A 48505-nucleotide genomic window follows, 5' to 3' on the forward strand; every position below is an offset into this window, starting at 1 on the left:
GTGTTCAACCTCGTCCTGCTGGCCGCGCGCCCGCCCGAGTGGACCCACGAGCAGTTCATCGACTGGTGGCGCGGCGAGCACGCCGAGATGACCTACCCCCTGCCCGGCCTCCGGGCGTGGCGGCACACGGCGGTGTCGAGCGCGCTCGAGCCCCGCTCCGAGGGGTGGGACGGTCTGTCCGTGCTCAGCTTCGACGACGAGGCCGCGGCCCGCGCGGCGCTCGAGAGCGAGGAGTGGGCCGCGGCCGTGCGCCACGTGGGCGCGATGCGGGGTAAGCGGATCGCCCTGCTCGGTGACGAGCGCGAGATGCTCGGGGCCGACCGGTGAGACAGCTCCTCGCGGACCTCGAGCGCCGCGCCGCCGCCGCGCCCGGCGACGTCGTCGCGATCGACGCGGACGGGTCGCACCGGCTCGCGGACGTCCTGGCGCGGGCGGGCGAGCTGGCGACCGCGGTCGAGGCGCGGACCGGGCCGCGACCGACGCTCATGGTCCAGGCCGACAACTCGTGGCGCACGCTCGTCGCGGCCCTCGCCGTCGGACGGCTCGACGGCACGCTGGGCCTGCTCAGTCGGCACACCACCGCGCAGGAGTTCGCCGGCGCGTGCGAGGACGTCGACCCGGACGCCGTCCTGGTCGCCCCCGGCCTCGCCGACGACCTGGACCTGCGGCGACACCGGCCGGTCGAGGGCGAGGCCCTCGACGGCTGGCGCCTCGCGGCCCGTCCGGCCCGGTCGGCAGAGCGGTGGCGTGGCGGTGCCGTCATCGGCCTGACGTCGGGGTCCACGGGCCGGGCCAAGGGCGTCGTCCAGTCGGAGGCCGCGCTGCGCTACGCCGGGCGGGCCACCATCGAGGCGGTCGGGCTGCGCCCCGGCGACACCGTCGCCGCGCTCGTGCCGCTGTCCTCGGCCGCCGCCGTCTGCTTCGGGCTCTACCTCCCGCTCCTGCTCGGCGGCCGGGTCCTGCTCCTCGACCGGTGGGACCCCCGGGACGCGGTGGAGCTCATGGCCGAGCACGACGCGCGCTGGACGATGTGCGTGCCGACGATGGCGCTGCAGATGGGTGCCGCCGCGCCCCATGGCGGCGACCTGCACGCGATGACGGCGATGACCATCGGCGGCGGCCCGATGGACGCCGGGGCACTCGGACGGGCCGAGGAACGGCTCGGGACCCGGCTCCTGCGGGTCTTCGGCATGTCCGAGTGCCTCGGCCACACGACCTCGCGGCCCGGGGACGACCCGGTGACGCGGCTGGGCACCGACGGCACGCCCTTCCCCGGCACCGAGCTGCGCGCCGTCGACGAGGACGGGGCCCCACTTGCCGCCGGGATGCCCGGCCGCGCGCAGGTCCGCGGGCCGTCGTTGTTCCTCGGCTACGCCCGCGACGGCGAGGTCGTGCCGCCCGCCCTCACCGCGGACGGTTTCCTGCCGACCGGCGACCTCGTCGAGGTCGCGCCCGACGGGACCGCGTCCATCCGCGGCCGCGAGAAGGACATCATCATCCGCGGCGGCCGCAACATCGACATCACCGAGGTCGAGTCCGCCGTCGCGCGCCACCCGCACGTCGACCAGGTCTGCGTGGTCCCGGTGCCCGACGAGGTCCTCGGCGAGCGGGTCGCGGTCCTGCTCGTCACGTCGCGGGACGACCTGGACCTGCCCGAGATCCAGCGCCACCTCGGCGAGCTCGGGCTCACCAAGGGGAAGTGGCCCGAGTACGCGTTCCGGGTCGAGGGACTGCCGCAGAACCGCGTCGGCAAGCTGTCGCGGGCCGACGCCGCGCGGCTCGCCCGCGACCTGCGGGAGGGGGCGCGGGCCTGATGGGCGTGCCGACCGACGACCTGGCCGGCACGGGCGTGGGTCGCTCGGGGCGCGACGACCTCGTCCCGCACGACGCGGCGGGCCGGGCGGCGTGGTGCGGGGCCCTCGGGCTGCAGGCCGTCGTCTGGGGCACGCCCGCGGTGCTGCAGTACGCGCAGATGTCCGAGCAGGTCCTCGCGCCCGGGGCCCCGGGCCGGCTCGCGACCTTCGCCCACGAGCGGACGCCGGCCGGGCCGGACTTCGCGGGGTTCCGCGCCCCGAACGTCGACACCCTCTACTCGAACGCCTGGCTCGACCTCCGTGCCGGGCCGGCCGAGCTGCACCTCCCGGCCTTCGGCGATCGCTACGCCACCGTCCAGGTCGTCGACGCCCACAGCAACGCGGGCAACATCAGCCGGCGGACCGTCGGGGACGACCGGCGCTTCTGGCTCGTCCCGGCGCGGTGGCGCGGCGAGGCGCCCGCGGGGGTGACGGTGGTGCCGGTCGGCACCGACATCGTCTGGCTCCTGCTGCGGATCCAGGTCCTCGGGGACGATCTGGCCGCGGTGCACCGGCTGCAGGACGCGGTGACCCTCACCGGTGCCCGCTCGCTCGACGACCCGGTGCCGATCGTCGGGGCCGACGAGGTCGAGGAGGACTGGCGCGCCTTCTACCGCGGCCTCGACGCGGTCCTGCGGCTCAACGGCGTCCCCGCGGACGAGTGGGCGCACGTCCGCCAGTTCCGCGCCCTCGGCCTGCTCGGCCCGGAGCCGTGGGACGAGGCGGCCCTCGACGAGGTGACCGCGGGCGCCCTGCAGGACTCCTTCGCGCGGGCTCAGAGCCTGCTGCGCGCCGGCCGCCCGCTGCTCGGCACGCCCACCGGGACGGGCTGGACGAGGGTCCGCGACAAGGGCGCCCACGGCCACAACGTGCTGGCGCGCGCGGTGATGAACCACGTCGGGCTGGGGGCCAACGTCGCGGAGGAGAACACCTCGTTCAACACCCACGTCGACGCCGACGGGGTCGGCCTCGCCGGCGCGCGGGCTCCCTACCGCCTGGTCCTCCCCACGCCGCCGCCGGCCCGCGCGTTCTGGAGCGTCACCCTCTACCACGTCGAGACCGGGCGGCTGTACGCCGATCCGCAGGGGCGGCACAGCCTCGGTGGCGCCGCCGCCGACCCCGGGGACGACTCGGGACCGGTCGAGATGGTCATCGCCCACGAGGACACCGGCGCGACCTCCTGGCTGCCCTGCCCGCAGGGCGCGTTCTACCTGATCCTGCGGATCTACTCGCCGGGCGCCGCGGTCGTCGACGGCTCCTGGGTGCCGCCCGGCGTCGCCGCCGCCGCGCCCCCCGTCCCGGCGTCCTGACCCGGCGCGGCGCCGTCGACCCTTGGCGAGGACGCCCTACCAACCGTATGGTTGGTGAGCCAGCACAGGAGGTGGCCCGTGGCCGACACCGTCACCGACACCGTGCCCACCCTGCCGCGGCTCTTCGCGCGGGCGGCCGGGACATCCCCGGACCGCGACTGCGTCGTGTTCCCGGACGGTCGCCGCTCCTACGGCGAGGTCGACGCGGCCGCGGTCGCGGTGGCCCGCTCCCTCGTCGCGCTCGGCGTCCGGCCCGGCGACGCGGTCGGCGCGCTGATGCCGAACTGCCCGGACTTCGTGCCCGTGATGCTGGGCGCGTCGATGGCCGGGGCGCTCTTCGTGCCGGTCAACGCGCGCCTGGCGCCCCGCGAGATCGCGCACGTGGTGGTCGACTCCGCGATGACGGTCCTGCTCACCACCGACGACGTGGTCGATCACGTCGACTTCGTGGCCCGCCTCCACCTCGCGCTGCCGGAGCTGGCCGCGGGCGCGCCCGGGTCGACCCCGCCCCTGGCCGCGGCGCCCGGCCTGCGCCACGTGGTCGTCCTGGGCGAGCGTCCCGCCGCCGGGTTCCTCGACCGGCCCGTCTTCCTGGCGGCGGGCGAGGCGGTCGACCCGGCCGACGTCCGTGCCACCGCGGCCGCGGTCGGGCCGGACGACCCGTACATCATGATGTACACCTCGGGCACCACGGCCGCGCCGAAGGGCTGCCCGCTGCGGCACGGCTCCGTGGTCGGGCTGGGGCGGGCGCTGGGCCGCGAGGCCCTGCGGATGACCGCGGACGACCGGATGTGGAACCCGCTGCCGATGTTCCACGTCAGCGCCCAGGCGCCGATGATGGCGGTGTTCGACGCGGGGGCGGCGTGGGTCTCGATGACCCACTTCGACCCGGACCTCGCCCTCGACGAGATCGAGCGGGAGCGCGCGACGCTGCTCTGGCCCGCCTACCCGACGCTGACCGCGCCGCTGCTGCACCACCCGCGCTACACGCCGGACACCTTCCGGCGGGTGCGGGCGGTGCTCACCGTCGGCCCGCCCGACCTGCTGCGCGGCTACCAGGAGCGGCTCCCGCACACCGCCCACGTCAGCTGCTACGGCTCCACCGAGACCGGCGGGGTCGCGATCATGGGCCGGCCCGGCGACCCGCTCGAGGAGCGGCTCACCTCGGGCAAGCCGTTCGCCGGCGTGGAGGCCCAGGTCCGGGACCCGCTGACCGGCGAGGTCCTGCCCCCGGGCGGGACCGGCCCGCTGTGGATCCGCGGGTTCAACGTCTTCACCGGCTACCGCAACGACCCCGAGAAGACGGCGGCCAGCTTCGACCGCGACGGGTGGTTCGCCACCGGCGACCTCGCCTCGGTCGACGCCGCGGGCAACCTCACCTTCCGCGGGCGTACCAAGGACATGCTCAAGGTCGGCGGCGAGAACGTCGGCGCCCTCGAGGTGGAGACCTACCTGACGGGCCACCCCGACATCGCCCTCGCCGGCGTCGTGGGCGTGCCCGACGCCCGCTACGGCGAGGTGCCGGCCGCGTTCGTCGAGCTCGCGCCCGGGGCGTCGCTGACCGCGGACGACGTCCTCGCGTACTGCCGGGCCGGCCTCGCCCGCTACAAGGTCCCGCGGTACGTCCGGTTCGTCACCGAGTGGCCGACGTCGGCGACCAAGGTGCAGAAGTTCCGCCTGCGGGACCGCATCCTCGCCGAGCTCGGCATCACCGAACCCCTGGAGGACAGCCCGTGGATTTCGACCTGACCGAGCAGCAGGACCTCTTCCGCAAGACCGTGCGGGAGTGGGTGGACCGCGAGGCCCCCAAGGAGTGGGCCCGCGAGCTCGAGCGCGACGAGCACGCGTTCCCGCACGCGCTGTGGGACAAGTTCACCGAGGCCGGGTTCCACGGCATCGGGCTGCCCGAGGAGTACGGCGGGCAGGGCGGCGACGTGCTGACGCAGATGATCCTCGCGCGCGGGCTGTCGCGGTCGCTGGCCGGGCTGACCTGGGTCTGGGGCATCTCGTCGTTCGCGGGCGGCAAGTCGGTCGGGCTCTACGGCACCGAGGAGCAGAAGCGACGGCACCTGCCCGCGATCGCCGAGGGCCGCGAGAAGTGGGCGATCGGGTTCACCGAGCCCGGCGGCGGCACCGACGTGCTGGGCGGGCTGCGCACGAAGGCCACGAAGGTCGACGGCGGCTGGGTGGTCAGCGGGCAGAAGACGTGGAGCTCGATGGCCCACGTCGCTGACTACGTCCTGCTGCTCGCGCGCACCGCCGAGTACACCGAGAAGCGCCACCAGGGCGTCTCGCTGTTCATCCTGCCCACGCGCAGCGACGGCGTGACGATCCGCGAGATCCCCAAGGTCGGCATGCGCTCGCTCGGGTCCTGCGACGTCTTCCTCGACGACGTCTTCGTGCCCGACGAGAACCTGCTCGGCGAGCAGGACAAGGCCTGGTACATGCTGCTGCCGACGTTGAACAACGAACGCATCATGCTGTCCAGCTTCTGCGTCGGGATCATGGACGGCGTCCTGGAGGACGCGGTGCGCTACGCCAAGGAGCGCGAGGCCTTCGGCGGTGTCATCGGCCGGTTCCAGGCGGTCCAGCACCACATCGCGAACATCGCCATGTGGCGCGACCAGGCCGAGCTGATGGTCAACCGCGCGGCGTGGCTGCAGTCGCTGGGGCGCCCCTGCCACCAGGAGGCGAACATGGCCAAGGTCGTGGCCTCCGAGCTCGGGGGCCAGGCCGCCGACCTCGGCCTGCAGGTGCTCGGCGGCATGGGCTACTCGGCCGAGACCGACATGCAGCGCTACTGGCGCGACGTCCGGCTCTTCCGGATCGGCCCGATCACCAACGAGATGGCGCGCAACGGCATCGCCGAGGAACTCGGGCTCCCGCGGTCGTTCGCGTGAGCGCCGTCGCGGGGGCCGCCATCCCCGAGGGGTCGTGGACCCTCCAGCCGCACGAGAACTGGCTGGGTCACGACGCGCTGTACTCCGTGCCCGCCGAGGAGCCGCACCCGCTCATGGCGTTCGTGGCCGCCGTGCGCGGGTCCGGGCTCGGCGTCGCGGAGCTGTTCCGCTCGTGGGGCACCGAGATGGCCGACGGCCCGATGCTCACCGCGTCGACCCTCGAGCTCCCCGGGGAGCTCCGAACCGGGGTGGAGTACCGGGTGAGCGGGACCGTGGAGTCCGTCGTCCGCAAGTCCGGGCGCACGATGGGCGAGTTCGACCTGCTCACCGCGCGCCTCGAGCTCCGCGGCCCCGACGGGGAGACGGTCGCGCTCGTCCGGAACGTCTACGCGCTGCCGCGGGGCCGGGGAGCGTCGTGACCGCCGACGAGCTCCCGGCCTGGCGGGCGACGGTCGACGCCGAGAAGATGAAGGTGCTCGCGCTGCTGCTCGGCGACCCCAACCCGCTGCACTTCGACGCCGCGACCGTCGCGGCGGTCGGGCTGGGGGACCGCCCGATCAACCAGGGGCCCTCGAGCATGGCGATGCTGGCCAACGCCGTCCGTGCCGCGTACCCCGACGGCCGGCTGACCCGGCTGGAGGTCACCCTGCGGGGCTCGGTCGCCGCCGGCGACGAGGTCGTGGTCCGCGGCCTCGTCACCGGCCGGGAACCCACCGGGGCGGGGGAGACCGTCCATTGCGAGCTGACCCTGGAGTGCGGTGACCGTGCGGTCCTGCGCGGCCTGGCCGACGTGCTCCTCCCCGCATCGTGAGCCCCGCATCGTGAGCCCCGCGTCGTGGTGAACCGCCGGAGGGAGCGTGCGGACACCGCGCCGCCCCGCTCCGACGACGGCCGGTGGCACGAGCTGGTCGACACCGCGGCTCGCGTCTTCGCGGCGAAGGGCTACCGGTCGGCGACCCTGCAGGACATCGCCGACGAGTTCGGGGTGCTCAAGGGCAGCCTGTACCACTACATCCGCAGCAAGGACGACCTGCTCGACGCGGTGATCCGGTCGGTGCTCGACGTGGGGCTGGCCCGCCTCCGCGAGGAGGCCGCCGCGGACCGCGACCCCGTCGAGCGCCTGCGGGACATCGTCCGCGCCCACGTGCTGCACCTCGTGGACAACCTCGTCGGCACGACCGTGCTGCTCCACGAGTTCGACCAGCTGCCCCCGGAGCGACAGCTCACCGTGCCGATCCGGGAGTATCAGGAGGTGCTCGAGGCCCAGGTCGACGCGGCGCGCGCCGACCCGCGTGTCCGCTCCGACGTCGACCCGCACCTCAGCGCCCTGGCGATCCTCGGGGCGACGAACTGGGTCTACCGCTGGTACCGGCCCGGCGGCTCCCGCACCCCGGAGCAGATCGCCGACTACTTCGCCGCGACCCTCGTCGACGGGCTGCTCGACCCGTCACGCTGACCGGACCGGCCCGGTGACGGCGTGGTCGCGCGCGTAGGCGGCGAGGACGTCGCGCGTGCCGCCGGCGGTCAGACGGAAGCCGGCGACGGTGGCGGCGAAGTCGTCGATCGCGCGCAGGAGCAGCCCGCCGTGGAAGTGCGCGTCGGTGGAGACCTCCTGCCGGCGGGCCGCCTCCGCGAGGTCCAGCAGGTGGCACATCACCGCCGGGAGCGCGAACCGGGCGTCGTCGTCGTGGAAGTAGTACGTGACGGGGAAGGTGACCATGTCCCGCTCGCAGGCGACCAGCCGCGAGGTCAGGTCGGCGTAGACCGACGCGGGCAGCGGCGAGGGCGGTCCGGGGTCGGTGGAGTCGGCCCCGACCTCTTCCAGGAGGCGGATCTCGTAGGCCAGGGCGCGCCGCCGGGACAGCACCGGGAAGATCGACAGGAGCCACGACACGCTGGCGGTGAGCAGCCCGAGCCCGAGCAGGGACTCCAGCGGGGCCGCGAGGCGCAGCAGGTCCTGCGCGGGCGAGACGTCCCCGTAGCCGAGCGTGGTGAGGGTGACCAGCGAGAAGGAGACGGCGTCGACCAGGCCCGTGCCGGCCCCCCGGAGCCCGGCCGCCTGCAGGAAGCCCTCCGGCATCCACGGCCAGTACACCAGCGCCCAGCCGACCCCGAGCAGGACCGCCCAGCTGGTCACGACCACCAGGAACGAGACGGGCCCCGCGAACGACAGCGCCCGCTCCCCGGGCAGCCGGTGGCACACCGACCACGTCGCGCTCATCACCGAGCGGCTCGGCGAGTGCCGCCGCGGGTGGGAGAACAGCGTGGCGAAGACGTCGAACAGGGCCACCGCGATGACGACCGCGCCGCCGGTCACGCCGAGAACGGCGACCGCGGGACTCACGGCGTGATCGGGGGGAGGTGCCGGACTCCCCGCTCGTGGCCGTCCGTCGGGCGGGGGCCGGGTGTCGGTCGCCGCATCACCGCGGGGGCCGCGGCGATCCACAGCGGCACCAGCACCCAGGTGCGTCCGGCCGTCACGTCGTAGTCCGCGACGAGCTCCGACCAGGTCTGCCGGGCCACCAGCCGGCCGATGCCGAACTCGAAGCCGAGGGTCATGACCATCCAGGCGAGGCCGACGGTCCAGGCCTGCTCCGCGTCCGGGAGCGGGTAGCGGCGCTGGAGCCGGCGGACGTACACCGTCACCGCCGCGAGCAGGACCGCGGTCGCCACGCGGCGGGCGGTGTCCTCACCCAGGCGCGGCTGGAGCACCGTCGCCCGCACCGTCCCGTTGAGCAGCGCGATCAGGAGCAACCCGAACCAGCCCGCGAGCCAGGGACGGGGGACCGAGGGCGACGTCACGTCCCGACCGTTGCCCCTCCGGGACCTCCCGGGCCAGGGCCGTGCGACCCGGTCGGCGTCCCCGGCGCGGGACCGCGGGCGGGTGCCGATCGACCCGCGGTCCCGGTCCGCCCGGCCCGTGCACGCGCAGAGCGCTCCCTGGAGCGTGTGGAGGACGGCGAGACGCAGCACGACGGAGGGCTCCCCATGCCGACCCACCAGTCCAGGAACCTGCGCCGTCGCACCGCCCGCCCGGCGACCGGGGCGGGCTCGCCGGCCCTGCTCGAGGCCCTGCTCAACCTGTCGCACTTCCACCAGGAGCACGAACGGTTCTACGCGTCGGCGCCCCTGGAGACCGCCCTGCGGCTCCAGCGCCACGCGCGGACGCTCCTGGCCCTCGCCGCGCGGTGGTCGCAGGCCGACCGGCCGTCCCGCGGCACGCCGGTGAATCCCTACGAGGGCGCCGAGGACCTCAACAGCGAGGCCGCGATCGCGCTCGACGGGGCCCTGTTCATGGAGGGCGAGGGCCGGCCAGTCGAGATCACGGCGATGATCGCCGAGCTCCGAACCGACGCCGAGGGGTTCGCTGCGGGCGGGAGGTGGCTCGCGCACGCGATGGAGAGCAGCTGGGCGACGGCCGCAGGGCTCGTCGAGTTCGACGCGCTCGCCGACGTCCTCGGCGAGCGGCACCGCATCATCAGCAACGACTGGCTCGCCGCGCACGAGCAGGGCCTGATCGCCGCACTCCTGGGGCGTGCCGCGGACATGCTCGACGCCGTCGACCTCGCCCCGGCCGCGCTGCGTGCCGACCTCGCCGGCGCCGCGGTCAGCCCGCGGCGGCTGCGGTCCGCGGCGGAGGTGATCGCCCGGGCGGCGGATCTGTGTGGCGAGTCCGCTCGGCTGGTGCACGACAACGAGCGGCGGTGGCGGGTCTTCCGCGACCGGGTCGCCGAGGTGGCCGCCACCGAGGACGCTCCCGGAACGTCTGCTGAGGGCGCGGACACCTGATCCGCGCGGTCCGGCGACGGGGGCGCACGCCGAGACACCGGCGGCGCCGGTCGATTGCCGGGTGCCGCCCCGGCGAGCAGGCTGACGTCCACGCCGAGAGAGGCCGAGAGAGGGGACGCCCATGGTCGCGCCGACCCGCGAGGACAGGTTCAGCTTCGGGCTGTGGACGGTGGGCTGGCAGGCCCGGGACCTCTTCGGCGAGGCCACCCGCCCCGTCCTGGCCGCGGTGGAGGCGGTGCACCGGCTCAGCGACCTCGGCGCCTACGGGATCACGTTCCACGACGACGACCTGGTGCCGCCGGGCAGCAGCCCCGACGAGCGGGCACGCATCCTCCGGGAGTTCCGCGCCGCCCTCGACGAGACCGGCCTGGTGGTGCCGATGGCCACCACCAACCTCTTCGGGGACCCGGTGTTCAAGGACGGTGGCTTCACCAGCAACGACCGCAGCGTGCGCCGCTACGCGATCCGCAAGGTCGCGCGCAACCTCGACCTCGCCGCCGAGCTCGGCGCGCACACCTACGTGTTCTGGGGTGGCCGGGAGGGCTCCGAGGTCGACTTCGGCAAGGACGTGCGCGCCGCGCTGGACCGCTACCGCGAGGCGATCGACACGCTGGCGCAGTACGTGACCGACCAGGGCTACGGCATCCGGTTCGCGCTCGAGCCCAAGCCGAACGAGCCCCGGGGCGACATCCTGCTGCCCACCATCGGCCACGCCCTGGCGTTCATCCACGAGCTCGAGCACGCCGACATGGTCGGCATCAACCCCGAGACCGGCCACGAGCAGATGGCCACGCTCAACTACACCCACGGCATCGCGCAGGCGCTGTGGGCCGGGAAGCTGTTCCACATCGACCTCAACGGGCAGAAGGGCCCGCGCTACGACCAGGACCTCGTCTTCGGCTACGGCGACCTGCTCCAGGCGTTCTCGACGGTCGACCTGCTCGAGGGCGGCCCGCCCGGCGGGCCGGGCTACGACGGGCCGCGGCACTTCGACTACAAGCCGCTGCGCACCGAGGACATGGAGGGGGTCTGGGAGTCGGCGCTGGCCAACATGGAGACCTACCTCGCGCTGCGGGAGAAGGCCCGCGCGTTCCGCGCGGACCCCGAGGTCCAGGAGGCCCTCGCCGCCGCGTGGGTCCCCGAGCTCGCCCGGCCGACCCTGGCCGAGGGGGAGACCTACGCCGACCTGCTGGCCGACCGCAGCGCATACGAGGACTTCGACATCGACCGCGCCCGCACCCAGGGGTACGGCTTCGCCCGCGTCCAGCGCCTCGCCGTGGAGCACCTGCTCGGGGTGCGCTGACGTCGGGGAGACGCGCCCGCCGCTGACGTTCGTTCGCGAACTGCCACTGCACCGACTGCAAGCGCGCGTCGGGCGGCGAGATGGCCACGTTCGGTCTCGTGTCCGAGGCGGACTTCACCGTGTCCGGGGAGACCCGGAGCTTCCCGTACCCGGCGAACACCGAGACCTGCGCGGGCCACGGCGTCACCCGCGTGTTCTGCGTCGCCTGCGGTTCGCGGGTGTTCACCAACGAGCTGGCCGACTTCGCCGGCGGTGTCTTCGTCCAGGAGGGCACGCTCGACGACCTCGGCGAGTGGTGGGCGCCCCAGGCCGAGATCTACACCTGGAGCCGGCAGCCCTGGATGCCGGCGCTGCCCGTCCCGCAGTACGACCACGGCGTCCCGGCCGCCGCGGACGCCCACTGAGGGAGCGGCGCGGACCGGATCCTCGCGTCCGCCGCCGCAGCACGTGATGATGTGCGCTCCCCACCCGGAGCCGATCACGCGGGAGATGACGTGAGCGACGTGACCGACGAGGACCCCGGCCACGTGCTGGACGACCCCCTGCGCACGAAGGGGACGTCGTTCACCCTCGAGGAGCGCCACGCCCTGGGCGTGCTGGGGCTGCTGCCCCACGCCGTGACGACCCAGGACGAGCAGGTGGCGCGCTCCTGGGGCGAGGTGCGCCGGCAGGCCACCGACCTCGACCGCTACATCTACCTGCGCGCGCTGCAGGACCGCAACGAGCGCCTCTTCTACGCGGTGCTCGCCGCCGACGTGCCGACCGCGCTGCCGCTGGTCTACACCCCGACCGTCGCCGAGGGCTGCCGCCGGTTCTCCGAGATCTGGCGCCGGCCCCGCGGGCTGTACCTGTCGTACCCGGAGCGCGAGCACCTGCGCGAGGCGCTGCGCAACCGCCGTCAGCGCGAGGTCGACGTCATCGTGGTGACCGACGGCCAGCGCATCCTCGGCATCGGCGACCAGGGCGTCGGGGGCATGGGGATCCCCGTCGGCAAGCTCTCGCTGTACACGCTCATCGGCGGCATCGACCCGGCGCGGACGCTGCCGATCCTGCTCGACGTCGGCACCGACAACGCCACCCTGCTCGACGACCCGCTCTACCTCGGCTGGCGCCACCGCCGCATCGACGACGACGCGTACTTCGCCTTCGTCGACGCGTTCGTCGCGGCGGTGCAGGAGGAGCTCCCCGACGTGCTGCTGCAGTGGGAGGACTTCGCGACGCCGCACGCCCACCCGATCCTCGAGCGCTACCGCGACCGGCTGCTGACGTTCAACGACGACATCCAGGGCACCGCCGCCGTCGCCCTCGGGGCGCTGCGCGGGGCGACCGAGGTGGCCGGCGTGCCGCTGCGCGACCAGCAGGTCGTCATGCTCGGCGCCGGGTCGGCGGGCATCGGGGTGATGGAGATGGTGCGCCAGGCGATGGTCGACCAGGGGCTGTCCGCCGAGGAGGCCCGCGCCCGCTGCTGGGTCGTCGACGTCCGCGGCCTGCTGACCACCGACCGGGACGACCTCTCCGACGCGCAGCGGGCCTTCGCCCGCGACCCGGGCGACGTCGCCGGCTGGGGAGTCACCGGCCTGCCGAGCCTCGCCGACGTCGTGGACCACGTCGAGGTCGGCGTGCTGCTCGGCCTGTCCACCGCGCAGGGCGCCTTCACCGAGTCGATCGTGCGGACCATGGCGGGCCGCGTCGACCGCCCGATCGTCTTCCCGCTGTCGAACCCCACCGACAACGCCGAGGCGCGTCCCGCCGACCTCGACGAGTGGACCGACGGCCGGGCGCTGATCGCCACCGGCTCGCCGTTCGCGCCGCTGCACCGCGACGACGGTGCCGATGTGCCGGTCGCCCAGTGCAACAACGTCTACATCTTCCCGGCGGTCGGACTCGCGGTGACCGCCGCGCGCGCCACCCGGGTCACCGACGCGATGATGCGCGCGGCGGCCGGGGCCCTCGGCGCCGCGTCGCCGGCGCTGTCCGACCCGCGCGCGCCGCTGCTGCCGTCGTGGGCCGACGTCCGCGACGTCGCCGACGACATCGCCCTCGCCGTCGCCCGCCAGGCGGTGGCCGACGGCGTCGCGCCGCAGGCCTCCGACGACGACCTGCGCGCCGCCATCGGCCGCACCCGCTGGGAGCCGGCCTACGGGCCGGGCTGAGCCCGCCCCGTGTGGTCCGACACCAGCGCCGCGACCAGCCGCAGCACCCGCTGCGTCATCGCCTCGGCGTCCTGGTCGGGGTGGGCCACCCACCAGTCCATGAACGAGTCGACGATGCCGAGCCAGGTCCGCACCATCGCCGAGACGTCGAGCTCGTCGGTGATCCCGGCCCCGCTGAGCAGCTCGAGCACCCCCTCCCGGGCGAGGGCCTCGATGCGCGCGGCGTACTGCGCCACGACCTCGGCCGCGGGCCCGTCGTCGGGAGCCGTGCGGTCGCGCAGGAGGCGCCAGACGTGGCGGCGGTCGTCGAGCACGGCGAACATCGCCGCCAGCGTGCGCACCCCCCGTTCCACGCCGGCGCTGCCGTCGCGCGCGACCCGCTCGATCTCCTCGGCCAGCAGGCCGCCGGCCTCGGCGAGGCACGCGGCGTGCAGGCCCTCCTTCGAGCCGAAGTAGCTGTAGACGAGCGGCTTGGAGATGCCCGCCGCGCGCGCGACGTCGGCGACGCCGGTGGCGGCGAAACCGTCGGTGCCGAACGCGATCGACGCGACCCGCACGATCTCCTGCTCCCGGTCGGCGCGCGGGACCCCCTTCGTCCCGGCGTTCGGTCGCGCTGCCACGTCCCGACCCTAGCGCCTCGTGTGACCGTCAGGTAATTTACCCGTCGGTCACATCGCTGGAGGGCTCGTGGACGCACTGCTCGACCCCATGCAGAACCCCGTCACGTACGCGGTCCCGTTCTTCGTGCTGGCGATCCTCGTCGAGCTCGCGGCGCTGCGGTGGCTCGACCACGACGACTCGGTCACCGGCTACGCCCTCCGCGACGCCCGCACCTCGATCGCCATGGGCGTCGTGTCGCTGGTGTTCCTGACGCTGTTCAAGGTGGTCACGTTCCTCGCGTTCAGCGCGGTCTACGTCTACCTCGCCCCGTTCCACCTGCCCACGGACACGTGGTGGTACTGGGTACTGGTCGTGCTCGGGGTGGACCTCGGCTACTACGGGCACCACCGGTTCAGCCACCGCGTGCGCATCGCCTGGGCCGGCCACCAGGCGCACCACTCCAGCGAGTTCATGAACTTCGGCACCGCGCTGCGGCAGAAGTGGAACCCCTGGTTCGAGTTCTTCTTCTGGCTGCCGCTGCCGTTGCTCGGGTTCGCGCCCTGGACGCTCTACGCGGCCTTCGGGGTCAACCTCGTCTTCCAGTTCTTCGTCCACACCGAGCTGGTCGACCGGCTCCCGCGGCCCGTCGAGTACGTGTTCAACACCCCGTCGCACCACCGCGTCCACCACGGCCGCGACCCCGAGTACCTCGACCGCAACTACGGCGGGATCCTCATCGTCTGGGACCGGTTGTTCGGCACCTTCGCCGCCGAGCGGCGGCGCCCGTCGTACGGGCTGACCACGCCGGCGGAGACGTTCAACCTGCTGACGCTGCAGTACGGGCACTACGCCGACATCGCCCGCGACGTGCGCGCCGCGCGCCGCTGGCGCGACCGGCTCGGGTACGTCCTGGGCCCGCCCGGGTGGCAGCCGTCGGTCGGCCCGGCGCCGGAGCCGACGCTGCCGCGGCGCTGACGGAGCCGGCGGGCTCACACCGTCCGGATCCGCCCGAGGGAGTTGCCCTCCTTGTTGGTGAACCACAACCAGCCGTCGGCCGGGTCGGCGCTCTTGATGTCGAACGGGCCCTGTACCTCGGGCGGCGCGCCGTAGGAGGACCACCGGTCCGCGCCGTCCGCCCCCGGGTCGAAGCGGACGATCGCGTTCGCGGCGGTGTCGGCCGCCCAGAGGGCGCCGTCGTCGCCGCACCACACGCCGTCGGGGGTGGCGAGCCGGTCGTCGGTCCACCACGAGAACGCGTCCGGTCCCTCGAGCCGGCGCGGGTCGAACGCCAGGAGGCCGGGACGGTCCTGGGTCGTCACCCAGAGCCGCTGCTCGGCGTCCATCGCCCAGGCACGGGGACGCCCGCGGTCCGGCCAGGGGCCGAACGTGCGGATCGTCGCGGCCGGGTCCGGTGCCCAGGAGTCGAGGGTGCCGAGGGTCCCGGTGCCGGCGTTGACCCACCACACGCTGCCACCGGGGTGCACGAACAGCGCCGAGGGACCGTCGACCCCGGGGCCGGCGAACGTCCGCAGGGACGCGATCGGGTCGGTCGTCCGCGGGTCGAGCGTGCCCACCGCGTTCGACCCGCGCAGGGTGAACCACAGGTGCTCGTCGAGGGAGGCCTTGATCGCGACCGGCTTGGCCAGCCGCGGGTCCGCGTACGTGCGCAGGGACGCCGCGACGTCGGGGGCCGCCGGGTCGAGCGCGCCGAGCCGGTCCGAGCCGAGGCTGGTGAACCAGATCCGGCCGTCGGCCGCGGGGAAGAGGTTGGCGGGCAGCGCGGCCCCGCCGGCCGGGTCGGCGAAGGTCTCGATCCGCTGGCTCGCGTGGTCGACCCGCCCGAGGCGCGCGTTGGCGATGCTGGTGAACCAGACGTCGCCGAAGGCCCCGATGACCCCTGTCGGCTGGTCCACCCCGCCCGTCGGGTCGGTGACGACCTCGATGTCTCCCCGCACCGTTCCTCCCGTCGCCCGCTCAGGTCCCCGGCTGACGCCACTGGTTGGCGCGACGCCCGACGGCCGCCTCGGCGACCGTCTGCGCGATCCGCCGCTCGCGGGTGGGGGCCGTCTTCGCGGTGCTGATCCACTCCAGGATGGCGCGGCGAGTGGAGCGGGGGAAGCCGTCCCACTGCCCGCGGGCCGCCGGTTCGGCGTCGAGGGCGGCCGCGAGGTCGTCGGGCTCGGCGAGGGTCTCGACGGCGTCGAGGGCGGTCCAGCTCCCGTCGGCCTGCGCGGCCGCCACGGCGGCGAGGCCGGCCGGCGCCATGCGGCCGGCGGCGGTGAGGCGCTCGACGCGCTCCTTGTTCACCCGCGACCAGCTGCTGCCCGGCCGCCGCGGCGTGAGCAGGCGGCGCGAACGGTCGGCGTCCAGGCTGCCGGGCCGGCTGTCCACCCACCCGAAGCAGAGCGCCTGGTCGACGACGTCGTCGTAGGCCACGTACGGGCCGCTGCCCTTCTTCCAGGTCACCAGCCAGATCCCCGGGCTGCTGGCGTGGTGGTCGAGGAGCCACGCGCGCCACTGCTCGGCCGACGCGACGTGGACTTCGTCCCGGTCGTCCTCCACGGCGTCTCCTACCAGGGCAGGGGCTCGCGGTCGCGGAAGAAGCCGCCGATGGGCCCGTCGGCGGGCAGGGTGCCGGCCCAGACGACCCCGGCGGCGCTCTCCTCGACGGGCCGGGCGCCCATCGCCTCCGCGCCGGGGTAGGTGGCGGTGAGGCCGGGGCAGACCGCGTTGACCAGGACGCCGGTGGCGGCGAGCTCGGTGGCCAGGGTGCTGGTCAGGGCGTTGAGCGCCGCCTTGCTGATGCCGTACGACGCGGCGGCGCCGCCGCGGGCCGTGAGGCCGAACGCCGGGTCGCCGTGGGAGCCGGCGCCGCTGGACACGTTGACGATGCGGGGCGCGGGGCTCCGCCGCAGCAGGGGGAGCAGGGCCTGGGTGAGCCGCCAGGAGCCGTAGAGGTTGACCTCCATGACGGCGCGGGACGCGTCGAGGTCGGCGCCCGAGGCCGTCTCGCCCCAGTCGACGTAGCCCGCCGCGTTGTTGACCAGGACGTCGAGCTCGCCCGGCTCGGCCGCGAGCGCGGCGGCCGCCGCCGCGACGGCGTCCGGGTCGGTGACGTCAAGGTCGACGCGCAGCGCGTCGACGTGCTCGCCGAGCTCGGCGGCGGCCGCTTCGGCGTCGGCGGCCCGGCGGGCGGCGAGGAGCACGTGGTGGCCCTGGGCGGCCAGCTGGCGGGCGACCTCGCGGCCGAGGCCCTTGGCCGCCCCGGTGATCAGCACGGTGCGGGGCGCGGAGGCCGGATCGGTCACGGTCGTTCTCCTGGTGGGTCAGGGGATCGGCGTGGGGGCAGCGTGCCGAGGTCGGCCCCGGGCGTCCACCCACCGGCCGGTCACTGCGGTGGCCGCGCGAAGCCCTGCGCCTGCCGGGCCCAGAACTCGCGGGCGACGTCGACGTGGGCGCGGTAGCGGGCGTAGCCCTCGGCGTACCAACGCCCGGACTCGGGACCGGGCTCGACGGTGCGTGACGGGGCGGCCCAGGCGGCCGGGTCGAGGTCGTCGCCGAGGGCGTGCTTGGCGGTGATCGCCGCGCCGCGGGTGCCCAGGCCCGGGTCGTCGGGCACGATCAGCGGCCGCTCGAGGACGTCGGCGAAGATCTGGGCCCACGGCCCCGACCGGGAGCCGCCCCCGCACGCCACGAACCGCCCCGCCGGCTCGGCGGAGGAGGCGGCGCGCTCGAAGCAGTTCTTGGCGGTGTAGGCGATCCCCTCGCACACCGCGCGCACGACCTCGCCGCGCGTCGTCGCCAGCGTGACGCCCTCGAGCTGCCCGCGGGCGCGGGTGTCGACGAAGGGGGCGCGCTCGCCGCTCGCGGACAGGAAGGGCAGCGCGGAGACGCCGCCGGCGCCCGGGACGGTGCCCTCCAGCAGCCCTTCGAGGTCGCCGATGTCGGCCCGGAGGAAGTCGAGCAGCCAGTCCAGCCCGGCCGTCCCCACCATGGCCGGCATCGCGCGCAGCCACCGGCCCGGTTCGGGGGTGCACACCCACATGCCGGCGGGCTCGACCGCCGACGACGTCGACGGCTTCTCCCGGACCTCGTCGGTGAAGACCTCGCACGCCAGGGTCGTGCCGATGATCAGCAGGGCGTCGCCCGGCTGCGACAGGCCCGCCCCGACCGCGGCCGCGGGCAGGTCGAACGGTCCGCCCGTCACGGGGGTGCCCACCGGCAGGCCGGTGAGCTCGGCCCCGCGCCGGTCGAGCTCGAACAGCGTCCCCGGCGCGGCCGGCTCGGCGAGGAGCCCCCGCCGGTCGGAGAGCCCGCAGGCCGCGATGGCGTCCTCGTCGTAGGTCCGGGAGACGACGTCGAGGAACGGCAGGGACGCGTCGGAGGGGTCGACGGTGATCTCGCCGGTCAGCCGCTGGACGAGAGCGTCGATGCAGTAGCCCGCGACCGCCGCCCTCTCGAGCGACTCGGGCTCGTCGCGCCCGAGCGCGACCAGCAGCGGGGCGTGGCACCCCGGGAACAGGCCCGACCCGGTGCGCCGGTACACCTCGGCCACCGTGCCGTCGTCCTGCCAGCCCCGCACGACGTCGCCGGCCCGGTCGTCGAGCCAGGAGATCGGCGGGCGCACCGCCCGGCCGTCGCGGTCGCGCAGCCACAGGCCGTCGCCCTGGCCGGTCAGCGCGAGGGCGCGGACCGGCTCCCCGCCGTCCTGGCGGACCCGCTGGACCACGGCGGCCACGGAGGCCACCACGTCCTCGAGGTCCTGCTCGACCCGGCCGTCCGGGTACTGCTCGAGACGCGACGGCTGCTCGGCCGCCGCGAGCTTGCGTCCCTCGTCGTCGTAGGCGTCGGCCTTGGTCATCGACGTCCCGACGTCCACCGCGATGATCACGACCCGACCTCCTTGCCCGTCGCGTTGGCCGGGTGGGCCAGGGCCTCGCCGCGCACGAACCGGGCGACCTCGCCGGCGGCGATGCGTGCCGCGCGGTGCGCGGTCTGGCGGGTCGCGCCGGCCAGGTGGGGGGTGGCGACGACGTTGGGCGCGGCGTGGAGGGGCCAGTCGTCGGGTGGCGGCTCGACGTCGTATACGTCCAGCGCGAGCCCCCCGAGGCGCCCGCTGCGCAGGGCCTCGGGCAGGACCTCGTAGTCCATCAGCCCGCCCCGGGCGGTGTTGACCAGCACCGCCCCGTCCGGCATCCGGGCGATGGCGTCGGCGTCGATGATGCCGCGGGTCTCGTCGGTGAGGCGCGCGTGCAGGCTGACGACGCCGGACCGCGGCAGCAGCTCGGCCAGCTCGACCAACTCGACGCCGTCGGTGCGTGCGGTCTCCGCATCGGTGTACGGGTCCGCGACGAGCACGGTCGCGCCGAACGCGCGCAGCACCCGGGCCACGATGCGGCCGATGGCGCCGTACCCGACCAGCCCGACGGTGGCCCCGTCGAGCTCGAGTCCGGCCTCGCTGTACTCGTAGAAGTCGCCGCGCCACCGCCCGGCCCGCAGCTCGGCGTCGGCCAGCGGGATGCGGCGCAGCGCCGCCAGCATCATGCCCACGGCGAACTCCGCGGCGGCGGCGGCGTTGCGCCCGGGGGCCTGGGCGACGGCCACGCCGGCCCGGTCGGCGGCATCGAGATCGACGTTGACGGGGCCCCCGCGGCAGACCGCGACCATCCCCAGCTCGGGACAGGCGTCGAACACCCGCGCCGTGAACGGCGCCATCTGGGTCAGGCACACGCGGCGGCCCTCGAGGGCGGCGACGAGCTCGTCCTCGGTGCCCGAGGCCTCCTCGACCCGCGAGCCCTCCGCGCCGACGGGGCCGAACGGCTCGGCCGGCCAGCCGGCGGTGAGGTGGCCGACGTCGAGGTCGTGGCCGTCGCCGAGCTCGGAGCGCAGGGCCTCGTCGAACAGGGCGGGGGCGACGAAGTGGTCGCCGGCGGCGAGGACGCGCAGGGTCACCGGGTCTCCCTCACGGTGGGGCCGCCGTTCAGCAGCGCGAGGATCTCGCGGTGCGCCGCCGGCACCCCGTCGGCGACCCGCGCGGCCAGCTCGAGCGCGTCGGGCTTCGGCGGGTAGGTCGGGTTGGGGATCGCGACGACGGTCATGCCCGCCGCGTGCGCGGCCCGCAGGCCGTTGCTCGAGTCCTCGACGCCGACGCAGGTGGTGGGGTCGACGCCGAGGCGCCGGGCGGCCTCGAGGTAGACGTCGGGGCTCGGCTTGCCGCGGTCGACCTCGGCGCTCGAGACGGTCGCCCCGAAGGCGAGGCCGTTCCGCTCGACGACGGCGTCGATCAGCCGGCGGGTGGCGGAGGTCGCGAGGGCGACGGGGACCCGGTCGGCCACCTCGGTGACCATCGTGACCGCGCCGTCGAACGGCTCCATCCGGCCGGCCGCGAGGGCCTCGACCATGCCGTCGACCACCGCCCGCTCGCACTGCTCGGGGCTCGCGGCGCGGTCGACGCGGTCGGCGAGGTAGGCCGACCACTCCGGGGCGCTCATGCCCTGGCAGTGGCCGGTGTCCCCCGGGGTCCAGGTGACGCCGTGGCGCGCCGCCACGGCCGTCCAGTTCTCCTCCCACAGGTGCTCGCTGTCGAGGATCACCCCGTCGAGGTCGAACACCACGGCGGCGGGATGTGGGGCAGTCGTCATCGTCGGTCCCTCCCAGCGGTGGTGTGAAATTAACAAGGAAGACGTGATCACGGAAGAGGTCGCCGGCCCGAGCGGCCCGGCATCCTCGGCCCCGGCCATGACCTCGGCATGCTGGACCGCGTGAACAGCAGCGATCCGGCGCCGCCCCGGGCCGCGCGCACCCGCGCGGCGCGCCAGCAGCGCATCGTCGAGCACGTCCTGGCCCAGCACTCGGCCAGTGCCGCCGAGCTGGTGGAGCTGACCGGGGTCAGCCTCATGACCGTCCACCGCGACGTCGACGAGCTGGCCCGCCGCGGCCTCGTGCGCAAGTTCCGCGGCGGGGTGTCGGCGCAGCCGACGTCGGTGTTCGAGTCGCACTCCGAGTACCGCCGCACGGTCCGGCTGGCGGAGAAGAACGCGATCGCGGCGGCCGCCCTGGCCATGGTCGAGCCCGGCTCCTCGATCATGGTCGACGACTCGACGACGGCGTTGGCACTGGTCAGGCGCCTCGAGGAGGTCGGCCCGCTCACCGTCGTCACGAACTACCTGCCGGCCCTCGAGATGCTCAAGGAGATGAGCGAGGTCCGCCTCATCGCGCTCGGCGGCGAGCACTCCCGCACCCACGACTCCTTCAACGGCATCGCCTGCATGGAGTCGATCGCGGCGATGTCGGTCGACGCGGCGTTCGTCTCGACGTCCTCGATGACCGGGTCGATGACCTACCACCAGGAGCAGGAGGTCGTGCTCGTCAAGCGCGCGATGCTCGAGTCCGCGGCGCGGACCGTGCTGCTCATGGACGGCAGCAAGGCCCCGCGCCGGGCCCTGCACCAGCTGCTGCCGCTCGACCGCTTCGACGACCTCGTCGTGGACGAGCAGATGGCCGAACCGCTCGTGGTCGAGATGCGCGAGCACGTCCGGGTGACGGTGGCGCCGCAGCATCCGGAGTGAGATCGAGCTTGTGAAGTTCGCGCTCGGATTGGTAGATGTGGGTCGTGACGGAGCGGACCTGGATCGGGGTCGACCTCGGTACGCAGAGCGTGCGCGCGCTCGCCGTCGACGACGCGGGCGGTCTGCGGGCCGAGGCGTCGCGGCCCCTGCAGAGCCACCGGGACCGCGGCGCCGACGGCTCCACCCGCCACGAGCAGGACCCGGCGTCGTGGTGCGCGGCGGTCGACGAGGTGCTGGCCGAGGTCGCCGGCCGGGTCGATGTGGGCACCGTCGGCGGGATCGCCGTCGACGCCACGTCGGGCACCGTCGTGCTGGACGGGGCGTCCGGCTTCCTGACCGCCGGCGTCATGTACGACGACGGCCGCGGCGCCGACCGGGCCGCGCGCGCCCAGGAGGCCGGCGCGGAGACCTGGTCGCGGCTCGGGCACCGCATCGGCGGCACCTGGGCCCTGCCCACGGTGATGGCCCTGCTCGACGAGCACCCGGACGGGCGGGTGCGCCACCAGACCGACGTCGTCACGGGCCACCTCGTCGGGCGCCCGACGGCCACCGACACCAGCACCGCGCTCAAGACGGGCTACGACGTGATCGAGGGGCGGTGGCCGGCCGAGGTGCTCACCGCGCTGGGCGTCGACCCCGCGCGCCTGCCCGACGTGGTGCTGCCCGGGACGCGGCTGGGCGGGCTCGCCGAGGCCGTCGCCGCCACGACCGGGCTGCGGGCAGGCACCCCGGTCGTGGCCGGCATGACCGACGGGTGCGCCGCGCAGATCGGGGCCGGCGCGGTCGCCCCCGGGACGTGGAACGCGGTGCTCGGCACCACCCTCGTGCTCAAGGGCGTCACCGAGGGTCTGGTGCACGACCCGACCGGCACCGTCTACAGCCACCGCGGTCCGCAGGGCGGCTGGTGGCTGCCCGGTGGGGCGTCGTCGACGGGCGCGGGCGTGCTCGGCGACGTCGTGCCGGCCGACCGCTTCGACGCCGTCACCGCCGTGCTGCGCGAGGAGGGCCCGCCCGCCGCGACGCCGGTCGTCTACCCGCTCGCCGGGCACGGCGAGCGCTTCCCGTTCGCCGTCGCGGACGCCGAGGGCTTCTGGCTCGACGGCGACCGGGCGCGCCCGCTCGCCGAGCTGGCCGCGGCCGTGGGGGAGACCGCCGCGTTCGCGGGGGTGTGCGAGGGCGTCGCCTTCGTCGAGCGGCTTTGCCTCGAGCACCTCGAGACGCTCGGGGCCGACGTCTCGGGGACACGGACGATCTCGGGCGGCGCGACCCGCAACCCGTGGTGGAACCAGCGCCGCGCCGACGTCGCGGGCGTCCCGCTGCAGCGCCCGCGCAGCGCCGAGCCGGCGTTCGGGATGGCGGTGCTCGCCCGGGCCGCCGCCGACGCCGACGGCGGCGAGCCGGACCTCGTGGCCGCCGCCGCCGCGATGGTGCGCGTGGACGAGACCGTCGAGCCCCGCGCCGACGCCGCGCTCGAGGAGCGCTACGGGCGGTTCCACGCGGCGATCGCCGGACGCGGGTGGCTGACCACGTGACGGAGCTCGTGCTCGTGCGCCACGGCGAGACCGTCTGGCACCACGACAACCGCTACGCCGGACGCTCCGACGTCGCGCTGACCGACCGCGGCCGCGACCAGGCCGAGCAGCTCGCGCGGTGGGCCGGCATCACCCGGATCGACGCCGTGCACACCTCGCCGCTGCAGCGCGCCCGCGACACCGCGGAGCCCGCCGGCCGGGCGCTGGGCGTCGCCGTGGCCGTCGACGAGCGGCTCGTCGAGGTCGACTTCGGCCGGGGCGACGGCCTGACCCGCGACGAGATGCGCGAGCGGTTCCCGGCCGAGCTCGACGAGTTCCTCGCCGCCCCCGCATCGTCCCCGCTGCCCGGCGGCGAACCCGGCGCGGACGCGGTCGCCCGGGCGCGGCCCGCGCTGGACGAGGCGGTCTCCCGCCACCCCGACGGCACCGTGCTCGTCGTCGGCCACCAGACGCTGCTGCGCCTGCTGCTCTGCGCGCTGCTCGAGGTGCCGCTCGACCGCTACCGCACGGTCTTCCCGCGGCTGGAGAACGGCGCGCGCACGGTGGTGCGCGTGCCGGACGGGGGCGCACCCGGCCTGCTGGTGCTCAACGCGCCCCTCGCGGCGCCCTGACTCAGCCCGCGGCGGCGACCACCGCGGGCCGGTCCGGGACGGGCGCCGGTGCGGCGAGGGTGTCGCGGACCGCGGCTGCGCCCGCGACCATCGCCGCGAGCTTGGCGCGCGCGTTGGCGGCGGGCAGGTTGCGCAGCCCGCAGTCCGGGTTGACGACGAGACGCTCGGCGGGCACCAGGTCGAGGGCCCGGCGGATGCGGTTGGCGACCGTCTGCGGCGACTCGACGTCGGGGTCCTTGACGTCGATGACGCCCAGCCCCACGTCGCGGTCCCAGCCGCCGTGGGCGAGCACCGGCAGGTCCTCGTCGCCCTTGCGCCCGAACTCGAGGACGAGCTCGTCGACGCGGGCGTCGAGCACGGCGGGGAAGAGGAAGTCGTAGTGCCCCTCCCAGGAGGGCCGTGCGTAGCGGTTGCCGTAGCAGACGTGCAGGCCCCAGCGGACCGCCACGCCCTCGACCACGACGTTCACCGCCGCGACCGCCTCGGCGATCGCCTGCGGGTGGCCGGCCAGGTAGGGCTCGTCGATCTGCAGGTGGGTCGCGCCGCGCGCGGCCAGGGCGACGGCCTCGGCGTGCAGGACGGCGGCGATGGCGACGACCAGCTCGGCGCGGTCGGCGTAGGGGTGCTCGACGACCCGCTGGGCGAGCGAGAACGGCCCGGTGAACGAGAACTTGATGGGGCGGTCGGTGTGGGCGCGGGTGAAGGCGAAGTCGTCCGCGAGCCCGAGGGTCGGGCCGTCGACCGGCGGGAGCGGCGCCGGCAGCGTCACCGTGTGGTAGTCGTAGTAGAACTCCTTGACGGGCAGGGGGAGCACCACCCCGGGCATCCGTGCGAGGAAGTGGTCGACGTCGTTGTCGCGGCGCAGCTCGCCGTCGCTCACGATGTCGACCCCGGCCAGCTCCTGGTCCTTCAGGGCCGCCTTGATGGCCGTCTCGTGGACGTCGTCGAGCTGGGTGCGGCTGATGCGGCCGCGGTGGTGGTCGGTCTTGAGCCGCTCGAGCCACTCGGGCACGGGCCAGGAGCCGACGACGGTCGTGGGCAGCAGCACGGTGGGCCTCCCGTCAGTCCCGCACGTGGGCGGTCAGCGTGACGATGTTGGTGCCGTCGCGGTGGGCGAAGGGCGCGAAGTGCACGTCGAAGCCCCGGCGGCGCCCGAGGTGGGCCAGCAGGGTGCCGTTGACCCAGTTCACCACCGAGCCGTCGTACTTGCCGGGCCCGGCGAACCGGGTGCGGTAGGCCGCCACGTCGGTGACGAACAGGTCGTGGCAGACGAGGCTGCCGAAGGGGTGCAGCAGCGTCAGGGTGTCGACGAAGCTCGCGGCGGCGCCGTTGCTGACGTGCATCCGCACGTCGGCCCCGGCCTCGAGCAGCGGCCGCAGCGACTCCCCGCTGATCCCGGGGGCCACGGGGTGCAGGTCGAGGCCCGCCAGGGGCACGTAGCGCTCCTCGAGGCGCAGCGCCGCCCACGTCCGCTGCCAGAACGCCACGACGTCGTCGACGCCGCCGAAGTGGTCGGGTGCGGCCTCGGCGAGCAGGGCCGGGCCGAGGCGCAGCAGCTTGGCCACGAGCGCCGGCACCCGATCGGGGGTCGTGGCGGTGGCGGCGGCGAGCTCGTCGACCGTGGCCCGCGGCAGGCAGGCGCGGGACTGCACCCCGTAGGTCCGGCCGCCGAGCTGGGCGACCTCGTCGGTGGGCAGGTTGTCGTAGACGTTCGAGACGTAGACCAGGAAGACCTTGTACTTGAGGAACCCGAGCGCCGTGCGCGGCGAGGTGGCGTCGAGGACGAAGGAGCTGACGTGCTGATCGTGCTCGGCGACGGTCTTGCGGGCCAGCTCCAGCACGTAGCCCGAGTAGTCGCACATCAGGTAGTGCAGGCGCCGGTAGTACTCGCGGCCGTGCTCGGCGTCCGCGGCGACGAACTCGTCGAGGAACACCCGGGCCTGGCTGCCGTTGCCCACCCCGAGCTCGACCACGTACAGCTCGGTGGGCAGGGCGTTGCGCTCGGCGAGGCGGTCCCAGGCCGCGAACAGCTCGTTGATCAGCTCGCGGGCCCCGGCCCGGTTGCGGGCGTCGCTCTCGCCGCCGGGCAGGGCCTGCTCGTAGGTCCGGCCGGTCGCCTGCTCCCACAGGTCGAGGGCCTGCCAGTAGAGCGCGTTGAAGTCCCAGATGCAGCTCCGGGCGGTGCGCCCCCAGCCCTCGAGCGGGACGTGGTCGCTGCCCCGGATCGCGGTGCGGGCGAGCCCGCGCAGCTCCTCGGCGCCCAGGCCGTGGCAGCGGCGCACGTCGAGGGCGAGCTCGAGGTCCTCGGGGTCGGCGTCGAGACCGGGGTCGGCGACGACGGGGCGCACCGACACCGGGTCGCGGAAGTTCGCGCGGTACTGGACCCAGTCCGCGACCACGCGGACGCGGGCGAGGTCGGCGCACTCGTCGGTGAGCGCACTGACGACCGGACCCAGCGTGGCCCCGAAGTCGACCGGCTCGCGCAGGCCGCGCAGCCGGGTGTGGGGGCGGAAGTCAACCAGCACGGCGGACCCCTTCCGGGGGAGGGTCGATCTCCGGTGCGCCGGGGCGACGCCCGAGGCCGGCGCGGGTCAGGATCTCGGGGATCCCGTGCTCGAACCCGAACGCCATGACGTGCACGCCCGCCACGCCCGGGATCTCCCGCAGCGCCTGGATGGTCTCGACGCACGCGGTCACGCCCTCCTCGGCGACGCGGTCGGCCGGTACGCCGCGCAGGCGCCGCGCCAGGGCGTCGGGGACGTGGGTGCCCGGCACCTCGTCGCGCACGTGCTCGAGCACCCGCACCGACCGCAGCGGCCCGACCCCGGCGATGACGCCGCACCGCTCCGGAATGCCGAGGTCCCGCACCTCGGCCATGAACGCCGCGAAGCGCGGGACGTCGAACACGAACTGCGTCTGCACGAACTCCGCACCGGCGACCACCTTCTTCAGCAGCCGCCGGGCGCGGAAACCGGGCGGCGGCGCGAAGGGGTTCTCCACCGTGCCGACGGTCCAGCCCGGGGCGGTGCCGAGCTCGCGGCCGGAGAGCAGGCGGTGCTCGTCGCGCATCGTGCGCGCGGTCCACACCAGCTGGACGCCGTCGAGGTCGAAGACCGGCTTGCCGTCGGGGTGGTCACCGTGGCGGGGGTGGTCGCCGGTGAGCAGCAGGACGTTCGGGATGCCCAGCGCCCCGGCCGAGAGCAGGTCGGACTGCAGCGCCAGGCGGTTGCGGTCGCGGCACGTCAGCTGCATGACCGGCTCGACCCCCGCCCGCAGGGCCAGGACCGAGCCGGCCAGGCTGCCCATCCGCACGTGGGCGCCCTGGTTGTCGGTGACGTTGGCGGCGTCCACCCAGCCGCGCAGCTGCTCGGCCTTCCGCGTGACGGCCGCGGGGTCGGCCCCGCGCGGCGGGCCGATCTCGGCGGTGACGGCGAAGCGCCCGGCGGCGAGCGCGTCGCGGAGGGCGCTCACCGCCGCGCCACCGGCGTGAGTCCCAGCTCGCGGCCCAGCAGCGACCGGGCCTCGTCGCCGTCCGGGCCCACCGGCGCGGTCCAGAGACCCTCGTCGCGGCCCTGCCAGTGGTTGAGCCAGGAGCTCTCACCTCGCCGGCGCTGGTCGACGGGACGCTGCAGCCGCGCGAGGTCGTCGGCGTGACCGGCCTGCTCGGCGCGCTCGTGGGCCACGACCCAGACGCAGCGCAGCTCGGGCACCACCTCGCACCGGCCGTCCGTCCCCACCCCGCCGCACGGCCCGTTGCGCAGCTCCTTCGGGCAGGTCATCGGGCACGCGTAGCCCGTCGCCGGCAGCGCGCACTGCCCGCACATCCGGCAGCCGAACAGCTGTTCCTTGCTCACCCGCTCCGCGGTGGTGAACCAGCGCGTCGCCGCCGGGCTGCGCTCGATCGCCCCGGCGAGCCACCGCGTCGCCGTGCCGCGCGCGAGGACGCGGTGCCAGGCGTAGGCGCTGCGGGCCCGCAGCCGTGGCCGGAACGGCACCGGTCGGTCCGCGCTCGTGCTCGTCGTCTCGCCGGACACGCGTGCTCCTGACGCCGCGGGGATGCGTCCACCGAGCATGCGGTCCCCGGGAGGGCCGGGTCATCGTGGCCGACAACAGGGTTCGGCCGTCGGGCGTTGTCGCCGACGACAAGCGCTGGGCCGGGTGGCGGACTCAGATCGTGCCGACCATGCCCCCGTCGATCACCACGTCGGCGCCGGTGACGTTGCCGGCGGTCTCGGAGGCGAGGAGCAGCACGAGCTGGGCGACCTCCGACGGGTGCGTGAACCGGCCGGTCGGGGTGCCGGCGACGGCGGCCGCCTTCACGCTCGCCGGGTCGGCTCCCTGCGCCTTGCCGATCGTCTCGGCCACCCCGCCGGCCCCGAGCCAGAGATCGGTCTCCACCGGGCCCGGGCTCACGGTGTTCACCCGCACCCCTGCGGGGCCGAGCTCCTTGGACAGCGACTTGCAGGCGCTGCGCAGCGCGGCCTTGGCGGCGCTGTAGTCGATCACGCCGGGGTCGGGCAGCGAGGCGTTGACCGAGCAGATCGTGACGATCGACGAGGGGGCGCGGCGCACGAGGTGGGGGACCGCCGCCCGGGTGGCGCGGATCGCGGAGAGGAGGTTCACCTCCCAGGCCCACCGCCAGTCGTCGTCGCTGACGCCGACGAAGCCGCCGGTCCGCGGCCGGACGCCGCCGACGTTGTTCACCAGCAGGTCGATGCCCCCGAAGCGCTCCACGGCCTGGTCGACGAGCGTGCGGGTGCCCGCCTCGGTGGTGAGGTCGTCGAGGACGACGAGCACGTCGCCGCCCTCGGCGAGCTCGTCGAGGGCAGGGGACCCGGAGCGGGCCCCCGCCGCCACCCGCGCCCCTTCCCGGACGAGCGCGCGCGTGACCTCGAGCCCGATGCCCCGGCTGGCGCCCGTCACGACGGCGGTCCGGCCGGCGAGGTCGAGCTTCACAGCTGGTGCTCCTTCAGCCACGACAGGCAGAGGTCCGCGACCGCCGGCCACCCCGAGTCGATGATCAGCGAGTGGCCGCGGTCGGGGAAGGTCTCGATGTCGGTGACGGCGCTGGAGTGCCGGTACTGCTTGAGGGTCGACCGCGTCACCGACTCGGGGACGGTGTGGTCCTTCCCGCTGGCGATGAGCAGGAGGGGCCCGCGGCCCTCGTTGCGGGTGTCGACCTCTGCGGGCGAGTGGGGGTCGAAGTTCGCCGAGGCCGCCTCGAACAGGGGGCGTCCCGGCGCCGGGATCGTCCAGCGCTCGTGGAGCCGGTCGGACTCCTCCGGCGACACCGCGTTGCCGAACGCGAACCGGAACTGCTCGGCGGACAGCGAGACCGACCGGTGCCGGTTGGCCGGGTTCCTGAACACCGGCAGCGTCGCCCGCAGCGCCGACAGCGGGACCGGGAGCACCCCCTTGATCTGGGCCGCGTCGATCGCGACGGCGGCACGGGCGCGGTCCTGCCCGAGGAGCTTCTGGGCGATCAGGCCGCCGAAGGAGTGCCCGATGAGGATCGGCGCCTCGGGCAGGGCGTCGACGATCCCCGCGACATGGGCCACGACGTCGTCGATGCCGTGGTCGGCGATCGCGTCCGCGGCCGCGCGGGACTCCTCGACCGTGGCGCCGTCGCCGGGCCAGCCGGGCGCCTGCGGGTCGTAGCCGGCCTCGCGGAACCTCTCGATCCACGGTTCCCACGACGAGGCGTGCAGCCACAGACCATGGATGAACAGCACGGGAGTGCTCACGGCGTCTCCTCCACCGGTACCGGCACCCGGGCTCGTCCCCGGTGCCGTCGGACCCGGACGCTAGGAGGGGAGGGACGCTGCCGGCTTCAGTCGCGACGACTCAACGCGTCGGGGGCGAGCGCGGCCGCCAACTGGGCGCGGCTGGTGATCCCGAGCTTGGGGAACGCCCGGTACAGGTGCGAACCGACCGTCCGGTGGGAGAGGAACAGGCGCTGCCCGATCTCGCGGTTGGACAGCCCCTGGGCCGCCAGCTCGGCGATCTGCGTCTCCTGCGGCGAGAGCTGCTCGCGGGGCCGCGTCGCGGGGCGCCACCCCCGCTCGCCGGTGGCCCGGAGCTCGCGGTCGGCCCGCAAGGCCCAGGTGTGGGCGCCCGCGGCGTCGAACGTCGCCCGCGCCGCCCGCAGCGGGGCCCGCGACTCGACGGTCCGCTGCCGGCGGCGCAGCCACGCGCCGTGGGCGAGCCGGAGGCGGGCGTGGTGCCACGGGAAGTCGCGGGCGGCACCGTCGAGCGCCGCCAGGAGGAGCTCCTCGGCCGACGCGGGGTCGGCCAGGACCGCCCGGGAGTACTCCAGCGCGATCGTCGGCCCGGTGGCCGGTGCCTCGCCGGCGAGCCGCTCCGCCGAGCCGAGCAGGGCCGCGGCCTCCTCGCGGCGTCCGGTGGCCACGGCGGCGTCGGCGAGGTAGCTGATCGTCCAGAGCTGCTGCACCCGCTGGCAGGCCGGGTCGGTGGGGACGAACACCCGGTGCAGCTCGCCGTAGGCCGGTTCCGGGCGCTCGGCCCCGAGGGCGGCGATGCCGCGGGCGAGCTGGGCGGCGGCGAGCAGGGACGAGCTGGCGGTGGGTGTCCGCGAGGCCGTGTCCTCGGCCTCGGTCAGCAGCGGGTGCCGGACGTCCCAGCCCCCGCCGAGAGCGTCGACCACGGCGACGGCGATCCGTGCGGTGGCGCCCCACACGGCCTGGCCGGTCTCGTCGGCGAGGCGCCGGGCCTCGTCGGCCGACCTCGACGCGTCGAAGACCCCGGTGTTGATCTCGGCCCAGGACCGCAGCGCCAGCGCCTCGGCGAGCAGGCTCAGCCGGCCCTGGGTGCGGAGCTCGCCGATCGCGGCCGAGAGGAAGGAGTCGGCACGACCGAAGTCGCCGACGCAGAACGCCGCCACGCCGAGCAGCGCCGCGAGGTCGGGGCGCCCCCGCGCGTCGGCGGGCCACGCGTCCAGCCGGTGCACGACCGCCGGCGCCAGCGTGAGGGACTCCGACAGACCGAGCACCGCGAGGACCCGCGGGTCTCCCGGCGGCAGCGCCACCCGGCGGGCGGCGTCGACCACCTCGCCGCGGACGCCCTCGCCGGGGTCGCGCCACCACACGCGGCGGGCGGCGCCGAAGAGCAGCTGCATCGCGAGGTCGGCGTCGTCGTCGCCCGCCGCGCGGCGCGCCAGCCCGACGAGGTGCCGGATCTCGGCCGGCTCGCTCGTCGCGCCGTCGTGGAACGCGCCGGTGAGCCAGGTGAGCCGGGACCGCTCCCGGGCGGGGAGGTCCATCCCCGCGACGTCGGCGGTGATCTGCTCGACCTGGGCGAAGCGTCCCAGCTCGTAGCCCAGCTCGGCGGCGCCGAGCAGTCGGGCGGCCCGGCGGTGCGGATCGGGACTGAGGGCCGCCGCCCGCTCCAGGCGTGCGAGGGCGCTCGACACGGCACCCCGGCGGCGGCAGTCGGCGGCCGTGCTCTCGAGCTCGGCGGCGATCTGCTCGTCCGGGCCTGCCGCGGCCTCGGCGCGGTGCGCGACCGCACGCTCCGGCTGCCCCGACAGCACCTGCGCGAGCGCCGCGTGAACCGCACGCCGCGCGGCGGCGGACAGGGAGCGGCGCAGCGCCGAGGCGACGAGCGGGTGGGCGACCCGGCAGGTCCCGGCCTGGACGGTCAGCAGACCGAGGTCGAGCGCCTGCTGCGCGGCCGACGGGAGTCCGGCCGCGGGGTTCAGGAGCTCGGCGGCCGCGACGATCTCGGCGACGTCGTCGCCGTCGTCCAGCGCCGCCACCTCCACGATCGTCCGGGCGGCGGGGTCGAGCTCCGCGGCCCGCGCCGCGAAGGCCCGTTCGAGTCGCGCGGTCATGGGCACGTCGTCGTCGGGGTCCGGCCACCCGCGGTGGCCGTCACCCGCGGCCGTCGCCAGCTCGAGCAGGGCGAGGGGGTTGCCCTCGGCGTGCCGCAGGATCCGGTCGCGCCGGACGGGGTCGAGCGCCGGCGCCCGCGCCGCCAGCAGCGCCGCCGCGGCCGCGTCGTCCAGCCCGCCGACCTCGATCCAGCGGACGGCCTCGTCGTCCGGGAACGGCAGCGAGCCCGGGTGGGTGGTGCAGACGATCGCGATCGGCTCGGCCCCGACCCGGCGGGCGACGAAGGCCAGCGCGTCGACCGACGGCTGGTCCATCCGGTGCAGGTCGTCGAGGTGGACGAGCACCGGCGCCTCGGCGGCGGCGTCGACGAGCAGCTCGAGGACCGCGAGCGCGCTGAAGAAGGGGTTGACCGCGCCCGGGTCGGCCATGGCGAAGCACGCGAGCAGGGACTCGCGCTGGTGCTCTGGCAGGCGGTCCGCGTGGGGGAGCAGCGGGCGCAGGAGCTGGTGCAGGGCCGCGTAGGGCAGGTGCGTCTCGGACCCGGCGCCGCGGGCGGCGAGGACGCGGAAGCCCGACGCCCGCGCGTGCTCGGTGACGTCGGCCAGCAGCGCGCTCTTCCCGACCCCGGGCTCACCCACCAGCCCGAGGACCACCCCGCCGTGGCCGATCTCGTCCAGCCGCTCGGTGAGCTCCCGCCGCTCCGCGTCGCGCCCGAGCAGTCGGGTGCCCGGAGCCGCGGTCATGCGGTGGAGCATCCTGTCCGCTGCCACCGACGTCCAGCAGCCGTCCGGCCCCGGATGCGGGTGCGGCACCCGGGCCGGGCGCGTCAGGCGTGCGTCTCCTCGCGGTCGGGTGGTGCGGTGCGCACGAGCACGAACTCGGGGATGCCGCCGAGCCACCGGCGCCAGGACGGCGTGAGGCTCCCGATGACCTCGTCGGCCGGCACGACGCGCGGAGCGACCACGTCCCGGCGGGCGCCGTCGACGGTGACGGCCCCGCGCCCCGCGGCGAGGAGGTTGAGGCACCAGTCGGTGTCGCGGCCGTACGGCAGGGGCAGGACGAACCCGTCGGGGACCGGACGCGCGACGGCGGGCGTGGCGTAGTGCCGTCCCGACCGGCGCCCGATGTGCTCGACCCGTGCCGCGTACCAGTGCCGTCGCCCGGCCAGGCGCAGCATCAGGGGGTTGAGGACGTGCTTGTTGAACCGGCGGACGGCCTCGTTGGGTCGGGAGTGCCCGTCGGGCACGGTCGTGCAGCGGTACTCCTCGACGAGCGACCACGGGCCGCCGTTGACGCTCGACTCGTTGCGCCAGACCAGCGCGTCCGGGCCCTGCAGGTCCCAGGTGAGCCGGAGGCGGACGGCCGGGTCGCCCGTCGATTCGAAGACGAGGCGGTCGCCGTCGATGTGGCCGGTCATCACCTCGGCGTGCCCGTAGCAGTCGGCCAGCACGGCGCGGTACACGCGCCGTTGCGGGTCCCAGCCCGCCACCCAGTGGAGCTGCCAGGTCAGCACATGGGTGCCGTCGTCCAGGTACTGCTCCTGGTGGTAGTCGCCGACCACCCAACGGCCGTCCTGGATCAGGTGGTGGCTGCCCGCGCCGGCGGCCGTCATGGCCGGGCTGCCCGGACCCATACCTCCGGCGGCGATCGTGCCCGTCCAGGTGGTGTCGCGGTGGAAGCGCCGCAGCGCCGCCACCTCGTCCCCCGCCCCCACGGGCGTCGGCACGGCGATCGGCACGGTGGTCACGGTGGTCTCCTCGCTCGTCGGTCAGCGGCCCTCGGCCTCTGGTGGGAGGGGCAGTGGGCGGGACGGCGGTGGGGGTGGGTCGACCCGTCCGCGGAGGAAGTAGGCGAGCGGTACGAGCCCGGCCGAACCGGTCAGCACGATCGCCGCGGCCCACGCCGCCTTCGGCCCGCGGATCTCCTCCCGGGGCCGGGGCGCGAGGTCGATCAGGGCCGCGACCTTCAGGCCGGTCTCGAGACCGGCGGCGAACAGGACGGCTCGCCGGCGTCCGGGACCGAGGTCCTCCCACCGTGTGCTGGCCACGGGAGCAGCCTCGCTCTTCCGGGCGCCGGGGCGAGGACCGCTCGTCCCGTGACCGGGGGCCGACCGACCCGCGGGCCTGCACGGGCAGCCCGACGGGTCAGGCGGCGTCGGCGAGCACGGCGTCGGCGATGTCGGTGTACCGGGCGAAGCAGCCGTCGAGGTGGAGCACCTCGATCTGGAGGGCGACGGCGCTGTGGTCGGCGGCGACCACCCGCAGCGGCCGGCCGCGGACGTCGCGCCGTCGCGAGAGCACCCGGATCGTCCGGCTGGAGAAGAGGATGACGCCGCGCAGGTCCAGCACGATCGCCCCGGCGACGGTGTGCCAGCCGTGGTCGTCCGTGTGGAGGGAGGACGCGGCGATCGTGGCGGCGCGGTCGAGCTGGTCGAACAGGTCGACGTCGTTGGTGCGGTCGACGACGCCGGTGGCGGTCAGCACCAGCACCGGGCGGGGCGCCCCGTAGACGGTCCGCAGGCGGAACGACGCCTCCCCCGCGGAGGGGGTCACGGCGCCGTCCCGTCGACGGCGGGGTGCTCGACCACCTCGACCACCTCGACCACACGGCCTCCCGGGTCCGGTGCGAGCGCGCACGGCGTGCCCGCTCGTTGTCCCCGACGGCGTCCGGCCTGACTACCCGGACGCCTCTCCGCCCAACCGGGCACGATCAGTCGGCGGTGGCCTCGCCCAGCGCGGCGGCCAGCCGGAGGTGCGGCGCGGCCTCGTCGTGCCGCGACCGGCGCTGCAGCGTCCGGCCGAGCAGCAGGTGCGCGTAGCCGTCGGACGGGACGTCGGCGACCAGGGCGCGCAGGGTGGCCTCGGCCCGCCCGAGCTGCGCCGAGTGGTAGTACGCGCGGGCCAGCAGCAGCGCGACCGCGGCGTTGCCGGGGTCGTCGGCGTACAGCGGCTCGAGCTCCCGCGCGGCCGCGATGTGGTCGCCGAGCTCGACGAGGTAGCCCGCCCGCTCCCAGCGCTCGGACGGCGTCGAGGGCCCGTCCACCAGCCAGTTCAGGGTGCTCACCCCGGACTCCCTCCGGTCGTCGTGGCGTTTGCGCAGCCGGCAACCGGGGGCGGGGCGTCGTTGTTCCCGGTGACGTGGTCGACCACGCCGGCCGGGTCGGGCGGGAGGACCGGGCCGCACCAGGCGACGTGCTGGTCGGGCCGGACGAGCAGCGCCGGCCCGTCCCGGCCGTCGAGCGTCACGACGGTCAGGGGGACGCCCCGGCGGGCGCAGGCCGCGCCCAGGGCGGCGGGGTCGTCGCCGGGGCGGGCGAGCAGGGTGAGCCCGGGACCGAGGACGTCGTAGAGCGAGCGGCCGTCGGGGAGCCACGCGTGCGGCAGCCGGTGTCCCGCGCCGGGGGCGACGACCGGTGAGCCGTCGTGGTCGACGTCGAGCACGAGGTCCAGGGCGTGGAACTCGGCGTGCTTGGTCGCCTGGATGCGCTCGTGGGCGGCGCGGCGGGCCTCGTCACCGTGCGGGGTGTCGGCGTCGAGGTCGTCGACGACGAGGTCGGTCGAGAGCGTCCGCATGTTCTCGTGCGCCGCGCGGACGACGCGGTCCTGCACCGGGCGCCGCTCGGCGTCGTAGCTGTCGAGCAGGCCCGGACCGCCCCAGCCCCGGAGCACCGCGGCGAGCTTCCACCCGAGGTCGACCGCGTCGCCGATCCCGGTGTTGAGGCCGTGGCCGCCGAAGGGCGGGTTGAGGTGGGCGGCGTCCCCGGCGAGGAACACCCGGCCGACGCGCAGGGTGTCGACCAGCTGCATCCGCGCGGTCCAGGGGTCGGTGGAGAGCACCTCCGCGTCGACCGGTGCCCCGACCGCCGCGTCGATCACCGCGTGGCCGTCGCGGTCGCCGGTCTCGCGGTCGACGCCGAAGGCGATGATCCACCAGGTGTCGTCGCGGTCGAGCGGGCCGAGCAGGGCCGGCGCGGCGGGGTTGACGGTCCAGTACTGGACGGCCGGGCCGTGCCGGACGCGCGCGGACAGCCCGGGGGCGCGGAACACCATGCCGTAGTTGGGTCGCAGGGCGTGTTCCCCGACGTAGGTGGCGCCGACGCGGTCGCGCACCGTGCTGCGCGGGCCGTCGCAGCCGAGGACGTAGTCGGCCGTGACCGGCTCGGTGCCGGCGAGGTGCACGGTGACCGCGTCGTCGTCCTGGACGAGGTCGACGACGCGGTCGCCGAGGCGGAGCTCGACGGTGTCGAGCGCGTCGACGGCCTCGCGGAGCAGGTGCTCGAGGACGTACTGCGGGGCCTGCTGGCCGACCTCCGGGAAGCGGTCGCCCTGCGGTGCCAGCCCGAGGACGCCCGTGAAGCGCGAGAGCTCGTGGCCCGTCAGCGAGGTGCAGAACACCACCTCGGTGGAGTACGCCACCGACAGCGGCGCCCGGGCCCGCAGGCGATCGGCGAGGCCCCACCGGCGCAGGTGCTCCATCGTCCGCACGTTGACCGTCTTGCACCGGGGCCGGGCGTGCGAGACGTCGGTGCGTGGCTCGACGACCACGCAGTCGATCCCGCGGCGGCCCAGCTCGACGGCCGCCGCGAGCCCGACCGGTCCGCCGCCCGCGACGAGCACCTGCGTCCTGGCCACTCAGTAGACCTCGGGCAGCAGGATGTCGGCGGGCGGGTCGTCGGGCCGGTACTTGCCGGCCCGGGCGCCCTCGTGGATCTCGTCCTGCGACAGGCCCTGGGCGCGTGCCTCGAGGAGCTTGTCGGGGTCGAACCACTCGCCGATCGGGTTCTCGGCGAACTCGCGGGACGCCCAGATCCACTCCTTGGACACCGCCCAGTCGCCGAAGCAGTCGAACTGGATCTCGACGCCGTTGCCCTCGGGGTCCGCGTAGTAGAGCGACATCGTGATGCCGTGGTCGAGGCACATGAACGGCGTGACGCCGTGGTCGCGCAGGCGCTCGTAGTTGTCGAGCCACTGGTCGAACGAGCCGTACTCGAACGCCGTGTGGTGCAGGCCCGCGCTCGTCGGCTTGTCCACCGGCGCGTGCACCGCGGGGTGCTTGATCAGCGCGATCCGGTGGTTGGCCTCGTCGTTGGTCAGCCACGCCGCGGACTCGGCGTAGTGCACCGGGTAGAGCCCGCACACGAGCCCGTACCAGCGGACCATCTCGTCCAGCTCCAGCGTCAGGAACGTCGCGTGGTGCAGCTTCGGCGGGATGATCGGGGACTGCTTGTGCTGGTTCATCGGGGGTCCTCTCGGTCGAGCGTCGCGACCCAGTCCAGGACGGTCTCGACGTACTGCTTCGGGGCGTGCTCGTGCATCGAGTGCGGCGTGTCCGGGAACGAGCGGTAGTCGATCCGCTGCCCGGCCTCCGCGACCAGCTCGCAGGCGCGGCGGGCCTGCGCGTCGGTCGAGGCCCCGATCAGGCGTCCGGTCCGCTCGTCGACGGTGCGGAAGTGGTGGGTGAACAGCACCGGGACCCGCACGCGGCGCAGCATCGTCTCGTGGTCGCAGGACGCCGTCGCGGCGCCGCTGACGAACGCGCGGCCCCACTCCGGGTCGTACTCGCGCAGGTTCTGACCGGGCGGCGGGAAGGCGTCGGGGTCGGGCGGCGGGATCATGGACCCCATCGCGCGCAGGATCTCCGGCGGCAGCGCGGTGGGCATCGCGCGCATCAGCCCGTCGAGGTCGCCGACCTTCCACTGGTCGCCGAGCCAGGTGTTCCACGCGGTGAACACCGGCCCGATGGCCTGCCGGATGCCGGGCCCGACGGCCGGGGTCGTCTGGCTGGCGAACACCGGCGGGTCCTCCCACACCGCGCCCCGGATCACCCCCGGCTTGGCGAACGCCGACAGCCAGGCCGACAGCACCCCGCCCGAGGACATGCCGCTCACGAGCGTGGGCCGCCCGATGACGAGGTCGATGAACCGCTCGAGGTCGGCGCCGAAGACGTCGATCGTGTACCGGCCCGGGGTCCACGTGGAGCGCCCCTGCCCGCGCAGGTCGACGGCGTGCACGTGGAAGTGCTCGGCGAGCAGCGGCATCGCGGGCTCGTAGCCCCACCAGGACTCCGACTGCCCCGGGATCAGCAGCAGCGCGGGCGCGGCGGGGTCGCCGGCGGTCGCGTAGTTCATGCGGATCTCGCCGAGGTCGACGAGCTGCTCGGGGAAGGCGTGCGACACGAAGGTGCCGTCGCGGTCGGCGGCCTCCAGGTAGGCGGTCACGAGGCCTCTCCCGTCACGAAGCGGTGGGTCATCTGGCCGATCCCCGCGCACCAGGTGACGAGCTCGTCGCCGGGGGCCAGGAAGCGCGGCGGGGTCCGGCCCGCGCCGATGCCGGCCGGCGTGCCGGTGAACACCACGTCGCCGGGCAGCAGCGTCACGATCGCCGAGAGCTCGGCGACCAGGTCCGGGACCGAGAAGATCATCGCCCCGGTGCGTCCCTTCTGGACGCTCTCGCCGTTGACGAGGCACCCGAGCTCGAGGTCGTCGGGGTCGAGGCCGGCCGCCCGCAGCTCGTCGGGACTGACCAGCGCCGGGCCCATCGGCGAGAACCCGGGGTAGGACTTGCCCATGCCGAACTGCGGCGGCGGTGCGGCGAACTGGGTGGTGCGGTCGGAGAGATCCTGACCGACGGTGAGGCCGGCGACGTGGTCCCACCCCTGCGCCGCCGGGATGCGGTGACCGCCCGTGCCGATGACGGCGACGAGCTCGACCTCCCAGTCGACGTTCCCCGGGGACAGGCGGATGTCCCCCTGGGGGCCCGTGAAGCTCGACGCGTACTTGGTGAACACCAGCGGCGTCGTCGGCAGCTCCATGCCCGATTCGGCGGCGTGGTCGCGGTAGTTCAGGCCCACCGCGAAGACCTGCGGCGGCCGGAGGGCGACGGGGCCGAGGGCGCCCAGGGGGACGGCGGCGGCGAGGTCCGCCGACGCGGCCCAGTCGCGGAACTCGTCCCAGCGGTCGTAGACGGCCTGCGGGTCGGCGGCGAAGCGGCCATCGCTGGCGCGCTCCACGTCCAGCCCGCGCAGGCCGCCGGCGGACTCGGGGTCGGGCTCGACCAGGGCGAGCCGTCCCGCGTGGTTGGCGATGCGCACGGAGAATCCTCTCTGGGCCAGTGCCGTGACGCCGTCGGTCAGGCAGCTGTACCGGCCGCGTCGACGTGACCTGGACCATCCAGAAGCTAGGGCGCTAACTTATAAGATGTCAATGCGCGCTAGGCTTCGCCGCCGACGGGCGTCGTCCGGACGAGGGGGTGGACCGTGGCCGCTGAGGTGGGGCGGGGCGTGCGGTCGGTGGCCTCGCGCAAGGCATCGGCGGTCGACCTCGTGCTGCACGAGATCCGTCGCTCGATCCTCAGCGGGGAGCTGCCCCCGGGGCAGCCGTTCACCGTGCCGGCCCTGACCGAGCAGCTCGGGGTCAGCCACGTCCCGGTGCGCGAGGCGCTGCGCCAGCTCGAGGCCCAGGGCCTCATCGTGCTCAGCCCGTCCCGCAGCGCGCTGGTGACCCCGCTCGACCCGGACGACCTGCGGGCGATCTACCGGCTGCGGATCACCGTGGAGCCCGAGCTCGCGGCCCTGTCGGCGCCGGGGCGCACCGACGCCGAGATCGCCGAGCTCGACGCCATGGTCCGCGCCGCGTTCGACCACGTGCTCGGCGAGGCGTTCTGGCAGCCCCACCGCGACTTCCACGCCGCGCTGATCGAGCCGGCCGCGAGCGTCTGGGACCGGCGGATGCTCGCCCCGCTCTGGGACGCGTCCGAGCGCTACACGCGGCTGGTGTTCGACCCCGTCGAGGCGCCCGAGTCGTTCGCCGAGCACCGCGCCCACGCCCACGACGAGCTCGTCGACGCCGCGCGCTCGCGCGATCCGGAGCGGGTGCGGGCCGCCGTGCGCGGGCACCTGGAGGACAACCTGGCGACCATGCTCGCCGCGATGAGCGGCCTGGACACGGCGGCGCGGCCCGCCGCCGACCACGGCGCCGGCGCCTGACCCGCTACCCGGACCGTCCCGCGCTCTCGTCGTCGCGGTGCGCTCGACGGCCCAGAGGTCCGGCATCCCTCCCGCACCGCCTCCCGCACCGCCAGCTCGTGCATCGCGGCCGTGACCGACCGGGCGTTGTGGGCGGCGCGGACGTCCAGCGGGCTCACCATCGTGTCGCGACCCGGCGTCGCACGGCGCCCGTCGACGTCGCCAGCTCCATCCTCGAGCCGGGGGAGAGCACCGGGGAGCTGGCCGCGAGGTTCCCCGGCGCGCAGCTCGGTGCGGCGCTGGACAGCGTGCCCGTCCCGCTGCCCGACGGTGGCACCGGCAGTGACCTCACCATCCGCCAGGAGGAGTTCCGGAAGGTGTTCGCCGCCGACGTCGCCGAGGACGTCGCCGACCTGATGGCGGCCACCCAGCGGCCGATCACCTCGGCGGCCCTGGAGGAGCCGGCCACGAGGGCCGCCTGGAAGACCGTCCCGTCGTGGAACTTGGTCACGCTCGACGACCTCGCCATCCCGGCCGCCTCCATGAGGTTCATGGGCGGGCGCCCACACCGTGGAGGTGGCGGCGTCCCATGCCGTCACGGTGTCCCGGCCCGACGTCGTGGCCGACCTCGTCCGCGAGGCCGCGCGCGAGACGGATCGCGTCAGCCCATGACGACGTGGCGGGTCCCGCTGACGCAGTCGCCGGCGCGCCCGGTGTCCTGGTACTCCGCGCCGGTGGTGGAGGTGCAGGTCCAGCCGCGGACATCGCGGCGCAGCGTCGCGGAGACGTCCCCGGAGAGCGGCGCGGCGTAGTAGGCGGTGACGATCGTGCGGGCGGTGGTGCACGGGGTGGACCCGTCGACCACGGAGACCCCGGTCGTACCGCCGGTGATGGCGTTGGGGACCTGCCCGCAGGAGGACGACGCTCCCGTGCCCCCGCCGCCCGTGCTCCCGGGCAGGACGAGGGCCACGACGGCGCCGGTGGTCGGGCTGATGAACAGGCGCAGGTCCGCCTCCGACAGGTAGGCGAGCTGCTCGTCCTCGTGCCGGATCGGGGTCCGCATCACCTCCCGGACGGCGTCGCGCGTGGAGCCGTCGGCGAGCGCGGAGGCGATCTGCGCGTCCGGTCCGTGGCCCTGGTCGGTGAGGCGGCGGATCGCCGCGGGGTCGTAGGGCCGCAGAGCCCGGTACAGCGCGCGGATGCGGGCGGCGACCGGTCCGGTGACCCGCACCCCCTCGGTGTCGACCAGCGTCGGCCCGGGATCGGCGGCCGGCATCGCGGACGACGCCGACGACGGCGAGGGCGGGACCGTGGGCAGCGGCGAGCTCGGCGCCGGGCCCGCGGTCGGCGCCGGGGGAGCGGAGGCGAGCGAGGTCCCCACGACGGCGGCGGCCGCGCCGAGCAGGAGGACCGCGACGAGCGCTCCGAGCACGAGCCGCGAGTGCCGCCGGTTCCCGGGCGCTGCGGGGTCGCCGCGCCCTGGCACCGCCAGCCGCTCGGTGACGGCGTCGTCGGCGTCGAGCCGGGGAAGCGTGCGCAGCGGGACCACGGTGATCGCAGTCGGTCCGCGGCCGGGTGCCGTTACCGGTCGGGGCCCTCGGACCGGCCGTGATGCTCAACCACTGCGTGCACCTGTCGGACCGCGACATCGAGCTCATCGCCGCGACGGGCTCGCCGGTCGTGCACGACCCGACGAGCAACATGCTGCTGGGGTCCGGCGTCGCCCTGATCCCCCGCCTACGCGCCGCCGGGGCGACCATCGGCCTGGGGTGCGACGGCCCGGCCTGCACCAACGGCCAGGACATGATCGAGAACATGAAGTACGCGGCGTTGCTGCAGAAGGTGGTGGCGCGGCAGGCCGACGTGGTCGTCGCCGAGGAGGTCTTCCGGATGGCCACCTCCGGCGGGGCCGCCGCCGTCGGCCTCGGCGACCGGCTCGGCCGGTTGGTGCCGGGGTTCCTCGCCGACGTCGTCCTGGTCGACGCCACCGGTCCCCACATGATCCCGATGCACGACCCCCTCGCCGCGCTGGTCTACAGCGCCCGCGCCGCCGACGTCGACACGGGGCTGGTGGGCGGCCGGATCGTCGTCCGGCACGGGGAGGTGCCGACCCTCGACGAGGAACGGGTGGTCAGCGACGTGGCCCGGCGGGCGCGCGCCGTGCGGCGCAGCGCCTGATCCGGAGGGGCCTGAACCGGAGGGGGCCTGACCGGGAGGGGCGCCGCGCCGGCGGCGCCCCCACCCGACGTCTCAGGCGTGGGCCTTGGCCTTCCGGCGCCACTGCGTGAGGGGGCGCTCGGTGTAGCCGTTGGGCTCGGTGCCGCCGCTGAAGACCAGCTCGAGGGCCGCCTGGAACGACTCGCTGTTCTCCAGGTCCGGCGCCATGGGCGGGTAGCCCTCCACGCCCTCGTTCTGCTCGTCGACCAGCGCGGCCATGCGCGCGAACGTCTCCCGGACGGTGTCGGCGTCGACGACACCGTGCTCGAGCCAGTTCGCGATGAGCTGGCTGGAGATCCGCAGCGTGGCGCGGTCCTCCATCAGCCCGACGCCGTCGAGGTCGGGCACCGTCGAGCAGCCGATCCCCATCCCGACCCACCGCACGACGTAGCCGAGGATCGACTGGGCGTTGGTCTCCAGCTCCCGGCGCACGTCGTCGTCGGACAGCGTGGTCGGGTCGGAGAGCGGGAGCTCCAGCAGGTGGCGGCGGTCGGCCGTCTCCCGCTGGGCGAGCTCCTCCTGGACGGCGTGCACGTCGACGCGCAGGTAGTGCAGCGCGTGCAGGGTCGCGGCGGTCGGCGAGGGGACCCAGGCGGTGTTCGCGCCCGCCTTCGGGTGGCCGATCTTCTGCTCGAGCATCTCGGCCATCGCGGCGGGCTTGGCCCACATGCCCTTGCCGACCTGCGCGTGGTGCTCGAAGCCCGCGGCCAGGGCGACGTCGACGTTGCGGTCCTCGTAGGTCTGCAGCCAGACCGTCGACTTCATGTCGCCCTTGCGCAGCACGGGGCCGGCGGCGAAGCAGGTGTGGATCTCGTCGCCGGTCCGGTCGAGGAAGCCGGTGTTGACGAAGATGACGCGGTGCGCGGCCGCGCCGATGCAGGCCGACAGGTTGACCGTCGTCCGCTTCTCCTCGTCCATGATGCCGATCTTGAGGGTGTTGGTGTCGAGGCCGAGGGCCTCCTCGACCGCCGCGAACAGCTCGACCGTCAGGGCCACCTCGTCCGGCCCGTGCTGCTTGGGCTTGACGACGTACAGGCTCCCGGCGCGGGAGTTCGTGTGCGGTCCGAGCCCGCGCAGGTCGTAGAGGCCGGCGACGGCGCACACGAGCACGTCGAGCACGCCCTCGTTGACCTCCTCGCCGTCCGCGGTCAGCACCGCGTTCGTCGTCATGTGGTGGCCGCACGTGCGGACCAGCATCAGCGAGCGCCCGGGCAGCGTCAGCGACGACCCGTCGGCGGCGGTGTACTCGCGGTCCGGGTGGACCCGGCGGGTGACGGTCTTCCCGCCCTTCTGGAACTCCGCGACCAGGTCTCCGGTCATCAGGCCGAGCCACGTCCGGTAGGCCAGGGCCTTGTCCTCGCCGTCGACCGTCGCGACCGAGTCCTCGAGGTCGACGATCGTGGTCACCGCCGACTCGAGCACGACGTCGCTGACCTCCGCGTGGTGCTGGCGTCCGACCTGAGTGGACGGGTCGATCACCAGGTCGACGTGCAGGCCGTGGCGGACGAGCAGCACGTTCCCCCGGCCGTCGTCGTCCGGGGCGTTGAAGCCGGCGAACGCCGAGGGGTCGGCCAGCCCGACGGTGCCGTCGGCCGTGTCGGCGGCGAGGCCGTCGGTCGACGGGCGGTAGGCGGTGACGTCGGCGTGGCTGCCGCGCTCGAGCGGGAAGAGCTCGTCGAGCAGCTGGTCGGCCGCCTCGATGACCTGGGCGCCGCGCCGCTCGTCGTACCCCTTCTCGAGCTCGTGGTCCTGGGGGAGCGCGTCGGTGCCGTAGAAGGCGTCGAACAGCGAGCCCCAGCGGGCGTTGGCGGCGTTCAGCGAGAACCGCGCGTTGGTGGACGGCACCACCAGCTGCGGGCCGGGGACCTCGGCGATCTCCGGGTCGACGTGGTCGACGTCGATCGTCGGGACGCTCGAGGGCTCCGGAGCCAGGTAGCCCAGGTCGGTCAGCAGCTTCTCGTAGTCGTCGCGGGTGCCCGCGCCGTGCTCGCCGTGCCAGGCGTCGATCTTGCCCTGGAGGTCGTCGCGCTCGGCCAGGGCCGTCGCGATGCGCGGCGCGAACCGCTCCTGCAGGCGCGCCAGGGTCGACCAGAACTGCTCGGACGTGAGCTCGACCTGCGCGAGCAGCTCGTCCTCGACGAACGCCCGCAGGTTCTCGTCGACCTGCAGCCCGGACCGCTCGGACATCTCGGACACCGACGTACCGCCCCTCGCCTCTGGACCCGATCGGGCACGCGACGACGAGGACGTCGCCGTCGGCTGCCCTGCTCACGCGGGGATCTGACCGCGACCGGGTGACGGCAAACGTGCCCGTCGGTGCGCGGAGACTCAGGTGGCGGGCTGGAGCCGGTCCCGGAGCCAGCTGCCGGCCGCCCGGAGGGCGGCCGCGGCCTCCGGGTAGATCCCGACGCCGAGCTGGAAGAAGTGCTGCATCTCCGGCCAGACCTGCAGCGTGGCGGGCACGTCGGCGAGGGCGGCGGCGCGGACCACGGCGAGGGCGTCGTCGAGCAGGACCTCGTGGCCGCCCACCTGCACGAACAGGGGCGGGAGGGCGGTGGCGAGCTCGGCGGGGCCGGCGAGGACGGGCGAGGCGGCGGGATCGCTGGGGTCGTGGCCGTCGAGGTACTGGCGCGCCATGCGCTGCAGGCTCTCGCGACTGCACTCGAGGTCGACGTCGCGGCGATCGGTGTACGACGCCGCGGTGCAGCGCAGGTCGGCCCAGGGCGACATCAGGTAGGCGGCGGCCGGCCGCGCGAGTCCCGCACGGTCCGCGGCGAGCAGCGTCTCCAGCACGAGCCCGCCCCCCGAGGACTCCCCGGCCAGGACGAGCCGCTCGGCGGCCACGCCTCCGTCGAGCAGCGCCCGCACGGCGGCGACCGTTGCCTCCACGTCCCGCGGGAAGGGGTGCTCGGGGGCCAGCGGGTAGTCGAGCAGGAGGACCCGGGCCTCCAGGGCGAGCGCCAGGTGCCCGGCGAACTTGCGCCGCGAGGCGGTGGACGTGATGACGTGGCCCCCGCCGAAGAGGTACAGCACCGTGCGGTCGGGCGGCGCGCCCGACGGCGTCACCCACATGCCGCGGATCGCGTCGTCGGCCACCGGTTCCTCGGTCACCCCCTCCGGGGCGGCGGTGAGGTCCTCGGCGTGCTCGCCCGCCGCTCGCTGCTGCGCGAGGGGGAGTTCGGCCATCCGCGGGGCGGAGCGCAGGAGGTCCGCGAAGCGCTGCGCTTCATCACTGATCATCGAGGCTCCGGTGGGCTCGGGGCGACGACGGGCCGACCCGTCGTGTACGCAGAGTGCGTAAGGTCCTGCGTCACACGGGCGACTGTAGGGCGACGCCGACCTCGTCGTCATCACTCAGAGTTCATACAGGACGCGGGCCGGAAAAATCTCGGACCGCCTGTCCGTCCCGGCGCCCGCTGTTCGTCCATCGGACGTGGCCGCAGGATGGAGCCGGCCCCGACCCCGAGGAGCGATCATGACGATGTACGCAGCGCTGATCTACACCGACGACGTGGACTGGTCGGCGCCCGAGCACGCCGAGGAGACCGCGGAGTACGGCGAGTTCGGACGCGGCGCGGCGGCGATCATCCGCGGCGGGGCCGCGCTGTACCCGACGTCCACCGCCACCACGGTCCGGGTGAAGGACGGTGACGTCGTCACCGGGGACGGTCCGTACGCGGAGACCAAGGAAATGCTGATGGGCTTCTACCTGCTCGAGTGCGGCGACCTCGACGAGGCCGTGGCCGCCGCGGCCCGGATCCCCGGTGCCCGCCACGGGGCGGTCGAGGTCCGGCCCGTCATCCCGATGTGACCGAGCTCGACGACAACCGGCACGCCGGCCACGCCGGCCACGCCGCCCTCGTCCGCGTTCTGCGCGACGAGGGCCGGCGTGTGCTGGCCACCCTCATCCGGACCGTCGGCGACTGGCAGGTGGCCGAGGACGCCGTCGCCGACGCCGTCGAGCGGGCCCTCGCGACGTGGCCCCGCACCGGCGTCCCCGAGCAACCCCGGGCCTGGCTCATCGTGACCGCACGGCGGTGCGCCGTCGACCGGCTCCGCCGCGAGCACCGGCGGGCCGAGAAGGAGGCGTCGGCCGTGGAGCTCCTGCTGCCGCCCGAGGACCGGGACGCCGACACGATCGACGACGACCTGCTCCGGCTCGTCTTCACCTGCTGCCACCCCGCGCTCGAGCCCGCGGCCCAGGTGGCCCTGGCCCTGCGCACGCTGTGCGGCCTGACCACGGAGGAGGTCGCCCGGGCGCTGCTGGTCGGCGAGGCCACGATGAGCAAGAGGATCACCCGGACCAAGCAGAAGATCGCCCGCGCCGCGATCCCGTACCGGGTGCCGGCGGCCCACGAGCTGCCCGACCGTCTCCTCGCCGTCGCGGCGACGGTCTACTTCCTGTTCAACGAGGGCTACTCGGCCACGTCCGGCGACGTCCCGCTGCGCGCCGAGCTCGCGACGGAGGCGGTGCGGCTGGCCCGGCTCGTCCACGACCTCCTGCCCGACGAGCCGACCGCGATCGGCCTGCTCGCCCTGCTGCTGCTCCAGCACTCCCGTCGCGACGCCCGGGTCGACGCCGAGGGGCGCCCGGTGCTGCTCGCCGACCAGGACCGGGACCGCTGGCACCACGACGAGGTCGTCGAGGCCGTCGCCCTGGTCGGGCGCGGGCTGCGCCGCTGCCCCGACCGGCCCGACCCCTACGTCGTCCAGGCCGCGATCGCGGCCTGTCACGCGCTCGCCCCGAGCACGGAGGCGACCGACTGGGACGCGGTCGTGTCCTGGTACGACGTCCTGCTGACCGTGCGCGACGGGCCGGTCGAGCGGCTCAACCGCGCGGTCGCGATCGGCGAGCGGGACGGACCCGCGGCCGGCCTCGCGGCCGTCGACGTCGTCGAGGGCCTCGACCACTACGCGCCCTGGCTCGCTGCGCGCGCCGTCCTGCTCTCCCGGCTGGGCCGGACCGGCGAGGCCGACGTCGCCTTCGGCCTGGCCATCGACGCCGAGAGCAACGCGGCCCGCCGTGACGACCTGCGCCGCCGGCGGCGCCGTCCCGGTGTGACCTGATCCCGTCGCCCCGCGACCCCCTCGCCTGCTGCTGGTCCCGTCGCGCGGAGTCGGAGGTCCCGGGAAGCGGGTGCCGACGGTCCTGGTGCGACGCCGACCGCGAGCTCGACCGTGGGCACGGCCGACGTCCTCGAGGAGGTCCGCAATGCGAGCCCAGACCGGGAACTGGTTGATCGTCGAGGGCCTGACCGACGAGTCGCCGCGCCGTCAGGGCGAGATCGTGGGCGTCGAGCACGCCGACGGCAGCCCGCCGTTCTGGGTGCGGTGGCTCGACGACGACCACACCAGCCTCGTGTTCCCCGGCCCGGACGCGCGCGTCGAGGCGCACCCCGTCCACGCGGCCGTCGGACGCGAACGGTGAGCGAGCCGCCCGAGGCACCCATCCTGTCCTGAGGGTTCGGGGCGGGTGCGGGCGAGCGCGGACGACGGCGGGGCCGGAGGATCGGACCGGCCACCGCGGGCGTCGCGGCGGTCCGGGGGTCGATCGGAGGGTGCACGTGGAGCTGCGCAAACTCGCCGGACAGGTGGTCGAGTCGGTGCTGTCGATCGGCGGCATCCGGGTCGGCACGGAGGAACCGCACCACCTGCGCCGCCCGCTCACCGACGCCGTGGAGCTGCGGCGCTACGGGCCGCGGATCGCCGCGGAGACGGTGGTCGCGGCCGACGAGGAGCAGGCCCGCAACCTGGGGTTCCGTCGCCTGGCGGGCTACATCTTCGGCGCCAACCATCGGGGCGACGAGATCGCCATGACCGCGCCGGTGGCCCAGCAGCCCGCCGGCGGCGACGAGATCGCGATGACCGCCCCGGTCGCCCAGTCCCGCGAGGGCGACGGCGGGTGGCGGATTCGGTTCTTCATGCCGTCACGCTGGACGATGGACACCCTGCCCGCCCCCGACGACGACGCCGTGGCGCTGGTGAGGGTGCCCGGGGAGACCGTCGCCGTGCTGCGCTTCAGCGGCGACCGGGGCCCGCGCGCGGTCGCCGCCCGCACCGACGAGCTGCTGGCGACCCTGCGCGAGCACGGCGTCGCGACATCCGGCGACGCGGTGGCGTGGTTCTACGACCCGCCCTGGACCGTGCCGTTCCGGCGCCGCAACGAGATCGCCGTGCCGGTCGAGGACACCGACGACGGCGACGAGGGGTGGTCCTCGACCTGACGGTCCGCGGCGTCGTGGACCGTCCGCTCACTCGAATGCCGGATCTCGTCGACCGCGCCGCACCTGCCCGGGGCATCGATTGGGGTCGCGACCGCATCACGATCCGGTACCCGGATCCGACGACGGTGCCGCCGGGGGAGTAGGGGAACGGCGCAGCGGGGGCAGTGTCATCCGCCGCGAACCGGAAACGCATGGTGACCACGCGCTGTCACGAATCGGTGACCGACGACTGCATAGTCTCTCGATCGACTACTCAACGGAGTCGTCGGCCGGGGGAAGTCGCACCGTTCGGGGGTCTTCCTGCTCGGTGTCGCCCCGCAACATGAACGCGCTCGCGCACCGTGGCGTGAGCGACGGGTGGGACCCATCGAGACGGTTGAGGTGGCATGAGCGCAGACGCTGCGGACACCGAGCAGTCCGGGCGGCACGGGCCGTTGCCGACACGGGATCCCACCTCCCGCGTCATCCCGGCACCGCGGGCCGGGCAGCCCGCCGCCGACGTCATCCCGATCCAGCGCGCCGCCGACGACGTCGCCCCTCGAGCGGCTCGCCGCTCACGGCCGCGTGCCGAGGTCGATCTCCCGGCCCCGATCCCGACGGTGGATCCGGCGGAGGCGGAGGAGTTCCTGCGGT

50 protein-coding genes and 1 pseudogene are annotated in these 48505 nt (G+C 75.0%); 23 read left to right on the plus strand and 28 right to left on the minus strand.

Annotation, left to right across the window (positions count from 1 at the left end):
- The 8 genes from ABD994_RS12695 to ABD994_RS12730 all read left to right on the plus strand — a co-directional run bounded on the left by ABD994_RS12695 (nucleotide 1) and on the right by ABD994_RS12730 (nucleotide 7519).
- Complete coding sequence (locus ABD994_RS12695) at nucleotides 1-327, plus strand: EthD domain-containing protein (protein ID WP_345414793.1); 327 nt, start codon at nucleotides 1-3, stop codon at nucleotides 325-327.
- Complete coding sequence (locus ABD994_RS12700; protein WP_345414795.1) at nucleotides 324-1814, plus strand: class I adenylate-forming enzyme family protein; 1491 nt, start codon at nucleotides 324-326, stop codon at nucleotides 1812-1814. The genes ABD994_RS12695 and ABD994_RS12700 overlap by 4 nt, the downstream gene beginning before the upstream one ends.
- The gene (locus ABD994_RS12705) at nucleotides 1814-3163 is read left to right on the plus strand and encodes a DUF1254 domain-containing protein (RefSeq protein WP_345414797.1); all 1350 of its coding nucleotides are present in this window, start codon (nucleotides 1814-1816) and stop codon (nucleotides 3161-3163) included. Before ABD994_RS12700 ends, ABD994_RS12705 begins: the two co-directional genes overlap by 1 nt.
- Before the next feature lie 78 nt (nucleotides 3164-3241).
- Entirely contained in the window at nucleotides 3242-4912 is a 1671-nt protein-coding gene (locus ABD994_RS12710) for a class I adenylate-forming enzyme family protein (protein WP_345414799.1), read from the plus strand.
- Nucleotides 4897-6063 carry an acyl-CoA dehydrogenase family protein gene (locus ABD994_RS12715; RefSeq protein WP_345414801.1) on the plus strand — a complete coding sequence of 389 codons (1167 nt, stop codon included), beginning with the start codon at nucleotides 4897-4899 and terminating at the stop codon, nucleotides 6061-6063. The genes ABD994_RS12710 and ABD994_RS12715 overlap by 16 nt, the downstream gene beginning before the upstream one ends.
- Nucleotides 6060-6482, plus strand: coding sequence for a hypothetical protein (locus ABD994_RS12720; RefSeq protein WP_345414804.1), 423 nt, complete (start codon nucleotides 6060-6062; stop codon nucleotides 6480-6482). The genes ABD994_RS12715 and ABD994_RS12720 overlap by 4 nt, the downstream gene beginning before the upstream one ends.
- The gene (locus ABD994_RS12725; protein WP_345414806.1) at nucleotides 6479-6874 is read left to right on the plus strand and encodes a MaoC family dehydratase; all 396 of its coding nucleotides are present in this window, start codon (nucleotides 6479-6481) and stop codon (nucleotides 6872-6874) included. The genes ABD994_RS12720 and ABD994_RS12725 overlap by 4 nt, the downstream gene beginning before the upstream one ends.
- A 27-nt stretch (nucleotides 6875-6901) precedes the next feature.
- Complete coding sequence (locus ABD994_RS12730) at nucleotides 6902-7519, plus strand: TetR/AcrR family transcriptional regulator (RefSeq protein ID WP_345414808.1); 618 nt, start codon at nucleotides 6902-6904, stop codon at nucleotides 7517-7519.
- On the opposite strand, the gene ABD994_RS12735 is transcribed toward ABD994_RS12730, so the two are convergent.
- Both ABD994_RS12735 and ABD994_RS12740 read right to left on the minus strand, forming a co-directional pair.
- Nucleotides 7511-8407, minus strand: coding sequence for an ion channel (locus ABD994_RS12735; protein ID WP_345414810.1), 897 nt, complete (start codon nucleotides 8405-8407; stop codon nucleotides 7511-7513). The two genes, ABD994_RS12730 and ABD994_RS12735, sit on opposite strands and share 9 nt — an antisense overlap.
- The gene (locus ABD994_RS12740) at nucleotides 8404-8865 is read right to left on the minus strand and encodes a hypothetical protein (RefSeq protein ID WP_345414812.1); all 462 of its coding nucleotides are present in this window, start codon (nucleotides 8863-8865) and stop codon (nucleotides 8404-8406) included. The genes ABD994_RS12735 and ABD994_RS12740 overlap by 4 nt, the downstream gene beginning before the upstream one ends.
- A gap of 186 nt (nucleotides 8866-9051) precedes the next feature.
- On the opposite strand from ABD994_RS12740, the gene ABD994_RS12745 reads away from it, so the two are divergent.
- From ABD994_RS12745 to ABD994_RS12760, 4 genes and pseudogenes are all read left to right on the plus strand, one after another.
- Complete coding sequence (locus ABD994_RS12745; protein ID WP_345414814.1) at nucleotides 9052-9852, plus strand: hypothetical protein; 801 nt, start codon at nucleotides 9052-9054, stop codon at nucleotides 9850-9852.
- 121 nt (nucleotides 9853-9973) lie between these two features.
- Nucleotides 9974-11155 (plus strand): xylose isomerase, encoded by a 1182-nt coding sequence (gene xylA, locus ABD994_RS12750; RefSeq protein ID WP_345414816.1) that lies wholly within the window; start codon nucleotides 9974-9976, stop codon nucleotides 11153-11155.
- A 44-nt stretch (nucleotides 11156-11199) separates the two neighbouring features.
- Nucleotides 11200-11559 (plus strand): annotated as a pseudogene (locus ABD994_RS12755) (GFA family protein); the annotation flags it as partial.
- A gap of 90 nt (nucleotides 11560-11649) precedes the next feature.
- Nucleotides 11650-13308 (plus strand): NAD-dependent malic enzyme, encoded by a 1659-nt coding sequence (locus tag ABD994_RS12760; protein WP_345414818.1) that lies wholly within the window; start codon nucleotides 11650-11652, stop codon nucleotides 13306-13308.
- Here ABD994_RS12760 and ABD994_RS12765 read toward each other — a convergent pair.
- A complete protein-coding gene (locus ABD994_RS12765) occupies nucleotides 13293-13928 on the minus strand; it encodes a TetR/AcrR family transcriptional regulator (RefSeq protein ID WP_345414821.1) in 636 nt (211 codons plus the stop codon). The two genes, ABD994_RS12760 and ABD994_RS12765, sit on opposite strands and share 16 nt — an antisense overlap.
- 67 nt (nucleotides 13929-13995) lie before the next feature.
- Between ABD994_RS12765 and ABD994_RS12770 the strand changes: the two genes are divergently transcribed.
- Nucleotides 13996-14883 (plus strand): sterol desaturase family protein, encoded by an 888-nt coding sequence (locus tag ABD994_RS12770; protein ID WP_345414823.1) that lies wholly within the window; start codon nucleotides 13996-13998, stop codon nucleotides 14881-14883.
- A 14-nt stretch (nucleotides 14884-14897) separates the two neighbouring features.
- Here the strand turns inward: ABD994_RS12770 and ABD994_RS12775 are convergent, their stop codons facing one another.
- From ABD994_RS12775 to ABD994_RS12800, 6 genes are all read right to left on the minus strand, one after another.
- Nucleotides 14898-15863, minus strand: coding sequence for a Vgb family protein (locus tag ABD994_RS12775; protein WP_345414825.1), 966 nt, complete (start codon nucleotides 15861-15863; stop codon nucleotides 14898-14900).
- A 19-nt stretch (nucleotides 15864-15882) separates the two neighbouring features.
- The gene (locus ABD994_RS12780; RefSeq protein ID WP_345414827.1) at nucleotides 15883-16470 is read right to left on the minus strand and encodes a YdeI/OmpD-associated family protein; all 588 of its coding nucleotides are present in this window, start codon (nucleotides 16468-16470) and stop codon (nucleotides 15883-15885) included.
- 8 nt (nucleotides 16471-16478) lie between these two features.
- Entirely contained in the window at nucleotides 16479-17216 is a 738-nt protein-coding gene (locus ABD994_RS12785) for an SDR family NAD(P)-dependent oxidoreductase (RefSeq protein WP_345414829.1), read from the minus strand.
- Between the two features lie 80 nt (nucleotides 17217-17296).
- A complete protein-coding gene (locus ABD994_RS12790) occupies nucleotides 17297-18799 on the minus strand; it encodes an FGGY family carbohydrate kinase (RefSeq protein ID WP_345414831.1) in 1503 nt (500 codons plus the stop codon).
- Nucleotides 18796-19854, minus strand: a complete 1059-nt coding sequence (locus ABD994_RS12795) for a 2-hydroxyacid dehydrogenase (RefSeq protein WP_345414892.1) — start codon at nucleotides 19852-19854, stop codon at nucleotides 18796-18798. Before ABD994_RS12795 ends, ABD994_RS12790 begins: the two co-directional genes overlap by 4 nt.
- A 2-nt stretch (nucleotides 19855-19856) precedes the next feature.
- Entirely contained in the window at nucleotides 19857-20549 is a 693-nt protein-coding gene (locus tag ABD994_RS12800) for an HAD family hydrolase (protein ID WP_345414833.1), read from the minus strand.
- Nucleotides 20550-20669: 120 nt separating this feature from the next.
- On the opposite strand from ABD994_RS12800, the gene ABD994_RS12805 reads away from it, so the two are divergent.
- Genes ABD994_RS12805 through ABD994_RS12815 form a run of 3 tightly spaced genes read left to right on the plus strand, consistent with a single transcriptional unit; the run spans nucleotide 20670 to nucleotide 23619 of the window.
- Nucleotides 20670-21476, plus strand: coding sequence for a DeoR/GlpR family DNA-binding transcription regulator (locus ABD994_RS12805; protein WP_345414835.1), 807 nt, complete (start codon nucleotides 20670-20672; stop codon nucleotides 21474-21476).
- A 44-nt stretch (nucleotides 21477-21520) separates the two neighbouring features.
- Entirely contained in the window at nucleotides 21521-23008 is a 1488-nt protein-coding gene (locus ABD994_RS12810; protein ID WP_345414836.1) for an FGGY-family carbohydrate kinase, read from the plus strand.
- Nucleotides 23005-23619 (plus strand): histidine phosphatase family protein, encoded by a 615-nt coding sequence (locus tag ABD994_RS12815; protein WP_345414838.1) that lies wholly within the window; start codon nucleotides 23005-23007, stop codon nucleotides 23617-23619. The genes ABD994_RS12810 and ABD994_RS12815 overlap by 4 nt, the downstream gene beginning before the upstream one ends.
- 1 nt (nucleotide 23620) lies before the next feature.
- Here ABD994_RS12815 and ABD994_RS12820 read toward each other — a convergent pair whose 3' ends face one another.
- The 15 genes from ABD994_RS12820 to ABD994_RS12890 all read right to left on the minus strand — a co-directional run bounded on the left by ABD994_RS12820 (nucleotide 23621) and on the right by ABD994_RS12890 (nucleotide 38558).
- Nucleotides 23621-24667: a uroporphyrinogen decarboxylase/cobalamine-independent methonine synthase family protein gene (locus ABD994_RS12820; protein WP_345414840.1), complete on the minus strand. Its 1047-nt coding sequence runs from the start codon at nucleotides 24665-24667 to the stop codon at nucleotides 23621-23623.
- Between the two features lie 13 nt (nucleotides 24668-24680).
- Entirely contained in the window at nucleotides 24681-26144 is a 1464-nt protein-coding gene (locus ABD994_RS12825; protein WP_345414842.1) for a hypothetical protein, read from the minus strand.
- Nucleotides 26134-27090: a methylenetetrahydrofolate reductase gene (locus ABD994_RS12830; protein WP_345414844.1), complete on the minus strand. Its 957-nt coding sequence runs from the start codon at nucleotides 27088-27090 to the stop codon at nucleotides 26134-26136. The genes ABD994_RS12825 and ABD994_RS12830 overlap by 11 nt, the downstream gene beginning before the upstream one ends.
- The gene (locus tag ABD994_RS12835; RefSeq protein ID WP_345414846.1) at nucleotides 27087-27653 is read right to left on the minus strand and encodes a methylenetetrahydrofolate reductase C-terminal domain-containing protein; all 567 of its coding nucleotides are present in this window, start codon (nucleotides 27651-27653) and stop codon (nucleotides 27087-27089) included. Before ABD994_RS12835 ends, ABD994_RS12830 begins: the two co-directional genes overlap by 4 nt.
- Nucleotides 27654-27786: 133 nt before the next feature.
- Nucleotides 27787-28575 (minus strand): SDR family NAD(P)-dependent oxidoreductase, encoded by a 789-nt coding sequence (locus ABD994_RS12840; RefSeq protein WP_345414848.1) that lies wholly within the window; start codon nucleotides 28573-28575, stop codon nucleotides 27787-27789.
- The gene (locus ABD994_RS12845; protein WP_345414850.1) at nucleotides 28572-29363 is read right to left on the minus strand and encodes an alpha/beta hydrolase; all 792 of its coding nucleotides are present in this window, start codon (nucleotides 29361-29363) and stop codon (nucleotides 28572-28574) included. The genes ABD994_RS12840 and ABD994_RS12845 overlap by 4 nt, the downstream gene beginning before the upstream one ends.
- 86 nt (nucleotides 29364-29449) lie before the next feature.
- Complete coding sequence (locus ABD994_RS12850; protein WP_345414852.1) at nucleotides 29450-32212, minus strand: AAA family ATPase; 2763 nt, start codon at nucleotides 32210-32212, stop codon at nucleotides 29450-29452.
- 83 nt (nucleotides 32213-32295) lie between these two features.
- Nucleotides 32296-33216: a hypothetical protein gene (locus ABD994_RS12855; protein ID WP_345414854.1), complete on the minus strand. Its 921-nt coding sequence runs from the start codon at nucleotides 33214-33216 to the stop codon at nucleotides 32296-32298.
- Nucleotides 33217-33237: 21 nt separating this feature from the next.
- Nucleotides 33238-33516 carry a hypothetical protein gene (locus tag ABD994_RS12860; RefSeq protein ID WP_345414856.1) on the minus strand — a complete coding sequence of 93 codons (279 nt, stop codon included), beginning with the start codon at nucleotides 33514-33516 and terminating at the stop codon, nucleotides 33238-33240.
- Between the two features lie 97 nt (nucleotides 33517-33613).
- Nucleotides 33614-34021 (minus strand): hypothetical protein, encoded by a 408-nt coding sequence (locus ABD994_RS12865; protein ID WP_345414858.1) that lies wholly within the window; start codon nucleotides 34019-34021, stop codon nucleotides 33614-33616.
- A gap of 157 nt (nucleotides 34022-34178) precedes the next feature.
- Nucleotides 34179-34532 (minus strand): tetratricopeptide repeat protein, encoded by a 354-nt coding sequence (locus tag ABD994_RS12870; RefSeq protein ID WP_345414860.1) that lies wholly within the window; start codon nucleotides 34530-34532, stop codon nucleotides 34179-34181.
- Nucleotides 34529-36100 carry an FAD-dependent monooxygenase gene (locus ABD994_RS12875; RefSeq protein WP_345414862.1) on the minus strand — a complete coding sequence of 524 codons (1572 nt, stop codon included), beginning with the start codon at nucleotides 36098-36100 and terminating at the stop codon, nucleotides 34529-34531. Before ABD994_RS12875 ends, ABD994_RS12870 begins: the two co-directional genes overlap by 4 nt.
- Nucleotides 36101-36706 (minus strand): VOC family protein, encoded by a 606-nt coding sequence (locus tag ABD994_RS12880; protein ID WP_345414864.1) that lies wholly within the window; start codon nucleotides 36704-36706, stop codon nucleotides 36101-36103.
- Nucleotides 36703-37686: an alpha/beta fold hydrolase gene (locus ABD994_RS12885; RefSeq protein WP_345414866.1), complete on the minus strand. Its 984-nt coding sequence runs from the start codon at nucleotides 37684-37686 to the stop codon at nucleotides 36703-36705. Before ABD994_RS12885 ends, ABD994_RS12880 begins: the two co-directional genes overlap by 4 nt.
- Nucleotides 37683-38558 carry a fumarylacetoacetate hydrolase family protein gene (locus tag ABD994_RS12890; RefSeq protein WP_345414868.1) on the minus strand — a complete coding sequence of 292 codons (876 nt, stop codon included), beginning with the start codon at nucleotides 38556-38558 and terminating at the stop codon, nucleotides 37683-37685. Before ABD994_RS12890 ends, ABD994_RS12885 begins: the two co-directional genes overlap by 4 nt.
- A 165-nt stretch (nucleotides 38559-38723) precedes the next feature.
- Here ABD994_RS12890 and ABD994_RS12895 point away from each other — a divergent pair, with 165 nt between their 5' ends.
- A complete protein-coding gene (locus ABD994_RS12895; protein WP_345414870.1) occupies nucleotides 38724-39452 on the plus strand; it encodes a GntR family transcriptional regulator in 729 nt (242 codons plus the stop codon).
- A 154-nt stretch (nucleotides 39453-39606) separates the two neighbouring features.
- Here ABD994_RS12895 and ABD994_RS12900 read toward each other — a convergent pair whose 3' ends face one another.
- Nucleotides 39607-39942: a hypothetical protein gene (locus ABD994_RS12900; protein ID WP_345414872.1), complete on the minus strand. Its 336-nt coding sequence runs from the start codon at nucleotides 39940-39942 to the stop codon at nucleotides 39607-39609.
- Between the two features lie 150 nt (nucleotides 39943-40092).
- Nucleotides 40093-40980: a hypothetical protein gene (locus ABD994_RS12905; RefSeq protein WP_345414874.1), complete on the minus strand. Its 888-nt coding sequence runs from the start codon at nucleotides 40978-40980 to the stop codon at nucleotides 40093-40095.
- A gap of 26 nt (nucleotides 40981-41006) precedes the next feature.
- Between ABD994_RS12905 and ABD994_RS12910 the strand changes: the two genes are divergently transcribed.
- On the plus strand, nucleotides 41007-41609 hold the full coding sequence (locus tag ABD994_RS12910; protein WP_345414876.1) for an amidohydrolase family protein: 603 nt from the start codon (nucleotides 41007-41009) through the stop codon (nucleotides 41607-41609).
- Between the two features lie 72 nt (nucleotides 41610-41681).
- On the opposite strand, the gene ABD994_RS12915 is transcribed toward ABD994_RS12910, so the two are convergent.
- Both ABD994_RS12915 and ABD994_RS12920 read right to left on the minus strand, forming a co-directional pair.
- Nucleotides 41682-43835, minus strand: coding sequence for a malate synthase G (locus ABD994_RS12915; RefSeq protein WP_345414878.1), 2154 nt, complete (start codon nucleotides 43833-43835; stop codon nucleotides 41682-41684).
- 141 nt (nucleotides 43836-43976) lie between these two features.
- The gene (locus tag ABD994_RS12920; protein ID WP_345414880.1) at nucleotides 43977-44888 is read right to left on the minus strand and encodes an alpha/beta hydrolase fold domain-containing protein; all 912 of its coding nucleotides are present in this window, start codon (nucleotides 44886-44888) and stop codon (nucleotides 43977-43979) included.
- 235 nt (nucleotides 44889-45123) lie between these two features.
- Between ABD994_RS12920 and ABD994_RS12925 the strand changes: the two genes are divergently transcribed.
- The 5 genes from ABD994_RS12925 to ABD994_RS12945 all read left to right on the plus strand — a co-directional run.
- Complete coding sequence (locus ABD994_RS12925) at nucleotides 45124-45459, plus strand: YciI family protein (protein WP_345414882.1); 336 nt, start codon at nucleotides 45124-45126, stop codon at nucleotides 45457-45459.
- Nucleotides 45456-46715 carry an RNA polymerase sigma factor gene (locus ABD994_RS12930; protein WP_345414884.1) on the plus strand — a complete coding sequence of 420 codons (1260 nt, stop codon included), beginning with the start codon at nucleotides 45456-45458 and terminating at the stop codon, nucleotides 46713-46715. Before ABD994_RS12925 ends, ABD994_RS12930 begins: the two co-directional genes overlap by 4 nt.
- Nucleotides 46716-46860: 145 nt before the next feature.
- Nucleotides 46861-47076 carry a DUF1918 domain-containing protein gene (locus ABD994_RS12935; protein ID WP_345414886.1) on the plus strand — a complete coding sequence of 72 codons (216 nt, stop codon included), beginning with the start codon at nucleotides 46861-46863 and terminating at the stop codon, nucleotides 47074-47076.
- 136 nt (nucleotides 47077-47212) lie between these two features.
- Entirely contained in the window at nucleotides 47213-47872 is a 660-nt protein-coding gene (locus tag ABD994_RS12940; RefSeq protein ID WP_345414888.1) for an SOUL family heme-binding protein, read from the plus strand.
- Nucleotides 47873-48258: 386 nt separating this feature from the next.
- The coding region (locus ABD994_RS12945; protein WP_345414890.1) for a hypothetical protein at nucleotides 48259-48505 on the plus strand (247 nt) is incomplete at its 3' end.

The sequence above is a fragment of the Actinomycetospora chlora genome (genome assembly GCF_039542135.1).
In the GTDB taxonomy this organism is placed as follows: Bacteria; Actinomycetota; Actinomycetes; order Mycobacteriales; family Pseudonocardiaceae; genus Actinomycetospora; species Actinomycetospora chlora.

Coding starts and splice junctions, on each gene's coding strand:
- ABD994_RS12800 (WP_345414833.1), bottom strand. CDS start 20,549: ATGACGACTGCCCCACATCCCGCCGCCGTGGTGTTCGACCTCGACGGG.
- ABD994_RS12925 (WP_345414882.1), top strand. CDS start 45,124: ATGACGATGTACGCAGCGCTGATCTACACCGACGACGTGGACTGGTCG.
- ABD994_RS12915 (WP_345414878.1), bottom strand. CDS start 43,835: ATGTCCGAGCGGTCCGGGCTGCAGGTCGACGAGAACCTGCGGGCGTTC.
- ABD994_RS12745 (WP_345414814.1), top strand. CDS start 9,052: ATGCCGACCCACCAGTCCAGGAACCTGCGCCGTCGCACCGCCCGCCCG.
- ABD994_RS12880 (WP_345414864.1), bottom strand. CDS start 36,706: ATGAACCAGCACAAGCAGTCCCCGATCATCCCGCCGAAGCTGCACCAC.
- ABD994_RS12935 (WP_345414886.1), top strand. CDS start 46,861: ATGCGAGCCCAGACCGGGAACTGGTTGATCGTCGAGGGCCTGACCGAC.
- xylA (WP_345414816.1), top strand. CDS start 9,974: ATGGTCGCGCCGACCCGCGAGGACAGGTTCAGCTTCGGGCTGTGGACG.
- ABD994_RS12705 (WP_345414797.1), top strand. CDS start 1,814: ATGGGCGTGCCGACCGACGACCTGGCCGGCACGGGCGTGGGTCGCTCG.
- ABD994_RS12850 (WP_345414852.1), bottom strand. CDS start 32,212: ATGACCGCGGCTCCGGGCACCCGACTGCTCGGGCGCGACGCGGAGCGG.
- ABD994_RS12920 (WP_345414880.1), bottom strand. CDS start 44,888: ATGATCAGTGATGAAGCGCAGCGCTTCGCGGACCTCCTGCGCTCCGCC.